Origin of the sequence: Brevibacterium sp. 239c (assembly GCF_900169365.1) — a bacterium.
GTDB lineage: Bacteria > Actinomycetota > Actinomycetes > Actinomycetales > Brevibacteriaceae > Brevibacterium.
Window position 1 is genome coordinate 1 of record NZ_FXZH01000021.1, and the last position, 57507, is coordinate 57507.

At 61.6% G+C, this 57507-nt stretch carries 60 protein-coding genes, 1 tRNA gene and 2 pseudogenes; 53 read left to right on the forward strand and 10 right to left on the reverse strand.

Translation table 11 applies throughout. From position 1 onward, the window contains the following. Positions 1-348: 348 nt before the first annotated feature. Positions 349-684, forward strand: a pseudogene (locus tag BSP239C_RS21395) (KUP/HAK/KT family potassium transporter); the annotation flags it as partial. A gap of 11 nt (positions 685-695) precedes the next feature. Here the strand turns inward: BSP239C_RS21395 and BSP239C_RS20535 are convergent. Next, positions 696-899 carry a hypothetical protein gene (locus BSP239C_RS20535; protein WP_145997485.1) on the reverse strand — a complete coding sequence of 68 codons (204 nt, stop codon included), beginning with the start codon at positions 897-899 and terminating at the stop codon, positions 696-698. On the opposite strand from BSP239C_RS20535, the pseudogene BSP239C_RS21400 reads away from it, so the two are divergent. From BSP239C_RS21400 to BSP239C_RS16585, 3 genes and pseudogenes are all read left to right on the forward strand, one after another. Beyond that, positions 898-1089: pseudogene (locus tag BSP239C_RS21400) on the forward strand (hypothetical protein); the annotation flags it as partial. The gene BSP239C_RS20535 and the pseudogene BSP239C_RS21400 overlap by 2 nt on opposite strands. A gap of 295 nt (positions 1090-1384) precedes the next feature. Next, entirely contained in the window at positions 1385-2503 is a 1119-nt protein-coding gene (locus BSP239C_RS16580) for an FAD-binding oxidoreductase (protein ID WP_101574471.1), read from the forward strand. 33 nt (positions 2504-2536) lie between these two features. Beyond that, entirely contained in the window at positions 2537-3784 is a 1248-nt protein-coding gene (locus BSP239C_RS16585; RefSeq protein WP_257930259.1) for an MFS transporter, read from the forward strand. Between the two features lie 27 nt (positions 3785-3811). Here BSP239C_RS16585 and BSP239C_RS16590 read toward each other — a convergent pair whose 3' ends face one another. After that, the gene (locus BSP239C_RS16590) at positions 3812-5023 is read right to left on the reverse strand and encodes a serine hydrolase (RefSeq protein ID WP_101574472.1); all 1212 of its coding nucleotides are present in this window, start codon (positions 5021-5023) and stop codon (positions 3812-3814) included. Positions 5024-5085: 62 nt separating this feature from the next. Further along, positions 5086-6783, reverse strand: a complete 1698-nt coding sequence (locus BSP239C_RS16595) for a biotin carboxylase (RefSeq protein WP_257930260.1) — start codon at positions 6781-6783, stop codon at positions 5086-5088. A gap of 272 nt (positions 6784-7055) precedes the next feature. On the opposite strand from BSP239C_RS16595, the gene BSP239C_RS16600 reads away from it, so the two are divergent. The 17 genes from BSP239C_RS16600 (at position 7056) to BSP239C_RS16680 (ending at position 22627) form a co-directional block, all read left to right on the forward strand. Further along, the gene (locus BSP239C_RS16600; protein ID WP_101574473.1) at positions 7056-7505 is read left to right on the forward strand and encodes a MaoC family dehydratase N-terminal domain-containing protein; all 450 of its coding nucleotides are present in this window, start codon (positions 7056-7058) and stop codon (positions 7503-7505) included. Beyond that, on the forward strand, positions 7502-7945 hold the full coding sequence (locus BSP239C_RS16605; protein ID WP_101574474.1) for a MaoC/PaaZ C-terminal domain-containing protein: 444 nt from the start codon (positions 7502-7504) through the stop codon (positions 7943-7945). The genes BSP239C_RS16600 and BSP239C_RS16605 overlap by 4 nt, the downstream gene beginning before the upstream one ends. Next, a complete protein-coding gene (locus BSP239C_RS16610) occupies positions 7942-9021 on the forward strand; it encodes a UDP-N-acetylmuramate dehydrogenase (RefSeq protein ID WP_101574475.1) in 1080 nt (359 codons plus the stop codon). Before BSP239C_RS16605 ends, BSP239C_RS16610 begins: the two co-directional genes overlap by 4 nt. A 5-nt stretch (positions 9022-9026) precedes the next feature. Then, on the forward strand, positions 9027-10688 hold the full coding sequence (locus BSP239C_RS16615) for a metallophosphoesterase (RefSeq protein WP_257930261.1): 1662 nt from the start codon (positions 9027-9029) through the stop codon (positions 10686-10688). Between the two features lie 126 nt (positions 10689-10814). Continuing rightward, a tRNA-Trp gene (locus BSP239C_RS16620) sits at positions 10815-10887 on the forward strand. Between the two features lie 97 nt (positions 10888-10984). Further along, entirely contained in the window at positions 10985-11260 is a 276-nt protein-coding gene (secE, locus tag BSP239C_RS16625) for a preprotein translocase subunit SecE (RefSeq protein WP_101574476.1), read from the forward strand. A gap of 94 nt (positions 11261-11354) precedes the next feature. Then, positions 11355-12257, forward strand: coding sequence for a transcription termination/antitermination protein NusG (gene nusG, locus BSP239C_RS16630; RefSeq protein ID WP_101574477.1), 903 nt, complete (start codon positions 11355-11357; stop codon positions 12255-12257). A gap of 205 nt (positions 12258-12462) precedes the next feature. Next, on the forward strand, positions 12463-12900 hold the full coding sequence (gene rplK, locus BSP239C_RS16635) for a 50S ribosomal protein L11 (protein ID WP_101574478.1): 438 nt from the start codon (positions 12463-12465) through the stop codon (positions 12898-12900). 64 nt (positions 12901-12964) lie between these two features. Then, positions 12965-13663, forward strand: coding sequence for a 50S ribosomal protein L1 (gene rplA, locus BSP239C_RS16640; protein WP_101574479.1), 699 nt, complete (start codon positions 12965-12967; stop codon positions 13661-13663). A gap of 180 nt (positions 13664-13843) precedes the next feature. Beyond that, positions 13844-15115, forward strand: coding sequence for a GAF domain-containing protein (locus BSP239C_RS16645; RefSeq protein WP_226842158.1), 1272 nt, complete (start codon positions 13844-13846; stop codon positions 15113-15115). Between the two features lie 126 nt (positions 15116-15241). Continuing rightward, positions 15242-16765: an aldehyde dehydrogenase family protein gene (locus BSP239C_RS16650; protein WP_101574481.1), complete on the forward strand. Its 1524-nt coding sequence runs from the start codon at positions 15242-15244 to the stop codon at positions 16763-16765. Positions 16766-16855: 90 nt separating this feature from the next. Beyond that, positions 16856-17875 carry an alcohol dehydrogenase AdhP gene (adhP, locus tag BSP239C_RS16655; protein ID WP_101574482.1) on the forward strand — a complete coding sequence of 340 codons (1020 nt, stop codon included), beginning with the start codon at positions 16856-16858 and terminating at the stop codon, positions 17873-17875. A 401-nt stretch (positions 17876-18276) separates the two neighbouring features. After that, entirely contained in the window at positions 18277-18810 is a 534-nt protein-coding gene (rplJ, locus tag BSP239C_RS16660) for a 50S ribosomal protein L10 (protein WP_101574483.1), read from the forward strand. A 57-nt stretch (positions 18811-18867) separates the two neighbouring features. Further along, positions 18868-19251: a 50S ribosomal protein L7/L12 gene (gene rplL, locus BSP239C_RS16665; RefSeq protein WP_101574484.1), complete on the forward strand. Its 384-nt coding sequence runs from the start codon at positions 18868-18870 to the stop codon at positions 19249-19251. Positions 19252-19398: 147 nt separating this feature from the next. Then, entirely contained in the window at positions 19399-20670 is a 1272-nt protein-coding gene (locus BSP239C_RS16670; RefSeq protein WP_101574485.1) for a hypothetical protein, read from the forward strand. Further along, a complete protein-coding gene (locus tag BSP239C_RS16675; RefSeq protein WP_101574486.1) occupies positions 20667-21470 on the forward strand; it encodes a hypothetical protein in 804 nt (267 codons plus the stop codon). The genes BSP239C_RS16670 and BSP239C_RS16675 overlap by 4 nt, the downstream gene beginning before the upstream one ends. 2 nt (positions 21471-21472) lie before the next feature. Beyond that, on the forward strand, positions 21473-22627 hold the full coding sequence (locus BSP239C_RS16680; RefSeq protein ID WP_257930262.1) for a hypothetical protein: 1155 nt from the start codon (positions 21473-21475) through the stop codon (positions 22625-22627). Here the strand turns inward: BSP239C_RS16680 and BSP239C_RS16685 are convergent. Then, positions 22616-23428, reverse strand: a complete 813-nt coding sequence (locus BSP239C_RS16685; RefSeq protein WP_101574488.1) for an MBL fold metallo-hydrolase — start codon at positions 23426-23428, stop codon at positions 22616-22618. The genes BSP239C_RS16680 and BSP239C_RS16685 overlap by 12 nt on opposite strands. A 24-nt stretch (positions 23429-23452) precedes the next feature. On the opposite strand from BSP239C_RS16685, the gene BSP239C_RS16690 reads away from it, so the two are divergent. The 3 genes from BSP239C_RS16690 (at position 23453) to BSP239C_RS16700 (ending at position 32128) form a co-directional block, all read left to right on the forward strand. Then, positions 23453-24511 carry a GNAT family N-acetyltransferase gene (locus BSP239C_RS16690; protein ID WP_101574489.1) on the forward strand — a complete coding sequence of 353 codons (1059 nt, stop codon included), beginning with the start codon at positions 23453-23455 and terminating at the stop codon, positions 24509-24511. A 196-nt stretch (positions 24512-24707) separates the two neighbouring features. Further along, positions 24708-28187: a DNA-directed RNA polymerase subunit beta gene (gene rpoB, locus BSP239C_RS16695; protein ID WP_101574490.1), complete on the forward strand. Its 3480-nt coding sequence runs from the start codon at positions 24708-24710 to the stop codon at positions 28185-28187. 68 nt (positions 28188-28255) lie between these two features. Continuing rightward, a complete protein-coding gene (locus BSP239C_RS16700; RefSeq protein ID WP_101574491.1) occupies positions 28256-32128 on the forward strand; it encodes a DNA-directed RNA polymerase subunit beta' in 3873 nt (1290 codons plus the stop codon). Positions 32129-32522: 394 nt separating this feature from the next. Here BSP239C_RS16700 and BSP239C_RS16705 read toward each other — a convergent pair whose 3' ends face one another. The 4 genes from BSP239C_RS16705 to BSP239C_RS16720 form a co-directional block, all read right to left on the reverse strand. Next, positions 32523-33548 (reverse strand): 6-phosphofructokinase, encoded by a 1026-nt coding sequence (locus BSP239C_RS16705; protein WP_101574492.1) that lies wholly within the window; start codon positions 33546-33548, stop codon positions 32523-32525. Beyond that, complete coding sequence (locus BSP239C_RS16710) at positions 33545-34228, reverse strand: DUF1707 domain-containing protein (RefSeq protein WP_101574493.1); 684 nt, start codon at positions 34226-34228, stop codon at positions 33545-33547. Before BSP239C_RS16710 ends, BSP239C_RS16705 begins: the two co-directional genes overlap by 4 nt. 109 nt (positions 34229-34337) lie before the next feature. Then, the gene (gene katG / locus BSP239C_RS16715) at positions 34338-36548 is read right to left on the reverse strand and encodes a catalase/peroxidase HPI (protein ID WP_101574494.1); all 2211 of its coding nucleotides are present in this window, start codon (positions 36546-36548) and stop codon (positions 34338-34340) included. 77 nt (positions 36549-36625) lie between these two features. Then, entirely contained in the window at positions 36626-37102 is a 477-nt protein-coding gene (locus BSP239C_RS16720; RefSeq protein ID WP_101574536.1) for a Fur family transcriptional regulator, read from the reverse strand. 476 nt (positions 37103-37578) lie between these two features. Between BSP239C_RS16720 and rpsL the strand changes: the two genes are divergently transcribed. From rpsL to map, 27 genes are all read left to right on the forward strand, one after another. Further along, entirely contained in the window at positions 37579-37953 is a 375-nt protein-coding gene (rpsL, locus tag BSP239C_RS16725; RefSeq protein WP_101574495.1) for a 30S ribosomal protein S12, read from the forward strand. Continuing rightward, positions 37953-38423 (forward strand): 30S ribosomal protein S7, encoded by a 471-nt coding sequence (gene rpsG / locus BSP239C_RS16730; RefSeq protein WP_009883572.1) that lies wholly within the window; start codon positions 37953-37955, stop codon positions 38421-38423. Before rpsL ends, rpsG begins: the two co-directional genes overlap by 1 nt. 98 nt (positions 38424-38521) lie before the next feature. Further along, positions 38522-40627, forward strand: coding sequence for an elongation factor G (gene fusA / locus BSP239C_RS16735; RefSeq protein ID WP_101574496.1), 2106 nt, complete (start codon positions 38522-38524; stop codon positions 40625-40627). 115 nt (positions 40628-40742) lie between these two features. Further along, a complete protein-coding gene (tuf, locus tag BSP239C_RS16740; protein WP_101574497.1) occupies positions 40743-41936 on the forward strand; it encodes an elongation factor Tu in 1194 nt (397 codons plus the stop codon). 482 nt (positions 41937-42418) lie between these two features. Continuing rightward, positions 42419-42727 (forward strand): 30S ribosomal protein S10, encoded by a 309-nt coding sequence (gene rpsJ, locus BSP239C_RS16745; RefSeq protein ID WP_009379191.1) that lies wholly within the window; start codon positions 42419-42421, stop codon positions 42725-42727. Between the two features lie 11 nt (positions 42728-42738). Then, positions 42739-43413, forward strand: a complete 675-nt coding sequence (gene rplC, locus BSP239C_RS16750) for a 50S ribosomal protein L3 (RefSeq protein ID WP_096161008.1) — start codon at positions 42739-42741, stop codon at positions 43411-43413. Positions 43414-43418: 5 nt separating this feature from the next. Further along, positions 43419-44072 carry a 50S ribosomal protein L4 gene (rplD, locus tag BSP239C_RS16755; RefSeq protein ID WP_101574498.1) on the forward strand — a complete coding sequence of 218 codons (654 nt, stop codon included), beginning with the start codon at positions 43419-43421 and terminating at the stop codon, positions 44070-44072. Then, positions 44069-44368: a 50S ribosomal protein L23 gene (rplW, locus tag BSP239C_RS16760; RefSeq protein ID WP_009883567.1), complete on the forward strand. Its 300-nt coding sequence runs from the start codon at positions 44069-44071 to the stop codon at positions 44366-44368. The genes rplD and rplW overlap by 4 nt, the downstream gene beginning before the upstream one ends. Positions 44369-44398: 30 nt before the next feature. Beyond that, entirely contained in the window at positions 44399-45235 is an 837-nt protein-coding gene (gene rplB, locus BSP239C_RS16765; RefSeq protein WP_101574499.1) for a 50S ribosomal protein L2, read from the forward strand. A gap of 15 nt (positions 45236-45250) precedes the next feature. After that, positions 45251-45532 (forward strand): 30S ribosomal protein S19, encoded by a 282-nt coding sequence (rpsS, locus tag BSP239C_RS16770; protein WP_009883565.1) that lies wholly within the window; start codon positions 45251-45253, stop codon positions 45530-45532. Between the two features lie 43 nt (positions 45533-45575). Further along, entirely contained in the window at positions 45576-45962 is a 387-nt protein-coding gene (gene rplV, locus BSP239C_RS16775) for a 50S ribosomal protein L22 (protein WP_009883564.1), read from the forward strand. Further along, a complete protein-coding gene (rpsC, locus tag BSP239C_RS16780; protein ID WP_101574500.1) occupies positions 45962-46783 on the forward strand; it encodes a 30S ribosomal protein S3 in 822 nt (273 codons plus the stop codon). The genes rplV and rpsC overlap by 1 nt, the downstream gene beginning before the upstream one ends. A 3-nt stretch (positions 46784-46786) precedes the next feature. After that, complete coding sequence (gene rplP, locus BSP239C_RS16785; RefSeq protein WP_009883562.1) at positions 46787-47203, forward strand: 50S ribosomal protein L16; 417 nt, start codon at positions 46787-46789, stop codon at positions 47201-47203. 2 nt (positions 47204-47205) lie between these two features. Then, the gene (gene rpmC / locus BSP239C_RS16790; RefSeq protein WP_101574501.1) at positions 47206-47457 is read left to right on the forward strand and encodes a 50S ribosomal protein L29; all 252 of its coding nucleotides are present in this window, start codon (positions 47206-47208) and stop codon (positions 47455-47457) included. Continuing rightward, positions 47457-47744 (forward strand): 30S ribosomal protein S17, encoded by a 288-nt coding sequence (gene rpsQ / locus BSP239C_RS16795; protein WP_101574502.1) that lies wholly within the window; start codon positions 47457-47459, stop codon positions 47742-47744. The genes rpmC and rpsQ overlap by 1 nt, the downstream gene beginning before the upstream one ends. A gap of 144 nt (positions 47745-47888) precedes the next feature. Continuing rightward, positions 47889-48257 (forward strand): 50S ribosomal protein L14, encoded by a 369-nt coding sequence (rplN, locus tag BSP239C_RS16800; protein WP_009883559.1) that lies wholly within the window; start codon positions 47889-47891, stop codon positions 48255-48257. A 2-nt stretch (positions 48258-48259) separates the two neighbouring features. After that, positions 48260-48628, forward strand: a complete 369-nt coding sequence (gene rplX, locus BSP239C_RS16805) for a 50S ribosomal protein L24 (protein WP_009883558.1) — start codon at positions 48260-48262, stop codon at positions 48626-48628. Beyond that, entirely contained in the window at positions 48628-49197 is a 570-nt protein-coding gene (rplE, locus tag BSP239C_RS16810) for a 50S ribosomal protein L5 (protein WP_096161012.1), read from the forward strand. The genes rplX and rplE overlap by 1 nt, the downstream gene beginning before the upstream one ends. 69 nt (positions 49198-49266) lie before the next feature. Next, complete coding sequence (gene rpsH, locus BSP239C_RS16815) at positions 49267-49665, forward strand: 30S ribosomal protein S8 (RefSeq protein ID WP_009883556.1); 399 nt, start codon at positions 49267-49269, stop codon at positions 49663-49665. A gap of 16 nt (positions 49666-49681) precedes the next feature. Then, on the forward strand, positions 49682-50218 hold the full coding sequence (gene rplF, locus BSP239C_RS16820; protein WP_101574503.1) for a 50S ribosomal protein L6: 537 nt from the start codon (positions 49682-49684) through the stop codon (positions 50216-50218). A gap of 2 nt (positions 50219-50220) precedes the next feature. Beyond that, complete coding sequence (rplR, locus tag BSP239C_RS16825) at positions 50221-50601, forward strand: 50S ribosomal protein L18 (protein ID WP_101574504.1); 381 nt, start codon at positions 50221-50223, stop codon at positions 50599-50601. After that, a complete protein-coding gene (gene rpsE, locus BSP239C_RS16830) occupies positions 50598-51275 on the forward strand; it encodes a 30S ribosomal protein S5 (RefSeq protein ID WP_101574505.1) in 678 nt (225 codons plus the stop codon). The genes rplR and rpsE overlap by 4 nt, the downstream gene beginning before the upstream one ends. After that, the gene (rpmD, locus tag BSP239C_RS16835) at positions 51275-51457 is read left to right on the forward strand and encodes a 50S ribosomal protein L30 (RefSeq protein WP_101574506.1); all 183 of its coding nucleotides are present in this window, start codon (positions 51275-51277) and stop codon (positions 51455-51457) included. Before rpsE ends, rpmD begins: the two co-directional genes overlap by 1 nt. Position 51458: 1 nt before the next feature. Beyond that, positions 51459-51911, forward strand: coding sequence for a 50S ribosomal protein L15 (gene rplO, locus BSP239C_RS16840; RefSeq protein ID WP_101574507.1), 453 nt, complete (start codon positions 51459-51461; stop codon positions 51909-51911). 309 nt (positions 51912-52220) lie between these two features. Further along, positions 52221-53522, forward strand: coding sequence for a preprotein translocase subunit SecY (gene secY, locus BSP239C_RS16845; protein ID WP_101574508.1), 1302 nt, complete (start codon positions 52221-52223; stop codon positions 53520-53522). 40 nt (positions 53523-53562) lie between these two features. After that, entirely contained in the window at positions 53563-54129 is a 567-nt protein-coding gene (locus BSP239C_RS16850; RefSeq protein WP_101574509.1) for an adenylate kinase, read from the forward strand. Continuing rightward, positions 54126-54962, forward strand: a complete 837-nt coding sequence (map, locus tag BSP239C_RS16855) for a type I methionyl aminopeptidase (protein WP_101574510.1) — start codon at positions 54126-54128, stop codon at positions 54960-54962. Before BSP239C_RS16850 ends, map begins: the two co-directional genes overlap by 4 nt. 14 nt (positions 54963-54976) lie before the next feature. On the opposite strand, the gene BSP239C_RS16860 is transcribed toward map, so the two are convergent. Next, positions 54977-55222, reverse strand: coding sequence for a hypothetical protein (locus BSP239C_RS16860; protein ID WP_101574511.1), 246 nt, complete (start codon positions 55220-55222; stop codon positions 54977-54979). A 78-nt stretch (positions 55223-55300) separates the two neighbouring features. On the opposite strand from BSP239C_RS16860, the gene BSP239C_RS16865 reads away from it, so the two are divergent. Both BSP239C_RS16865 and BSP239C_RS21195 read left to right on the forward strand, forming a co-directional pair. Continuing rightward, positions 55301-55909, forward strand: a complete 609-nt coding sequence (locus BSP239C_RS16865) for a hypothetical protein (RefSeq protein ID WP_226842154.1) — start codon at positions 55301-55303, stop codon at positions 55907-55909. After that, positions 55897-56175, forward strand: a complete 279-nt coding sequence (locus BSP239C_RS21195) for a hypothetical protein (protein WP_226842152.1) — start codon at positions 55897-55899, stop codon at positions 56173-56175. The genes BSP239C_RS16865 and BSP239C_RS21195 overlap by 13 nt, the downstream gene beginning before the upstream one ends. Before the next feature lie 30 nt (positions 56176-56205). Here BSP239C_RS21195 and BSP239C_RS16870 read toward each other — a convergent pair whose 3' ends face one another. Next, positions 56206-57351: a MalY/PatB family protein gene (locus BSP239C_RS16870; protein ID WP_101574512.1), complete on the reverse strand. Its 1146-nt coding sequence runs from the start codon at positions 57349-57351 to the stop codon at positions 56206-56208. Between the last annotated feature and the right edge of the window lie 156 nt (positions 57352-57507).

Sequence of the window (57507 nt, forward strand, 5' to 3'; positions counted from 1 at the left end):
ATCACCGTGTGGAGTCGGCGGAGAAGGCTCTGGGTGAGGCTGAGGGGCGTGAGCGGGTGAAGATCGCGACGCGTGAGGGCATGTTGGCTGAGGCGCGCAGTCATCTGCAGGCCGAAGCCGCCAGCCACGAATTCAGCCCCCGCTGAGGCCCTGAACAGAATATAGGCGAATAGCCAGGTTCTGCGGCGACGCCGGGCGGGTCAGAGAGGACTGCTCTTTGGCTATGACAACGCCCGGCGTTTCACTGCATAAGAATCATCGCGGTACCTACTGTCCCGAGGGTCCGCACGGCTTCCCGCTGCTCGTCGCCGCCCACCCTGGACCGCCTTCGTCGCCCTGACCGGAGTGGTGCTGGCGATCACCGGCGCCGAAGCACGGTTCGCCGATATGGGTCACTTCGGTCGCCTGCCCATCTCCCGGGCCTGGCTCTTCATCGTCCTGACGGCACTCGTCCTCAACTATCTGGGACAGGTCGGCCTGGACCTGCGCACACCGGGGGACATCGGCCATCCCTCCTTCGACCTCGTTCCCGACTGGGCGATGATCCCTGCAGCGGTCCTTGCGACCATGGCCACGGTCATCGCCTCACAGACTGTCATCGCTGCGGCCTTCTCCGCGATCCAACAGGCCGGACGACTACAGCTCCTTCCACCGTTCGGCGTCGTGCGCGTGTCCCAGTTCTCACCCGGTCAGATCTACGTTCCGCTCGTCAACGCACTGCTCGCCGTCGCCGTCATCGTGGTCTCCAACCTGACGAAGTTCCTCTCCTGCGGTTGGCTGCCGATCGCCATCGGCCTCGTCAGCTTCGTCGGTGGTCTGGCCGGGCCGAGGGCATCCACCAGGCTGCTGGGCACCGCGGTGTACCAGTGCCACTCCGTGAAGCTCGTTCCCGCGGCCATGCAGACCCTGATCAGACATCAGTCGGTCGTCCATGAGAGGGTGCTCGTCGTCAAGATCATGACAGGGCACAAACCGTTCACCACCGAGGCGAGGCTCATCGAGCGAGGGCATGGAGTCACCACCGTCGAACTGGACGACGGTTTCAGCCTGCCGCCCAAGGTGCCCGACCTCCTCAAGCGAATTGAGCAGGCACAGTCGCGGCCGACCGGCTCGCCGAGTGTGGCCGACGCGGTGTACTTCGTCCCCGAGGTCGCCCCTATCCGGGGGAGAACTCTCCGATGCGCCGCTGGCAGCGGGCCATCTTCATCAACTTCATGCGACTGCGTCCGGATCTGCTCAACCAATACCACCTGTCGCGTGATCACAGCATCGTGGTCAACCGCGAGGTCCCGATCTGAGCCGTCCCTTCGCACCGCAGCAGGGAAGCGCAGGGAGTACTGTCAGTCCAAGAGCAGGAAATCCTCTGACCGGAAGGACACCGCCCATGAGCGAAACCAGTGCACGCGTCGCCGTCATCGGCAGCGGAATCGCCGGAGCCAGCGTTGCCTTCGGGCTGGTTTCACGCGATGTTGCGGTCACCGTCTTCGACGATGCCATGGCCGGTCAGGCGACCGCCGCCAGTGCCGGGATCATCGCGCCGTGGGTTTCGACGAGCACCGGCGCCTACTACGAGACCTACGCCGCCGGCGGCAATTTCTACCCCGAATTCCTCGACCGGCTCAGCGCGCTCGGGATCCCCGAGCTGGGCTACCGCCGGTCCGGTGCCCTCGTGGTCAACGAGGATCCCACTTTCCTCGCCGAGGCGGCCCATCTCATCCGTGATCGCATCGCGGCCGCCGGGGCAGTCGCAGGCGAGGCGAATGAGTGTGACTCCGCGAATCTCAGGGAGCTGTTCCCACCGATCGCAGCGGACATGTCCGGGCTCTTCATCAGCGGGGGAGGCCGGGTCGATGGGCGCACCCTGCGCGACGCGGTCCTCACCGGGGCGAAGGCCTACGGGGCCGGACTCGTCGCGGACACGGCCCGAACGATCACCGCTGGAACTTCGGGCACATGGTCCGTGGGGACCACCTCGGCGGTGGAGGACTTCGACGCCATCGTCATCGCCGGTGGCGCGCGCAGCTCGGAGATCCTGGAGCGCCTGGGCCATACGGTGGCGATCACAGCGCAGCGCGGGCAGCTCATCCATCTGGGCCTGCACGGGGCCAACACCTCGCCGTGGCCGACGCTGCATCCGCTCGACCACCATTACATCACGCCCTTCGACGGCGGCAGAGTCGTCATCGGCGCCACCCGTGAGGACGGTGTCGGCTTCGACGTGCGCACAACGGCGGCGGGGCAGAAGCAGGTCCTCGATGACGCCCTGAGAATCGCTCCCGGGCTGGCTGAGGCGACGATTCTGGAGACAAGAGTCGGAGTCAGGCCTATGTCCACGCGTCCCAGTGGGCTGCCCTACGCCGGAGCCGTTCCAGGGGCACCTGGGCTGTGGCTGGCCTCAGGCTTCGGCGCCGGCGGGTTGACGATGGGTCCGCTCATCGGCGACGGCCTAGCCGCAGCGATCCTCGGACAGGAGGCACCGGCGATCGCACACCTGGGGCTGTGACCTGCGGCACGTCTGGCTTGGTAGTCTGAGGTCATGAAACCGGTGCTGCCCCGAGCCTTCCGGTGGTTCTGGGCGGGCGAAGCCGTCTCAGGATTCGGTACCTGGATCACATTCCTCGCCCTGCAGGTCATCATCGTCGACCACTTGCACGCAGGAACCGTGGGCCTGGGCTGGATGAACGCCGCGAGGTGGCTTCCGTACCTGCTCTTCGGACTCATCCTCGGTGCACTCATCGACCGAGTCCGACGTCGACCCGTCATGATCGCAAGCGACCTTCTTCGAGCTCTGCTGCTGTGTGCGATCCCGGCGCTGTGGGCACTTGGCCTGCTCAGCCTGGTACCGCTGCTCCTCATCGTGGCCATCCTGGGAACGGCAACGTTGGTCAACGACAGTGCTTCGCAGGCATTCGTGCCCCGGCTCGTTCCCGTCGGCGGCCTGCAGGCGGCTCACGCGCGAATCGATGGCACGAACGCGGTTGCCCAGACCGCGGGGCCAGCTCTGGGCGGCGGGCTGCTTGCCGTTATCGTGGCACCGGTCGCTGTGTCGGTCAACGTGGTGACCTATCTGTTCTCCGCCGTCGTCGTCTCCCTCATCCGTGTAGACGAGCCGAGGAGCTCGCGCACGGAGGATTCTGTGAGACCGAATCTGCGCAGGGAGATCTGGGCAGGGCTGAAGTGGGTGTACCTGACGCCGAGTCTGCGTGACCTCGCGGTCTGGACGCATGTCTGGTTCGGCGCCCAGGCTATTCTCGCCGCGGTCAGCGCCGACTACTTCCTCGAAGTCATCGGCATCGACGCCCTCTGGTTCGGCATCGTCATGGCCGGAGGCGGGCTGGGGGGAATCATCGGCGCACTGATCTCACCACGTGCAGGGGAGAAACTGGGCAGTGGGCGAGTCGTCATCTTCGCCCACCTGTGCTCGGCCGCTGGCGCACTCATCCTGTTCGCGGCCACACCGCTCGCGGGCCAGCTGCACGGCGAGATGAGTTCGGTGGTCGTTCTCTTCGCGGGGGTGGGCCTGCACGGATTCGCCATCGGTCTGAGCAATTCACACGAGATGGCCTACCGGCAGTCGATCACCCCGGACGCGTTCCAGGCGCGGACGAATACGACGATGCGTTCAATGAATCGGGCCGTGATCGTCGTCGCCTCACCGTTGGCGGGAATATTCGCTGCCCTCACCAGCACGCAACTGATGTTGGTTATCGCTGCGGTGATCTTCGCACTGAGTGCGATCGGTCTTTGGTTCTCTCCGTTTCGCACGGCGAGAATCGGTATCTGAACCGCACAGGCCCTGTGTAGGGCACGATCAGTCGACGAGTGGTGTGTTGACCGCCTTCGCCAGGGCATCGAAGGCACGGATCGTGGGGAAGAGCTTGGCAGCATCCTGCGGCAGGCCCCAGCTGGAGAGCTTGACGCCGACGAAGTTGGCTCCTGGGTTCATGTAGATCATCTGTCCGTGGATGCCCAGGGCGAGGAAGGCGTGCGAATCAGGAAACGGGAACCAGAACTGGTTGCGATACATTCCACCGGGCATCCGATTGTCATCGGGGCCCTCGGCGAAGGCCTTCCTGGTGTCGACATCGCCGGTGAGGGTGTCGCCGATCCACGAGGTCGGTGCCACCTGTTCACCTGTCAGGGAGACTCCGCGGTTCGCATACAGATACCCGAAGCGGGCAAGGTCGCGCAGAGTGGTGTTGATGCCGCCGTCGAACATGCCCACGCCGTACTGGTCGGTGGCGATGAGCGCATCGCGTTCGGCCCCGATCCGAGACCACAACACCCGCGACATGAGGGTCTGCATGCTCTCGTCTGCGATCTTCTCGCACACCCACCCCAGCACATCGGTCTCACACGAGCGGTATTCGTAGACTCCGCCGTGCTTGGACTTCGCGTCGAGCGTGGTCAGGAACTCATACATTCCCTTCGCTTGCCCCTCGGGGGTCTGCTCCGACCAACCGATCGACTCCTCGATCTGCCTGACCTCTGACTTCGGGTCGAGATAGTTCTCCGAGAACCTGATGCCCGAGCGCATGTCCAGGATGTGGCGCACAGTGGCTCCGGCATAGCCGGAAGAGGCGAGCTCGGGGACATAGTCGGTGATCAGACGATTCGGATCGAGATCCCCGGAACCGACGAGGACACCGGCGACCGTGCCGACCAACGACTTGCTCACCGACATCAGCAGATGCTCGGTGTCCGGGCGCATCGTGGAGAAATACTCCTCGGCGAGCACTGTGCCGTTGTGCAGGACCATCCACGCATCCGTGTCGCTGGCCTCGATGACGCTGCGCACACTGCGAGCCGCGGAGAACTCGGTCTTCGGAACCTCGACGTTGCCCAGGTCCTGCAGATCAGCGGGCAGTTCTGCCACAGGTCCGATCCCGCGCGAGATCGGCGTCGTGGGCAGCACCTGATCGACGTGCTGAAACGACCAGCGGACATTGTCGGCTTCCTGCCAGTTGTCCTTGTCGATGACAGGGGCCACGGGCACGGTCTGGTCCGGCGACGTCTCAGTCACTGTCCACCTCTTCGCAGTCGTTTTGGGGTCGTCCGTGATGAGATTATCACCACAGACAGAAGTCAATCACCCTTCGCTCCAGGCCCGCCCAACGCCGGAGAGGGATCTTCTGCTGCGACTGGAACGCCGGCGTACATCGCACGGATGGAATCGATGAAGTGCTTGGCCCGGATGCTCAGGGCGTTCGGGCCCCCGGCCTTGGTCTGCAGCGGGTTCTTCGTCACGAGCACACCGAGGTCGGCGCCCTTCCACCGGTATTCGCCGGCCCCGTAGATGCGCAGGAAGAACACCTCGTTGCCGTTCTGCAGGGGATGCCAGTCAAGAGCGGCGCGCTTGTAGGTCAGAGTCCCGTACTGGTCGAGGTAGTACTGACCGGTCAGCGGTGAGTGGGTGATGTATTCGGTGATGTCAGCGGTCTCCTTGATGACCATCTGGCTCCACTCATCAGCACCGGAGAGCTCTTCCCACCGCTCGTTGATCTCGGCGACATCGAGATCGAATTCGACGTCGAGGTACTCGAGCAGATGGAACAGGAACAGGGGGACGTCGGCGTAGGCGCCGGCGGTGACGTTGGTGATCGCTGAGGCACCGGAGATGCGCGGGTTGAGCTCACCGAGCCACACGTCGTCCGTGTCGAGGTCGACGAGCACATCGACTTCGAAGAAGCCGCGGTAGCCGCGTTTGCGCAGTCCCTCACCCATGCGCCGCACCAGCTCCCTGGCACGGGTGCGCTGGTCCGCGGTGAGCACGTCGGGGGTCATCTCATTGCCGCACCAGCCGCCCTTGTACGGAGTCAGCTCAGCGAAGCCGGCCAGCTCGGTGAGGAACGGGCCGACGACGACTCCGCTGCTGGTGATCACGGCCTCCACGGCCACGGGTGTGTTGTTGATGCGCTTCATGATCTTCAGCTCTTCGCCGATGATGTCGTGCTTGTGCCGGTTCCAGTCCTCCTCGGCGGCGATGAAGAACGTCGTCTTCCCTGAATCACCGTAGGGGGTCTGGACGACGAGGTCGGTGCCCAGGTTCTCCTTCTTCGCCTCTGCGTTCAACTGCGCATAGGTGTCTGCAGTGGTGAGCACATTGGGCACGGAGTAGGCGCCGGCCTCGTTGCCGAGCTTCGTCGTCTCGATCTTCGAATCGAGCTGATTGCGCAGCGTCGCCGAGGGCAGGATGAGGTCGTAGCCGAGTTCACGGCAGATCCGCTCGGTCTCCTCGTCGAAGAAGACCATGGCGACCTTGGGCCTCTCACCGTGGGGCACATTCGTCGTCATATGGGCGCGCACCTCGGCGTTGAGGAGGAGCCAGTTGTTGATCGCTTCGCCGCTGTCGAATTCGACGAACGGCTTGTACCGCGGGGAGAAGACACGGGGGTGCCCGCCGTCCCAGCCGTCGTAGTACGTGATGTAGGAGAAGTTGCGGACCCATCGGTCGAGACCGAGGAGGTTGAATGGGGTCGCGCCGATGAAATAGATCGGCGTGGTGTTGGTGCGGAAGAAGTGGCGCACCTCTGAGATGTTGCGCAAGGGCCGTCGCAACTGGGCCCGCTCCGCTTCTTCACCTGTGTAGGCGGCATCGGTGCCGACATGGACCTCGACATCGCCCGGATCCGGCGCCGAGGCGGGAGCCGGCACTGCAGAGGGAACGCCTGCAGCGGCATCGGGAATGCGAGCCTCGGCCGTATTCACTGGTCGACCGGTGCCGGGAACTGCAACCGCGTCTTTGACCACACGCCGGTTTGCGCCTGCAGGATTGTTCGTCATCGCACTACTCCTTATGAAGACATCTGCTCTATCTGCTCGCACGTCCGTCCGCGTCATCGCGGCGATGATGCGAAAGGCCGAACGTCAAATGTGATGTGGACAACAACCTATACCAGTTTTCGGGGGCTGAGGACGATGGTGCACCAATTGAGTGAACCCGATGCGAATTCGGCGTCAAATCCGTGCTCTGAGCCATCGGTCGGGGCAATTCCCCGCGCATGGTGAGAGGCCGCTAGGCTGGGTTCACGACGTCTTTTCGAAAGAGAGCCACTATGCCGGTGAATACCGATAAGCAGGGAACCAGCTACTCCCTGCCTCGTCCCTACGAGGTGTCGAGGGAGGCGGTCGCGGAATTCGCGTTGGCCACCAATGCGAAGGCCGACTACCACTTCGACACCGGGGCGGCGATCGCCCTGGGCTATCACGACGTCGTGGCACCGACCACCTTCGCCGTGATCATCGCGCAGAAGTCTGAAGCGGCCTATATCAGTGACCCTGAGTCCGGCATCGACTTCTCCAAGGTCGTCCACGGCTCTGAGCAGTTCAGCATCACCCGCCCCATCGTCGCCGGCGACAGCCTGTCCGCCACGACCTACGTCGACGGCGTGCGCGCCGCGGGCAGCAACGCTATGATCACCACCCGCACCGAGATCACCGACGCTGCGCAGCAGCCGGTCGTCACAGTGACCTCGACCATCGTTGTGAGAGGAGACGGAGAATGAGCGTCACCGACCTGTCCCAGCTGACCATCGGAGACACCGTCGTCGAAGCCGAGATTCCCCTGTCACGGGCGTCGCTAGTCGACTATGCCGGCGCTTCAGGTGATCACAACCCGATCCACTGGTCCGAACGTTTCGCCAAGGAGGTCGGCCTGGACGGCGTCATCGCCCACGGCATGCTCTCGATGGCTGTCGTCGTTGCTCCTATCGTCGAGTGGATCGGCGATCCCGGCGCGATCGTCGACTACCGGACACGGTTCTCCGCGCCGGTGCTCGTCCCCGACGCCGAATCCGGCACCCCGGCCGCCCCCACCGCGACCCTGTCGATGACCGGAGTCGTCGGCGCCGTCGACGCTGCTGTGGGCACCGCTCGCATCGATGTCACGGTGAAGTCCGGAGACCAGGATGTGCTCAGCCGCACCCAGATCCGAGTCTCGCGGTGACGAAGGATCTGGCAGATTTCACGACATTCCATCTCGGTGGTCCTGCGGCCAATCTGCACATCGCGGAGACCAGGAACGAGCTTGTCGAGTTCTCTCGTGAACATCCCCTGAGTCTGTCGGCTCGCCCCGCTGCCGATGTCCTCTTCATCGGCGGCGGGTCGAATCTCCTCGTCTCCGATGCCGGTTTCGATGCCGACGTCTGCGTGGTCGCCACTAAGGGTGTGACGATGACCGATACCTCGGAGACCGAAACCCGTGTCACCGCCGAGGCGGGGGAGAACTGGGACGAATTCGTCGCCTACACCCTCGGCTGCGGACTCTCCGGTCTCGAAGCCCTGTCCGGGATCCCCGGCTCCGTCGGAGCGACCCCGATCCAGAATGTGGGTGCCTACGGGACAGAGGTCGCCGAACTCATCACCTCGGTCGAGGTCTTCGATCGTCTCGCCGGTCAGGTCCGCCACTTCAGCGCTGTCGAACTCGAATTCGGCTACCGGACCTCGGCGTTGAAGCGGGCGCAGCAGAGAACCGGAACAGCCCAGTACCTGGTGCTGTCGGTGACCTTCGATCTGCACCGCAGCTCAGACTCCCTGCCGGTGCGCTACTCACAGCTGGCCTCGGCGTTGGACGTCGAGATCGGGGAGTCGGTGCCGGCTACGTCGGTGCGCACCAGCGTAATCTCCCTGCGCAGGTCCAAGGGCATGGTCTTAGACCCTCAGGACCACGATACCTGGTCAGCGGGTTCGTTCTTCACGAACCCGATCGTGGACGATCCGGCCAAGTTGCCCACCGAAGCCCCCCGCTATCCGGTCACCGACCCGCTGAGCGGATCAACGATCGAAGGACAGACGAAGACCTCCGCCGCCTGGCTGATCGAACATGCCGGTTTCTCCAAAGGCTTCAGCGTCGGAGCAGGCCGAGCGAGCCTGTCGACCAAGCACACCCTGGCGCTGACGAATCGCGGCGAAGCGGCGACAGACGACGTTCTCGAACTTGCCCGCACCGTGGTCGACGGGGTGAATGAGAGGTTCGGCATCGTCCTCGAGCCGGAGCCCACGTTCATCGCCTGCTCACTCTGAGTCGGGTGTCTCCCGTGTCACCTCGTCGGAGAACCGCAGCTCTGCTCATCCTCCTAGCTGTCGTCGCAGTCGTGACCCTGCCATGGGCACTGTTCTCTGCCCGTGCAGATCTCAGCTTCGGGCCGCATGAAGCCCGCTATCAGATCACGTCCGACTCTCGGCTGACCGTCGACTTCGGTCCGCTGGGCAAACTGCTCGTGCCTGCGGGTGACTATCTGCCGCTGGGGCTGGGACTGACCGTCGATATCGGCCAGATCCCAGTCTCCGGAGCCGAGGAGGATGAGGGTGGCTCCGAACGGCGGTCTGATCGGGATGCCACCGAGGAATCGGACCCGGGAACCGGGGGAGGGGCAGTCGATGCTCTGGGCGGCGACATCGCCTCCTACGCCTCCCTGTTCTCAGCCCCGCAAGCGCAGGTCAACGAGGTCGTCGACGGCCTGACCACTGAGATCCTCTCTCGGTGGGCCCTGGCCGTGTGCTTCATCAGCGGTGTGGCCGTGGCCACGGCGTTCATCCTCGGACCTGTACGGATCGCAGGAATCGGGAGGGCCTTCGTTGGTAAAGAACTCATCGCCATCGGCCTGGTCGCCATCCTCGTTCTTACCAGTGTGGGCACCGCCGTGCTCACCCGACCCAAACCCCTCGTAGCCGATCCCGCCTTCGACGGGACACCGCTGGCGGGCGCCCAGGTCACGGGTCGCCTCGGCGGGGTCATCGATACAGCGTTCACAGCCGTCAAAGACTTCTCCGACGACAACGACGCCTTCTACGACCAGGTGCTGGTGAACCTGCGCAAGCAGTGGAACTCACGGCCCCTGAGCGGCAACTGGTCGGATCAGGGGATGGTGCCCCCTCACGTGGAAGACGATCGGGCGCTGAAGGCCGACGTATCGACGTTCGTGTTCGGCTCGGACCTGCACTGCAATATCGGCATGGCCCGGGTGGTCGGCGCGGTGGCCGGGATGAGCGACGCCGATGCCTACATCGACGGAGGCGACGTGACGATGACGGGCACCACGGCGGAGAACTACTGCCTCGACGTCCTCGACGACGAACTGCCGCAGAAGCTGCCGAGGATGATAGTCAAGGGCAACCACGACTCCACCGAAACCACGAAGCATGCGAGAAGTCAGGGCTGGAAGGTTCTGGACGACACGAGCGCAGAGATGAGCGGCGTGACCTTCTTCGGCGGACCCGACCCCAGGCGGACCGTGTTCGGATCCGGCCCGCAGCTCGAGACAGATCTCACAGCCGATCAGTATGCGCAGAAGCTCAGCGACGACGCCTGCGCGAGCGACTTCGACATCATGCTCATCCACGATGCGCGGATCGGGGCGCCGTCCCTGCGGTCCGGATGTACCCAGTACAGCCTCAGCGGACACTGGCACAAGCGAGTAGGCCCGGAGACCCTGGGCCAGGGAGTCCGCTACCTGAGTTCGACGACAGGGGGAGCCCTGGCGAACGCTCTGACCCCGGGGCCGCTGAAGATGAACGCGGAACTGAGCATCCTGCGTGTGGACAATCGGACCAAACGGCCCATCGACGTCCAGATCGTCACCGTCAGGCCGGATGAGACAGTCACCATCGAGCCCTGGAAGACCTTCCCGGCGCCGGTCCCTCTTATCGCTCAGCCACCCGAGACTGACCCCGTGAGCACAGACGGATGAGGGGGCAGAAGATCGAATTCCGGCAGAGGAGGGCGGCCGGTTCGACTAACGGCGGTCACAGACGGTATGCTCGTTTCTCGTGGTTGGACACGACTCGAGGAACACGAATCGAGGGTGTCGAATCGAAGGGGTGTGGCGCAATTGGTAGCGCAACGGTCTCCAAAACCGTAGGTTGCAGGTTCGAGTCCTGTCACCCCTGCGCAGTTGATATCTGCTTGAGTCATATCGGCGAAACGCCGTCCTCGACGGGCTTGAACAATTGTGCTGTCCCAATGGAACCGACCGAGTGAGGATGTGTGAGCGACACACCGGCAAAGAAGACTGGAGATTCGCCTAAGGGCGCCAGTCGTAAGCAGCTCGGGTTCTTCGGACGAATCCTGCAGTTCTTCCGCGAAGTCATCGCAGAGCTGAAGAAGGTCGTCACCCCGACACGTAAGCAACTGGTCAATTACACCCTGGTTGTGCTGGGCTTCATCATGTTCATGATGCTTCTCGTGGTGGTTCTCGACCTCGTGTTCGGCAAGCTCGTCGGATTCGTCTTCGGCGGAACACCGCTGTGGCCATTGTGGTGACTCACCCCCAGCGGTGACCATCAGGATTTCAAACACGTTGCAGACCCTTCACTCCCATATGGGAATCACTACACGCGAAGCGAGGAATTGATCGGTGTCGGATACCAGTTCACCTGAGCAGGAAACCCCTGAGACACAGAACGCCACTCCAGAGGAGTCGAGCGCTGCACCAGTGGGGGAAGACGTGGAGAACGAAACCTCCGCTGTGAGCGCCGACGACGCATCGACCGACGATGCTCCCGCTGACGAGACACCAGACGAAGACGCCGCTTCGGGCGAAGGCGATGCTGAAGCATCTGACGATTCCGCACCGACCGACGATGACAGCGCCGCAGCCGATTCCGATGACACGGAAGAGGCGCCGGCCGAAGACGAGGTCGACCCGGCCGAGGAGTTCAAGTCGGAACTGCGCATGCTGGAGGGTGACTGGTACGTCATCCATTCCTACGCAGGCTACGAGAACCGCGTCAAGCAGAACCTTGAGAATCGTTCCATCAGCCTCAATCTCGAAGAGTTCATCTTCGAGTCGCAGGTGCCGATGGAAGATGTCGTTGAGATCAAGAACGGCCAGCGCAAGCAGGTCCGTCGTGTGCGCATCCCGGGCTACGTGCTCGTGCGCATGGAACTCACCGATGAGTCCTGGGGCGCGGTTCGCCACACCCCAGGTGTGACCGGATTCGTCGGCAACGCCTACGACCCCACTCCTCTGTCCATCGACGAGGTCTTCACGATGCTCGCTCCGATCTTCGAAGAGCGCCAGGCTGAAGCCGCCGCCGCTGAGGGAGTGCAGGCCGAGCAGGCCGCCAAATCCGCACCCATCACCGAGGTGGAGTACGAGGTCGGCGAGTCTGTGCTCGTCAAGGAAGGCTCCTTCGAGGGCCACCCTGCAACGATTCAGGAGATCCGTCCGGAATCGCAGAAGCTCACCGTGCTGCTGTCGATCTTCGAACGCGACGTTCCCGTCGAGCTCAGCTTCGACCAGGTGTCCAAGCTCTGAGCTGATCTGCCACATGCGAAAGGGCCCGGTGAATACCGGGCCCTTTCGCCATTCGCGCCAGGTGATGCCTGTCACCGACATTTGCTCCAGGGTCTGCAGGCATGGAATACTGGTGTGGTTTGATCTCGGCTCTCATCGGAGGCCGTTTTCGAACGATGTGCCGTATTTCTCTGGCGCATCGAAACTTCAATATTAAGGACCGTATATGCCTCCCAAGAAAAAGGTAGCCGGCCTCGTCAAGCTCCAGATTCAGGCAGGTGCCGCTAACCCGGCGCCTCCGATTGGTCCGGCGCTTGCCCAGCACGGCGTCAACATCATGGAATTCTGCAAGGCTTACAACGCCGCCACAGAGTCCCAGCGCGGGAACATCGTTCCCGTTGAGATCACTGTGTTCGAAGACCGTTCGTTCACCTTCATTCTCAAGACCCCACCGGCTGCAGAACTCATCAAGAAGGCTGCAGGCGTGAAGTCAGGCTCGGCAACTCCGCACACCGACAAGGTTGCTCACCTGAGCGCCGACCAGGTGCGCGAGATCGCCACCACGAAGATGCCAGACCTCAACGCCAATGACCTGGATCAGGCTGACCGCATCATCGCCGGCACCGCTCGCTCCATGGGCGTAACCACCGACGTCGAGGCCTGAGGCCAGACATTTCACTGTGGTAGGGCTCGCGCAGCCCGCACCACGACTGCAAGGAGATAAGCAGATGGCAAAGCGTTCAAAGGCCTATGAGGCCGCGGCAGAGAAGATCGCCGCAGATGTGACATACGAACCGGCTCAGGCAATCGCCTTGGCCAAAGAGACCACGGTGGCAAAGTACGACGCCACCGTCGAGGTCGCTCTCCGCCTGGGCGTTGACCCACGTAAGGCGGACCAGATGGTGCGCGGCACCGTCAACCTTCCGCATGGTACCGGTAAGACCGCTCGGGTCCTGGTGTTCGCTGCCGGCGACCGTGCAGAAGCTGCCCGTGAAGCAGGTGCTGACTTCGTCGGCTCCGATGACCTGCTGGAGAAGGTGGCCAATGGCTTCACCGACTTCGACTCGGCTGTAGCCACCCCTGACATGATGGGCAAGGTCGGACGTCTTGGTAAGGTGCTGGGTCCTCGTGGCTTGATGCCGAACCCCAAGACCGGCACCGTGACCATGGATGTCGCTAAGGCCGTCACCGAGATCAAGGGCGGAAAGATCGAATTCCGCGTCGACAAGCACTCGAACCTGCACTTCATCATCGGGAAGGTCTCCTTCTCCGAGGAAGCACTGCAGGAGAACTTCGATGCAGCCATCGACGAGATCCTTCGTCTGAAGCCGAGCTCCTCAAAGGGCCGCTACATCTCGAAGGCGACCGTGACGACATCGAACGGTCCTGCCGTTCCGATCGACGGTTCGGCGATGCGCGTGATCTGATCCCCTTGAGGGATTGAACCGCAGTCAGCAGTTCTGGGCGGGAAGTGAGTCAATCACTTCCCGCCCTTTCTGTTTCCTGAGAACCGACATACGGTCTTGCCCGGATTGGGTATCGCGGATAGATTGTGAGCACCGAAGACCACTGTGTGACAACCGCCGATGGGGGTGGACAGCTCCGCTATGCATTCGACTCCGCTGCTTCACGATGACTATCAGCGCATTGTTCGCCGCGCCCATGACAATCTGGCGTCCCTGACCGTTCCGGAGACTTCGGGCCCCGGAGTCCGTCCAGCCGTCCTCGAGTCCTGGAACCGATCTCTCGGCCGTCTTCGTGATCCGGGTGGAGTACGTGTGCGCATGGCCTATGAGGCAGATCAGCTCGCCGAGGTGAGGCGTCGTCATCCGTTCCACTCCATCATGGGTCTGCTGCAGTCGCATCTGATCGAGCCGGCCAAGGAGGCGGGACTGCTCGTGGCACTCGGTGATGAGCAGGGGCGTCTCCTGTGGGTCGAGGGTGAGCGCGCCGTGCGCAACCGTGCCGAGTCCATGGGTTTCGTGCCGGGCACCGACTGGTCGGAAGACGTGATGGGGACCTCCGCTCCCGGACTCGCTCTGCGCTCGCGCACTGCCGTGCAGATCAGTCAGGCCGAACACTTCTCCGCCGAGGTGCACTCGTGGAGCTGCAGTGCAGTGCCAGTGACTCATCCGCTGACCGGTCAGGTCCTTGGCATCATCGACGTCACCGGCGGTGATGACGCGGTATCGTCCATCGTCCTGCCGTTGCTGAATTCCACGGCTCAGGCCGCCGGCGCCGGATTGTCGAAGCTCTACACCCCGGACTCCGGTGGACTGTCTCCTGTCGGTACAGGTGACGGTGCCTATCTCGAAGTCACCGGCGCCCGTCCCCAGCTCTCGAGCCCTGACGGCACTCGAATCACGCTGTCGGGACGACATGCTGAGATCCTGCTGCTTCTGGCGTGCAACCCCGACGGCATCAGCAACGCCGGGCTCGCCGACCGGCTGTGGGCGCTCGGTGGAAGTGAAGTCACTGTCCGGGCGGAGATCGCGCGTCTGCGCAGAACGATTGACCACCTCGGCGACCTGCACCTCGATGCCCGCCCCTACCGACTGCGGGGAGACATCGACAGCGACGTCGAGCGCACGCACCGGGGCCTGGCCCAAGGGGACGTGGAGACCGCGCTCAACTTCTATCAGGGGCAGGTGCTGCCCGATTCCGATGCGCCCGGCGTCCGGGAGATCGGTGCTGAGCTGCAGGCGCTGATCCGAGAGAGTCTGCTGCAGAACGGAACCTGGCAGCAGCTGTGGCGCTATGCGGGGTTGGCCGAAGCTCGCGAGGATTCGGAAGTGCTGATGTCGGTGCTGCGTCTGGCCCCACCCGAAGCACCCGAACGCAACGCTGCCGTCGTGCGACTCGAAGCCCTCGGATACTGAATACGAGGACCTGGAACTGGCAGCTCTTCCTATGTGATGCAACCCACATGCAACGTTGCCCTGCGTAGTGTGCGGAGCAATCGGAGACAGACATCCGATCGCCGCATACGCATCAAAGGAGTTGCAATGACTGTTTACGCTCAGCCTGGTCAAGACGGATCGCTCGTCACCTTCAAGTCACGGTACGAGAACTTCATCGGCGGACAGTGGGTCGCTCCCGTCAACGGGAACTATTTCGAGAACCCGACACCGATTACGGGCAAGGCGTTCTGCGAAGTGCCCGCCAGCACCGCAGAAGACATCGAACTCGCACTCGATGCCGCCCACAAGGCGGCTCCGGCCTGGGGCAAGACCTCGCCCGCGGAGCGCGCAGTGATCTTGAACAAGATCGCTGACCGGATCGAGGAGAACCTCGAGATGATCGCGGTGGCCGAGACCTGGGACAACGGCAAGGCAGTCCGCGAATGCCTCAACGCCGACATTCCCCTGGCCATCGATCACTTCCGCTACTTCGCCGGGGCGATCCGGGCACAGGAGGGCGGCCTCTCTCAGATCGATGACGACACGGTGGCCTATCACTTCCACGAGCCGCTCGGCGTCGTCGGCCAGATCATTCCCTGGAACTTCCCGATCCTCATGGGCGTGTGGAAGATCGCTCCAGCCCTGGCCGCAGGCAACGCCATCGTCCTGAAACCTGCCGAACAGACTCCGGCCTCGATCCTCGTCCTCATGGAACTCATCGGCGACCTGCTTCCTGAAGGGGTCCTCAACGTCGTCAACGGCTTCGGCCTCGAAGCGGGCAAACCCCTGGCCTCGAACAAGCGGATCAAGAAGATTGCCTTCACCGGCGAGACGACCACCGGCCGCCTCATCATGCAATACGCCTCGCAGAACATCATCCCGGTGACCCTGGAGCTGGGAGGTAAGTCCCCGAACATCTTCTTCGATGACGTCAATGCCAAGGACGACGCCTACTGGGACAAGGCTCAAGAGGGCTTCACCATGTTCGCGCTCAACCAGGGCGAGGTCTGCACCTGCCCATCACGCGCACTGATCCAGGAATCGATCGCCGATCCCTTCCTCGAAGCGGTGGCAGAACGGACGAAGAAGATCGTGCAGGGCAACCCTCTGGACACGGACACCATGATGGGTGCCCAGGCATCGAACGACCAGTTCGAGAAGATCATGTCCTACCTCGACATTGGGAAGCAGGAAGGTGCTGAGGTCCTCACCGGGGGAGCCCGCGCAGACCTCGGCGGGGACCTGTCCGGCGGCTACTATGTGCAGCCGACGATCTTCAGAGGCAACAACAAGATGCGGATCTTCCAGGAGGAGATCTTCGGGCCAGTCGTCTCGGTGGCCACCTTCAGCGACTACGACGACGCAATTTCCACGGCGAACGACACCCTCTACGGACTGGGTGCCGGAGTCTGGTCGCGCAACGGCAGCACCGCCTACCGCGCGGGCCGCGACATCCAGGCCGGCCGTGTGTGGGTCAACAACTACCACGCCTACCCGGCGCATGCGGCCTTCGGCGGCTACAAGGCGTCGGGCATCGGACGTGAGAACCACCTGATGATGCTCGACCACTACCAGCAGACGAAGAACCTGCTGGTCAGCTACTCGGAGAACGCCCAGGGCTTCTTCTGAGTCCGTGCGACGCGGCCACAACGGCAACGACGCAGTCAATACATTCAACACACCACCAGCACAGTCAACATCACCACAAAGGAGTCAATGATGTCGGTAATGCAAGCAGCAGTAGTTGAGGGATTCGGACAGGATCTCGTCGTCGGAGACAACGAGATCCCCGAGCCCGGACCCGGCCAGGCATTGGTCAAACTCATCGCCTCGGGGGTCTGCCATACCGACCTGCACGCGGCACACGGCGACTGGCCGGTCAAACCGAAGGTTCCTCTCATCCCCGGCCACGAAGGTGTCGGAACCGTCGAGAAGGTCGGGCCCGACGTCACAGATGTCAAGGTCGGACAGATGATCGGAAACGCCTGGCTGTGGAGCGCCTGCGGAACATGCGAGCACTGCCGTCAAGGGTGGGAGACGCTCTGCGAGCAGCAGGTCAACGGCGGTTACGGAATCGACGGATCGTTCGGTGAGTACATGCTCGTCGACACGAAGTTCGCCGCCATCATCCCGGAGGGGTCCGACCCATACGAGATCGCACCCGTGCTGTGTGCCGGCGTCACCGTCTACAAGGGACTCAAGCGCACCGAGGTGAAGCCTGGGCAATGGGTCGTCATCTCCGGCATCGGCGGGCTCGGCCACATCGCCGTGCAGTATGCGGTGGCGATGGGGATGCGCGTCATCGCCGTCGACGTCGCCGATGACAAGCTGGCGCTGGCGAAGAAGCACGGAGCGGAGATCACGGTCAATGCCTTTGCTGAGGAGCCGGCCGACATCATCCAGGAGAAGGTCGGAGGCTCACACGGAGTGCTAGTCACAGCGGTGCATCCGAAGGCATTCGGGCAGGCGATCTCGATGACCCGCCGAGGCGGCACGATCGTCTTCAACGGGTTGCCTCCAGGTGAGTTCCCGGCTCCCATCTTCGACATCGTCCTCAAAGGACTGACGATCCGCGGTTCGATCGTCGGCACCCGTCAGGACATGGTGGAGGCCTTGGAATTCTACGCAGCCGGCAAGATCCATCCGACCTACAGCAAGCGTCCGCTCGAGGACATCAACGCGATCCTCGATGAGATGATCCACGGCAAGATCGACGGCCGAGTCGTCATCGAATACTGACCCGCTCGCCGGCTCAGCCACCTTCCGGGCGCTGCGCAATCTGTCTGCAGGTTGCTCAGCGCCCGGAATGTTGCCGAAGCGGCAGTGAGGGGCGTGGGGTGGGACGCAGGGAGTGGGCAAGGGTATGTGTCCAGCATCTCCGCGGTCGATTGGACTTGGTGGGAACACCTTCGATAGACTTCAACTACCCAAGACCGTCGGTCTTTTCGGTACCAACAGAATTCGCAATCGGATCCTGTTGCCCGGGAACGAAGACTCCAATCGAGTGACCTGCGCAGGTGAGCACGAGATTCTTTGTGATGAGTTCCTATGAACTCATCATTCGAAGCGTTTCACGCATACCTGCGTGGAGCGCTTTTTTGGTGTCGGACACGATCGGCGACTGTACGAAAGGAACTACCATGGCGAGGCCAGACAAGGCAGCCGCAGTAGAGGAGCTCAAACAGCAGTTTGAGTCTGCCGATGCTGTGTTGCTGACCGAGTACCGCGGTCTCACCGTTGCGCAGATGAAAGATCTGCGCGTTTCACTCGGTGAGAACGTCAGCTACGCCGTGGTAAAGAATACGCTCACTGCTATTGCAGCCAAAGAAGCCGGAATCAACGATCTCGATGAGTTCCTCAATGGACCCACAGCGATCGCATTCGTCAACGGTGAACCACCAGAGGCTGCAAAGGCATTGCGTAACTTTGCCAAGGCGAATTCTCAGCTCGTATTGAAGGGCGGCTACTGGGATGGCGCCGTCCTCAGTGCTGAGAATGTCAACAAACTCGCCGACCTCGAACCACGCGAAGTGCTGCTTGCAAAGGCAGCTGGTGCAATGAAGGCAAGCCTCCACCAGGCGGCTTACCTGTTCACCGCTCCGATGGTCAAGGCCGTGCGCACCGTCGACGCTCTCCGCGAGAAGCAGGACAACGCTCCTGCTTCAGACGCCTGAGCATCACCCCATAAACCCGGTCGCTCAATGTGACCACCAAAGGAAGGACTGGCCACCATGGCTAAGCTCACCCCCGAAGAACTCATTGAAGGTTTCAAAGAGCTCACACTGATCGAACTCTCCGACTTCGTCAAGAAGTTCGAAGAGGTCTTCGAAGTTGAAGCTGCTGCACCTGCTGCAGTTGCTGCTGCTCCTGCCGCCGGCGGAGACGCTGAGCCTGCTGAAGAGCAGACCGAGTTCGACGTCATCCTCGAATCGGCCGGCGAGAAGAAGGTTCCTGTCATCAAGGAAGTTCGTGGGCTCACCTCCCTCGGACTGAAGGAAGCCAAGGACCTCGTCGACGGCGCTCCTAAGGCTGTCCTCGAAGCAGTGTCCAAGGACGCAGCCGACAAGGCCAAGGAAACACTCGAAGGCGCGGGCGCAACCGTCACCGTCAAGTGATTTTCTCGGCAGCAGTCTGACTGCTGCCACAGCGAAGACCCCACAGCTGATGCTGTGGGGTCTTCTGCATTCACTCGCAGGGGAGATGTTCCCAACTTGGAACGCCGCGGATTAGGGCCGGTGATCGGCCCATATTAATCTTGTGAGGTGACTGAGAAGACTGACGCGCAGACTCGCCTGCTCAAGGCGCTGCGCTCCCGCATCCGTGCGGGATGGGACCACGATCCGCTCTTCATCGATCGATCCATCGAACCGGGCCTGACCCCGCGCCAGAAGTCATCTCTGTCCCGCGCCTCGGCGGATGCGTCGACATCGGGAATTCCACATTTCATCGCGATCGTGCCCGGCCTTTCGAACTCAGATCAAGCGCAGGAAGGCTGGCCGCGGTTCACCACGGACCTCGCCTACTCGATGTTCGAGAGTTCCGGCGCCTCCCAGGTCATCGTCATCTTCGCCGAGGCAGGATACTCGGCCCGTACCTTCTCCTACATCGTCGACGACACCGGACCGACGATCCCGCCGGGCGCCGATGAGCTGGCGCGCTCGAAGACCGACCGCTTCCTGCCCGTCGAAATCGCAGTCCCGTACCATCTGAGCCTGCTCGTCGCGACGGTCAAGGGCACCAAGCCGCCGCCCCCGCCGGACTTCGACCCGAGGAACGGCAGGACGGAAGACCTGGACTACATCGATGCCAACGATCTCCAATACGGTGATCCTGACGGCTTTGTATTCAAGGCCACGGCAGCGGCCGCATTCGGACTGGGTGCATGGCTTCTTCTGCGACGAAGCAAGTACTCCTGGCGGCAGAACCTCACACACAGTCCAGAGCTGGTGCGACGACGCCGGCTGCCTCAGGCCGTCGACTCGGCCCTCCGTGACCTGCCCGATCCCGCGGCCCCGTCCGAGGAGAGCTGGGAACTTCACGACCGGGGCCGACGCGTCCAAGCGGCGATCTCTGCGATCGTCGATGCTCATCCCGACTGGGCCAGTGACCCCGACTTCTCCCACCGCCATGCAATTGCGGCTCTGGTCGACACAGATCGCTGGGTGCGCAGGACCCTGCAGCAGACTCCGACGTCGAAGAAGGCATCGACGTCGCAGAAGAATCGGAAACCAGACGAGGAGCCGGACTTCTGCTTCTTCTTCCCGACTCACGAAGGTCCGATCGAATCATTTGTCTGGAAACAGTCGACGACCGTCCTGACGATCAGCATCTGCAGCGCCTGCCGAGCCGACCTCAACGCCGGACACGAACCGGAGTGTCTGATGGTGCCGAAGAATCCAGGAAGGAAGAGAGTGCGTCCGATACCGTACTATCAGCGCGACGACGCCTATGCGGTCTCGGGCTTCGGAAGCTTCACGGCTCTTGAGGACTCGATCGTCGCCACAGGGGCGCGGGCAGGCAGTGGTCGACGATGAGCACGTGGCACAGGTCGATCATCGCAGTCATCATCTTCGCAGCCGTCGCGGTCGGCGCGACCATGATCAGCATGTACCGATTCGACGATGCGAAGCAGACACGGATCGAAGAAGCGAAGAGTGACGAGATCAAGGTCGACTCGGTCTACGACGACCGCATCAAGAGCGGACTCGACCCGAACTACGACCGCTCCGCCTATCGCGAACTGGCGAAGAAACTCGAAGCGGACACCATCCACGTCGATGACTACCTCGCATTCGACGTCGACGACGCCGGCCTGGAAGCCGTCCGCAGCGAAGTCACGGACCTCGACTCGCCCATCTATGTGGCCTTCGTCAACCACACCATGCTCGACGACACCGATGCGAATCTGAACCTCAAGGCCGCACGCATCGCCCATGAACTCTCCGTCGACGAAGCCACCGTGCTCGTCGTCAGCCCCATCGGACAGGGAGTCGGATCGAAAGACATCGAACGCAAGCTGCAGGACTATCCGGAGATGGGCTCCGATGACTCGCTGACCGAGACTGCTCTGATCTGGGAGCGGGCACTGAAGGAGACCCAGCCGCTGGAGGCGAGCGAAGCCGAGCCCCTTGTGACCGAAGACAACTCGGACGATTGGCGCGAGCTCACGTACTCACTGAGTTCAGCATTCGGCGGCGCCGGTCTCGGCCTCATAGTCGGTGCAGTCATCGCCGTCATCGGCGTTGCCATCCTGGGCTATCTCCGTCGCGAGAAAGAGGCGACCGCGCAGGCGATGAGCCGCAGGTCCGTCAATCACCGGAACCGAAGGAAGTGACCGTGGACGCACATCAGATCGCCGAATCTCTCAAGGCGGATCCCTTCTACGTGGACGAGTCCGCGGCGGGCACCCTCGACGCTCGCCTCTTCGACAAGGCGAAGACCACCGCGGACGGACTGGACTTCAAGGTCTACGTCATCGCCGTGGACGATGAGGCAGTCGACCTCCAGCTGCTCAGGGACGTGGCGGCCGACCATGGAGGGCAGGGCTCCTTCATCATGGTCAGCAACACGTCCGATCTCTACACCGAGGTGAAGCTCGATGCCGATCATGATCTGTCATATCAGGTGATGGATCAGTACTCCATCGCCCGGGAGCAGTGGAACGTCGGGTCGCCGTCTCTGTCGAAGCTGAACAAACTCCTCAACCTCTACGCCGACCCGCAGACGCGCACGGAGTCTGGCGAATCGACTACCGGGCAGGAAGAACCCGGCAGCGACTTTGCCGAGGACAGCAATGCGGACGGATTCTCTCCGCTGTTCCTCGGGGGAGCGGTCCTCGTGCTCGCTCTCGTCATCGCAGGGCTCTACCTGGTCCGCACGATCAAGGCGAGAGCGGCGGAGACGCGCAGACACCACGAATTCCGTCTGCCCAGCAAACTGCTGGACCGGGTCGACACTCTGCAGCGCGAGTCTCTGCGAGAGGACATCAACGACGACACGAATCGGATTGCGGAGAAGATCGATCATCTCCAGACCCAACGCCTCGATGGAGTCAAAGCCGCCAAGGTTGCGAAGGCGCTCGATGCCTATCAGATTGCGCGCCAGATCGTCGACGACGAGTCATCGGAGCGCATCGACCTTGCCGGAGCCATGGTCCTGCTCCGGCAGGCAGGACGTGAGATCGCCGAGGTGGGTTCCGGTCAGACGAAGAAGGCCGGCAACCGGGGACGCAGCAAGCTCCCGCAGAGTCTGTGCACTATCAATCCGTTACACGGAGAAGCGCGGTCGACGACGCGCCTCGATGCGGATGGCTCAGGGGTTCGGGTGCCCGTGTGCGGCAGCTGCCAGCACGATCGGCAGGCCGGCAATCGGCTCCAATGGATCTTCGACGGGAACAAACCCTACGTCGAGGGCGACAGCATCTGGGCGCAGACCCTGTTCGGAGCCATCGGCGGAGATCTCGTCACCGCGCTGCAACGCTCAGCCGGCTGACGTCTCCAGAGGGAGCGTGATCTCCCGGGGCAGACTCCGGTCATGGTCACCTGGCATGACACGAGCGGGCAGAGCCACCTCGGCGTCGGCCTGATTCATCCGCAGGCCATCGATATCGGCAAGCTGACGCTCCACGAATGCCCGGTCCACGGGCACGCCGTGGCCGGGGACGAAGAGAGCGGCCTCGGGGAAGGACAGCAGCGTCTGCAGGCTGCTCACCCACTCGCTCAATGATGCGTCGTTGCCCACCTGCGGGGGATCGCCCTCCTCGACCAGGTCACCGGCGAACACGATTCCCTGATCGATCAAACGCACGACGAGGTCCGCGGTGGAATGTCCGCCGAGCACGTGGAATTCGACCCGGCAGTCACCGAGGTCGAGCATGCTCGTCGACTCGGCCGCGTCGACGGGAGAGACGGTGACGATGAGGGAGTTGGGGTCTTCCGGCAGCTCAGATGCGAACTCGGCGGTCTCGGGCGCAGTGCGGACGGCGTCGAGTGCGATCCAGGCCGTCGCCTCCTGGTCTCGGGCGAACGAATCGGAGACGTGGAAGGTCTCCACCCCCTCTGCTGCCAGTGTGGAACTGCCGAAGAAATGGTCCCAATGATCGTGGGTGATGGCCGCATCGAGGGGATTCTCCCGGCCGTTCTCTGCAGTGCTCAGCTCCTGCGCCCGCTGGATGAGCCGCCGGCCCGTGCTGGGACCGGGCCCCGAATCGATGATGAGGCTGCGCTGGGATCCGGTGACGATCCCGCAGTTGACCGCGGCCGGATTCTGAGAGAGAACACTGACATTGACCATGGGAGCAGTCTAGAATGTCAGCTCATGGAGATCACCCACATTCCGGCCGGGTCTCGCACTGATGATGAGATCGAAGGTATCCTCGCCGAGGTGGTCGACTTCGACACGCTCATCAACCGGGCATCGGGGCTCGGCACCGATTTCGACCCCCGGTCAGACGAAGTGCGCCAGGAGCTGGTCTCAGCCAACGAATATGTGACACATCAGACGTGGATCGGCCGCAGCGGTGGGGCCATCGTGGCCAAGGGCATCGCGTACCTCACTCTGCAGGACAATGTCGATGTCGCTGAGGTGTGGTGCTCGGTTCATCCGGGCCTGCGCAGACAGGGATTGGGATCCGAGCTGCTCCTCGCCATGGAGGCGTCCCTGGCCGACCAGGGACGCACCCAGCTGACCAGTTATTGCGAGATCCCGGCATCGGCTCGTGACGGAGATCTTCGGGGTGCGCACCTGGCCGCCGAATCCGGAGCGGGCAGTCTGCCGGTCGAGCACCCGGGCGTCGCATTTCTGCTCCGGCACGGATTCGCGTTCAAACAGCTCGAGCGGTGCTCCGTGGCGCAGACCACCACGGCGGCGAAGCTGCCCGCCGCCGATCTCGATGAGGGCTACACGATTGAGACATGGAGTGGGCCGACCCCCGAACACCGGCTTGACGCGATCGCCCTCTTACACCAGCGGATGTCCACGGATACCCCCGGTGCCGAAGAGTTCGGGGAGGAGGAGAAGTGGGACGCCGCGCGAGTCCGCGCCCTCAACGCGACACGAAGCGAGGGGCACGAGCGCCTCGGCACGGCTCTAGCTCTCAAAGGTGACGCCGCCGCCGGCTTCACCGAGGTCGCTCACTTCGAGGAGCGGCCAGTGGTGGGATGGCAGGGTTCGACTCTTGTGGCCCGTGAACACCGTGGACACGGACTCGGCACGGCGCTGAAGATCGCCAATCATGTGGCTCTGGGTGAGCGCGCCAGCGTGGAACGGATCTACACGTGGAACGCGGTGGAGAACTCGTGGATGCTTCTCATCAATGACAGGGCTGGATTCGCAACCTGGGCATGGGTCGGTCTGTGGAAAAAACATCTTGCATGACTTGACCGATTGCTATAGGCTTGATATTTGCGTTGATCTGCCTGTGGCGTGCCTTCATATAGCGGGGGGCACCTCATTTCCACTCAAGTGAACCACGTTGTCGCCCGGTGTCGAAATCTGACACACCTGGGACTGTCGATGTGACTTCGGGTGGACAGTCAACCTATCAATTGGTGAAGCATTCGGAAGGACCCCATTGGCCGCCGCCAACGATAACACCAGGACCGCTAACGCCCCCAAGAGAATCTCCTTCGCGAAGATTCGCGAACCGCTCGAGGTTCCCGATCTGCTCGGTCTGCAGACCGACAGCTTCGATTGGCTCATCGGCTCAGAAACGTGGCAGGACCGCGTAGCCGAAGCCATCGAAATCGGAGACGATTCCGTCGCTACCACTTCGGGACTCGAAGATATCTTCGAAGAGATCTCACCGATCGAGGACTTCGGTGGATCGATGTCGCTGTCGTTCCGGGAGCACCGGTTCGAAGCTGCCAAGTACTCCATCGATGAGTGCAAGGAACGCGACATGACCTATTCGGCGCCACTTTATGTGACCGCCGAATTCATGAACAACAACACAGGCGAGATCAAGAGCCAGACGGTCTTCATGGGTGATTTCCCACTCATGACCGACAAAGGCACGTTCATCGTCAACGGCACCGAGCGCGTCGTCGTCTCGCAGCTAGTGCGTTCGCCCGGCGCCTACTTCGAGTCCAGCGTCGACAAGACCACGGACAAGGACATCTTCACTGCGAAGATCATCCCGTCACGTGGTGCATGGTTGGAATTCGAGGTCGACAAGCGCGACCAGGTCGGCGTGCGTCTCGACCGCAAGCGCAAGCAGTCCGTGACTGTGCTGCTCAAGGCCCTCGGTTGGTCCGAAGCGAAGATCCTCGAGGAGTTCGGCGAGTTCGAGTCGATCCGCGAGACCATGGCAAAGGACACGGTCAGCACACAGGACGAAGCGCTGCTCGACATCTACAAGAAGCTGCGCCCGGCAGAACCCGCGACCGCTGAAGCGGCACGTAACCTGCTCAACAACCTGTACTTCAACCCCAAGCGCTACGACCTGGCCAAGGTCGGCCGCTACAAGGTCAACCGCAAGCTGGGCGTCGATGCACCGCTGAGTGACTCGGTCCTCTCGACTGATGACGTGGTTGCGACCATCCGTTACCTCGTGTCCCTGCACGCCGGTGTCGAAACCTCCAAGGGCATCCGTGAGGGCGAGAACATCGAGCTCAACGTGAAGCTCGACGACATCGACCACTTCGGCAACCGTCGCATCCGCGCGGTCGGCGAGCTCATCGAGAACCAGGTCCGCACCGGACTCTCTCGTATGGAGCGCGTCGTGCGTGAGCGCATGACGACCCAGGACGTTGAAGCGATCACACCTCAGACCCTGATCAATATCCGCCCCGTGGTGGCTGCGATCAAGGAGTTCTTCGGCACCTCGCAGCTCTCGCAGTTCATGGATCAGAACAACCCGCTCGCGGGTCTGACTCACAAGCGTCGTCTGTCCGCACTGGGACCTGGCGGTCTCTCTCGTGACCGTGCCGCCATGGAAGTCCGTGACGTTCACCCGTCGCACTACGGACGTATGTGCCCCATCGAGACTCCCGAAGGCCCGAACATCGGTCTGATCGGTTCGCTGGCGTCCTACGCCCGCATCAACCCATTCGGATTCATCGAAACGCCGTACCGCAAGGTCATCGACGGCGTCGTCACCGATGACACCGAGTACCTGACTGCCGACGATGAGCTCGAGTTCAACATCGCGCAGGCCAATGCGCCGCTGACCGAAGAGCAGCGCTTCGCTGAAGTCGAAGTTCTTGCTCGTCCTAAGGGCGGCGGCGGCGAAGCCGAGCTGGTTCAGTACGACACGATTGACTTCATGGACGTCTCTGCACGTCAGATGGTCTCCGTTGCGTCCGCACTGATTCCGTTCCTCGAGCACGATGACGCGAACCGTGCCCTCATGGGTGCGAACATGCAGCGTCAGGCTGTGCCGCTGGTGATGTCGGAGTCCCCAGTCGTGGGCACCGGCATGGAATACCGCGCTGCTGTCGACGCCGGCGATGTCATCACTGCCGATCGCCCAGGCGTCGTCACAGAGGTGTCCGCTGACTTCGTCACCGTGCTGGCTGACGATGGCACGATGCAGACCTACCGTGCGTCGAAGTTCAAGCGTTCCAACCACGGAACCTCGTACAACCAGCGCATCATCGTCGACGAAGGCGATCGCGTCACACCAGGCACGGTTCTGGCTGACGGACCGTCCACTGAGAACGGTGAGATGGCTCTGGGCAAGAACCTTCTCGTGGCATTCATGTCCTGGGAAGGCTACAACTTCGAGGATGCGATCATCCTCTCCCAGCGCCTCGTCCAGGATGATGTTCTGTCCTCGATCCACATCGAGGAGCACGAGGTCGATGCTCGCGACACCAAGCTCGGTGCCGAAGAGATCACCCGCGATATCCCGAACATCTCGCCGGACGCCTTGGCAGACCTCGACGACCGCGGAATCATCCGCATCGGCGCCGAAGTCACCGACGGCGACATCCTCGTCGGCAAGGTCACCCCGAAGGGTGAGACCGAGCTGACACCGGAAGAGCGCCTGCTGCGCGCGATCTTCGGTGAGAAGTCCCGCGAAGTCCGCGACACCTCACTGCGTGTGCCTCACGGCGAGATCGGAACCGTCATCGGTGTCCGCGTCTTCGACCGCGAGGAAGACGATGAGCTCTCGCCGGGTGTCAACCAGATGGTCCGCGTCTACGTCGCTCAGCGTCGTAAGATCACCATCGGTGACAAGATGGCCGGTCGTCACGGCAACAAGGGTGTCATCTCGACCATCCTGCCCGTTGAGGACATGCCGTTCCTGGCCGACGGAACACCCGTCGACATCATCCTCAACCCCCACGGTGTTCCCCGTCGTATGAACATCGGACAGGTCTTCGAAGTCCACCTCGGGTGGATCTCGAAGCAGGGTTGGAAGATCGAAGGCAACCCCGAGTGGGCTGCCGACCTTCCTGCTGCGGCCCGCGAGGCCGAAGCCGGCACCAACTTGGCCACCCCGGTCTTCGATGGTGCGCATGAGCAGGAGCTGCGCGGACTGCTGGACTCCACGACTCCGAACCGCGATGGGGACCGCCTCATCGACTCTTCGGGCAAGGCCCAGCTGTTCGACGGTCGCTCCGGTGAGCCGTTCCCGTACCCGATCGCTGTCGGTTACATGTACATGCTCAAGCTCCACCACCTCGTCGACGACAAGATCCACGCGCGTTCGACCGGTCCGTACTCGATGATCACCCAGCAGCCGCTCGGTGGTAAGGCGCAGTTCGGCGGCCAGCGCTTCGGTGAGATGGAAGTGTGGGCCCTCGAGGCCTACGGTGCGGCGTACACGCTGCAGGAACTGCTGACGATCAAGTCCGATGACATCCCGGGCCGTGTGAAGGTCTATGAGGCCATCGTCAAGGGAGAGAACCTGCCCGATCCGGGAATCCCCGAGTCGTTCAAGGTCCTCATCAAGGAGATGCAGTCCCTGTGCCTCAACGTTGAAGTTCTGTCTTCGGACGGCGCCGAGGTTGAGATGCGTGACGGCGAGGACGAGGTCTACCGGGCAGCTGAAGAGCTCGGCATCGACTTGTCACGCCGTGAAGCCCAGACCGTAGAAGAAGTCTGAGGACTTCCACTTCAACCGACACAACTTCGCGGTGAACGAGACGTTCACCGCCAGGAAAGAGGATTTACGTGCCTGACGTCAATTTCTTTGATGAGCTACGTATCGGTCTTGCTACCGCGGAATCCATCCGCGGCTGGTCACACGGTGAGGTGAAAAAGCCTGAGACCATCAACTACCGCACACTCAAGCCCGAGAAGGACGGACTCTTCTGCGAGAAGATCTTCGGACCCACTCGCGACTGGGAGTGCGCCTGCGGCAAATACAAGCGTGTCCGCTTCAAGGGCATCATCTGTGAGCGCTGCGGCGTCGAGGTGACCCGCGCCAAGGTTCGCCGTGAGCGCATGGGACACATCGAGCTGGCCGCACCGGTCACTCACATCTGGTACTTCAAGGGCGTTCCTTCGCGCTTGGGCTACCTGCTGGACCTGGCACCGAAGGACCTCGAGAAGGTCATCTACTTCGCTGCCTACATGATCACCTCGGTGGATGAGGATTCTCGTCACCGTGATCTGCCCAGTCTGCAGAACAAGATCGACATCGAAAAGCAGCAGATCGGCACTCGCCGTGACGCCGACATCGACCGTCGTGCCAAGAAGCTCGAAGAGGATCTGGCAGCTCTCGAGGCCGACGGCGGCTCTGCCCCGGCCAAGAAGAAGCTGCGCGATGTCGCCGAGAAGGAAATGGAGAAGCTGCGCAAGAACGCCGACCGCGAGGTCGACCGTCTTGACCAGGTGTGGGACCGGTTCAAGAGCCTCAAGGTCAACGACCTCGAAGGCGACGAGAGCCTGTACCGCGAGATGTTCCACCGTTTCGGTCTGTACTTCACCGGTGCCATGGGCGCCGAGGCGATCCAGAAGCGGCTGCTCGACTTCGACCTCGAGGCCGAATCGGAGAAGCTGCGTGAACTCATCGCCACGGGCAAGGGTCAGCGCAAGACCCGTGCCCTGAAGCGTCTCAAGGTCGTAAACGCGTTCTTGACCACTGATAACAACCCCGAGGGCATGGTCCTCGACGTTGTTCCGGTTGTGCCGCCTGAGCTGCGCCCCATGGTGCAGCTCGACGGTGGACGTTTCGCCACGTCTGACCTCAACGACCTCTATCGTCGTGTGATCAACCGCAACAACCGCCTCAAGCGTCTGCTCGATCTCGGTGCACCCGAGATCATCGTCAACAACGAGAAGCGGATGCTGCAGGAAGCCGTCGACTCGCTGTTCGACAACGGCCGTCGCGGTCGTCCGGTGACCGGACCGGGCAACCGTCCGTTGAAGTCGCTGTCGGACATGCTCAAGGGCAAGCAGGGACGTTTCCGTCAGAACCTCCTGGGCAAGCGTGTGGACTACTCGGGCCGTTCGGTCATCGTGGTCGGTCCGCAGCTGCACCTGCACCAGTGTGGTCTGCCCAAGACCATGGCTCTGGAATTGTTCAAGCCCTTCGTGATGAAGCGCCTGGTCGATCTCAACCATGCGCAGAACATCAAGTCGGCCAAGCGGATGGTCGAACGTCAGCACCCTCAGGTGTGGGACGTGCTCGAAGAGGTCATCACCGAACACCCGGTGCTGCTCAACCGTGCACCGACCCTGCACCGTCTGGGCATCCAGGCGTTCGAACCTCAGCTCATCGAGGGTAAGGCCATCCAGCTGCACCCGCTCGTCTGTTCGGCGTTCAACGCTGACTTCGACGGTGACCAGATGGCAGTCCACCTGCCGCTGAGCCCCGAGGCTCAGGCTGAGGCACGCGTGCTCATGCTCTCCGCCAACAACATCCTCAAGCCTTCGGACGGCAAGCCCGTGACCATGCCCTCACAGGACATGATCATCGGTCTGTACCACCTCACCTCCGAACGCAAGGGACTGGCCGGCGAAGGGCGCTCCTTCTCCGGTCTCGGCGAAGCCATCATGGCCTTCGACCGTGGCGAGCTGGATCTGGGTTCGAACATCACGATCCGCCTTGAGAACGTCGTCCCCGGTGACGATCTCGAGACTCCTGAAGGTTGGGAAGCCGGCGATCCGCTGGACGTGCAGACCACCCTGGGTCGCGCACAGTTCAATGACTACCTGCCTGCTGACTACTCGTTCGTGAACTCCACGATCGACAAGAAGGCACTCAGCCGCATTGTGAACTACCTGGCCGAGGAATACCCCAAAGTCGAGGTCGCACACACCTTGGACAACTTCAAGGCCGGCGGCTTCTACTGGGCAACTCGTTCGGGCATCACTATTTCGATGTCCGATGTGGTCTCACCTGTGGCCAAGCCGGAGATCATCGATCACGCCGAGGCTCTCGATACGAAGGTTCAGCAGCAGTACGAACTCGGTGCGCTCACCGACGACGAACGCCGCAACGAACTGGTCAAGCTCTGGACCGAGACGACCGAGAAGGTCGACCAGGTCATGCGCACGAGCTTCCCAGAGGAGAACTCGGTTATGCGTCTGGTGGAGTCCGGTGCATCCGGTAACTGGATGCAGGTCCGCCAGCTGGCCGGTATGCGTGGCCTGGTGACGAACCCGAAGGGTGAGATCATCCCTCGCCCGATCGTTTCGAACTACCGTGAGGGTCTTTCGGTGCTCGAGTACTTCATCGCCTCGCACGGTGCTCGTAAGGGTCTGGCCGATACCGCTCTGCGTACCGCTGACTCCGGTTACCTGACCCGTCGTCTCGTCGACGTGTCACAGGACGTCATCGTGCGCACCGCTGAAGCCGATTCCAATAAGGGCATCACTCTGCCTGCAGCCGAGCGTGACCACGAGGGCAACCTCGTGCCGCACGAGTATGCAGAGACCAGTCTCTACGGTCGCCTCACGGTCTCAGACGTCTCCGACGCCGATGGCAATGTCATCGTCCCGGCGAAGACCGACGTGACCGCAGACACGATCGATACGCTGGTCGCAGCCGGAATTGAAGAGCTCAAGGTTCACTCCGTGCTCACCGCAGATTCCGATACGCAGATCTCGGCCATGCATTACGGCCGTTCGATGGCCACCGGAAAGCTCGTCGACATCGGCGAAGCCATCGGTACCGTCGCTGCCCAGTCGATCGGTGAGCCGGGAACCCAGCTCACCATGCGTACCTTCCACACGGGTGGTGCGGCGGCTGCTACGGGTGACATCACCCAGGGTCTGCCGCGTGTGACCGAGCTCTTCGAAGCTCGCACACCGAAGGGCTTTGCTCCCATCGCCGAGGCGACCGGACGTGTCAAGGTCGATGACAGCCGCAAGACCCGCTTCGTCGTCATCACCCCCGATGACGGTGGCGAAGAGATCGAGCACGCAGTGTCCAAGCGTGCCCGTCTCCTCGTTGAGGACGGACAGAACGTCAAGGCCGGCGAACAGCTGGTCGTCGGTGCTGTCGATCCCAAGCAGGTGCTGCGCATCCGTGGTCGTCGTGAAGCTGAGCGGTTCCTCGTCGAGCAGGTGCAGAAGGTGTACCGCTCGCAGGGCGTGGGCATCCACGACAAGCACATCGAGGTCATCGTCCGGCAGATGCTGCGTCGCGTGACCGTGATCGAGTCGGGCGACACGAACCTGCTGCCCGGCGAGCTGGTCGACCGTGGTCGCTACCAGGGCGAGAACCGCCGTGTGGTTGCCGAAGGCGGCCAGCCGGCATCGGCTCGTGACGAGCTCATGGGTATCACGAAGGCCTCTCTGGCCACCGATTCGTGGCTGTCCGCCGCGTCCTTCCAGGAGACGACACGCGTCCTCACCGAGGCCGCTATGGAAGGCAAGTCGGACACACTGCTCGGACTCAAGGAGAACGTCATCCTCGGTAAGCTCATCCCTGCGGGCACCGGCCTGCAGACACACCGCGACATCGTGGTGGAGCCGACGGAGGAGGCGAAGGCCGAGATGTTCACGAACAGCTACGGCGACTTCTACGCAGGCATCGGCTCCGATTCCGGATCCGCCATCCCGCTGGAAGACTACGACTACGGTGCGTTCAGCTGAAGCTGAACGCATGAGGCTGAGGCCCGCCGCGGAGTCCTAAGACTCCGGCCAGGAGGCCTCAGCCAGCAGTCACAGCAAGAGGGGCACCCGCCAACTGGCGGGTGCCCCTCTTCGCCTATTCACGTGCAGAAGGTTTACTGGGCGGCACATTTCCCTCATGAATCACGCGCAGAGAGAACGCGCTGCCCTAAGTCTGACTGCCGTGGGTCCCTCCCGAACGCCGTCGGGTGGCTCCCGAACGGCGTGGTCGCCTCCAGACCGGCGGTTCGTGCCAACGGTTGGTAAGTCTGCTTCGAGAATCTTCTTCGATTCGCGACAGACTTACCAACCGTTGCTGATTCGAGGCGAACCGTCCGTGAAGGCGTGCATGAAGGCGTCCGTGCAGGACGGGTCTTCAGCCGAAGAGGACCTGAGCCTCTTCCCAGCGCTGAAGCGGGACCGACTTGAGACGGTCGACGGCCGATGCCATATCGACCGAGTGGATCTCCGTGCCCCTGAGGCTCGCCATCTTGCCCCAGTCGCCGCTCTGAGCAAGGTCCGCCGCGGCCATCCCCAGCCGGGTCGATAGGACCCGGTCATAGGCGGTGGGGGAGCCCCCTCGCTGCAGATGACCGAGGATGGTGGCACGCGATTCGATTCCCGTGATCTCTTCGATCTTCGGAGCCAGGAAATCCGCAATCCCGCCGAGGCGGGTCCGTCCTTTGTTGTCGACACCGCGATCGGACACCTGCTCGTCGAGCCCCTCGGGAATGAAGCCCTCGGCCACGACGACGATCGGGGCACGGCCGCGGTCCCTGGCCGATGTCACCCATTCCTCGATCTGGTCGAAGGAGACGGGAAACTCCGGCATGAGGATAGCGTGAGCGCCACCGGCCATTCCCGCATGCAGTGCGATCCATCCGACGTTGCGGCCCATGACCTCGATGACCATGCATCGATGATGGGACTCCGCCGTTGTGCGGAGCCGATCGATGGACTCGGTCGCGATGGCCTGGGCGGAGTCGAAGCCGAAGGTGTAGTCGGTGCCGCTGAGATCGTTGTCGATGGTCTTAGGGACTCCGATGATGTTGAGTCCCTCCTCGGTCACGAGTCGAGAGGCGCCTGCCAGTGTGCCTTCGCCGCCGATCGCAATGATGGCGTCAATGTCGTGGGAGGCCATGACCTCGCGCATCCGATTCGGTCCGCCGCCCTCGTACGGGTGGGTGCGGGAGGTGCCGAGGATGGTGCCGCCTCGTCCTGAGAGTCCACGGACGTCGAGCATCGTCATGTCGAACATGTCGTCTTCGAGCAGGCCGCGCCAACCGTCGCGGATTCCGACAAACGTATCCTCGTGGGAGCGGATGCCCTTGCGGACGATTCCGCGGATGACCGCGTTGAGTCCGGGGCAGTCGCCGCCGGAGGTGAGTACACCTATCTTCATTCGAGTTGCCCCTGATCCTTTGCTCGGTAGCCTTTGGCCAAATGCACGTCATGGCCGGCCATGAAGGAGACTCCTTTGAGAATGAGCGTCCCGTTGGATCCGTCGCCTTTGGCGGAGCCGCGGATCTCATTTCCGGCCATGATGTTGATCGTATCGTCGCGGATGCGCACACCTGGCGGCACGTAGATGTCGTGGCCTGCCATCATAGAATACGACGTCAGCGACACGGTGACTCCCGGTCCCATGACGTCGCACAGGTCGATGTTGTCGCCGCCCATGAGTGAGTAGGTCGTCACCTCGGCCGTGCCTGCTGGCACATCGAGTTCGCGCCCGGACATGATCGCCACCGAGTTCATCGGCTCCGCTGTGCCCGGTTCCGCCATCGGAGCCAGCGAGGTGGGCCCGTCGCTGCGGGCGAGTGATGTCCCCGCGGTCGTTCCGCCGGTCTGCCGCTGCAGGGACCGGTAGAGGTCATGACCTTCGGGGAGATCGTGGATGAGCGGCATCAGTTCGTCGAGGTACTTCGCCGAAATCGCCTCATCCTGGCGTTCGGCGGTCTCGTCCGGGTCGAGCCGACCGTTGCTGACCGCGTCGGTGATGACTCCGAGAACGGCGTCGCGGTCCTTGTCAGAGGCTCGGATGCGGGGCGCTGGCGAGTGCGGGGAATCGTCTGTGACCATGGTGACCAGTGTAGCGGGGGACGCATATCGCGAGACACGACTGTGCCCCCGCCGCATTGGCAGGGGCACAGTCATGAGCGCTCAGAACACTCGGCGGAGGAGGTCTCCGTCAGCGGTGCAGGTCGAAGCGGTCTGCTTCGACGAGCTTGCTCCAGGCCTTGACGAAGTCGTTGACGAACTTCTCCTGGGCATCATCGGAGGCGTACACCTCGGCGATGGCGCGCAGTTCGGAATTGGCACCGAAGAGCAGATCGATCCGGCTGCCGGTCCACAGCTTCTCTCCTGCGGGGGAGAAGCACTCGTAGACGTTGGCGGACTCGGACGGCCCGACCGGTTTCCAGACGTTGCCCAGCTCGAGCAGGTTGACGAAGAAGTCGTTCGTCAGCTCGCCCGGACGGTCGGTGAAGACACCGAGTTCGGAATCCTGGTAGTTCGCGCCGAGGACGCGCAGCCCACCGATGAGCACGGTCATCTCCGAGGGAGTCAGACCGAGCAGGCTGGCCCTGTCCAGAAGGAGGAACTCGGCCGACAGGGGCAGATCCTCTGTCAGATAGTTACGGAATCCGTCGTGTGTCGGCTCCAGGTACGAGAACGAATCGACATCGGTCTGCTCCTGGGTCGCGTCACCGCGGCCGGTCGTGACCGGAACGCTGACATCATGGCCTGCGGCCTTCGCCGCGGTTTCGATGCCGACGCCGCCAGCGATCGCCAGGACATCGGCGAACGTTGCTCCGGTGTCCGCTGCGATGCGTTCGAGGACTGTGATGACCTCGGCCAGCTTCGCGGGCTCGTTGACTTCCCAGCTCTTCTGCGGTTCGAGGCGCAGGCGTCCGCCGTTGACTCCGCCGCGGAAGTCGGAGACACGGTGGGATGATGCTGCGGCCCAGGTGGTTGAGACGAGCTGGGAGACGCTCAGTCCGGATTCGCGCACTGCAGCCTTGACGGCCTCGAGCTGGCTCGCATCGAGCGGTGTGCCGGCCGGGACCGGGTCCTGCCAGATGAGCTCTTCGCTGGGGACCTCGGGTCCGAGATAGCGAGTGGAGGGGCCCATGTCACGGTGAGTGAGCTTGAACCAGGCGCGGGCGAAGGCATCCTCGAAGGCCTTCTGGTCGTCCTTGAAGCGGCGCGAGATCTCACCATAGATGGGATCGAAACGCAACGAAAGGTCGGTTGTGAGCATGCGGGGCTCACGGCGTCCGTCGCCCTGAGCCATCGGAACCATGTCATCGCCGCCGCCGTCGACTGGGCGCCACTGCAGATGTCCGCCTTCGTTCTCGAAGACCTCCCATTCGTAGGCGAAGAGGATGTGGAAGAACTCGTTGTCCCACCGGGTGGGGTGGTAGGTCCACGTGACCTCGATGCCGCTGCCGACGGTGTCATTGCCCTGGCCGGTGCCGAAATCGGACTTCCAGCCCAGGCCCTGCTCCTCGATCGGTGCGGCTTCCGGATCTCCGCCCTTGTGCGACTCGGGTGCTGCGCCGTGGGTCTTGCCGAAGGTGTGTCCACCTGCGATGAGAGCGACTGTCTCCTCGTCGTTCATGGCCATGCGACCGAAGGTCTCGCGGATGTCGATGGCTGCGGCCAGCGGATCCGGCTTGCCCTCTGGGCCCTCAGGGTTGACGTAGATGAGGCCCATGGTCGTTGCCGCCAGCGGCTTCTGCAGTTCGCGGTTGCCCACATAGCGCTTGTCAGTGCCCAGCCATTCGGTCTCGGAGCCCCAGTAGACGTCATTGTCGGGTTCCCACACGTCCTTGCGGCCACCGGCGTAGCCGAAAGTCTTGAAGCCCATGGACTCGAGACCTACGTTTCCGGCGAGAATGAATAGATCAGCCCAGGAGATCTTCTTGCCGTACTTCTTCTTGACCGGCCAGAGCAGACGACGTGCCTTGTCGAGACCCACGTTGTCGGGCCAGGAATTCAGAGGTGCAAAACGCTGCTGCCCTTCGCCGCCGCCGCCGCGTCCGTCCTGGACTCGGTAGGTGCCGGCGGAGTGCCAGGCCATGCGGATCATGAACGGGCCGTAGTGACCGAAATCGGCTGACCACCAGTCGGCGTTCGTCTTCTGCAGCTCTTCGATATCGGCCTTGAGCGCGTAGTAGTCGAGGCTGGCGAACTCGGCGTCGTAGTCGAAGCCTTCGTCCATCGGGTCGCGGGCAGGCTGGTTCTTGGCCAAGATCTTGAGGTTGAGGCGATTCGGCCACCAATGCGAATTGGCATCGCCCTGGCTGGGATCGACCAGCGAGTCGGCATCGGGCGTCGTCGCCGCTGCCGAGGTGGTGTGGGCGACTGGACAGCCGCCGGCGGTGGAAGTATCGGTCATAATATTCCTTTCACTTTCGAGTCCCGTCAGGACCCGGTTGAAGACAAAGGTGTGGCTTTGTCATTGGGTGGATCGGCTCAGACCGCCGAGGCGGGTTCGGTGCTGCCCGAAGGCGCTGCAGACACAGCGCAGTCAGGACAAAGACCCCAGAACGTGACTTCGGCCTGTTCGACGACGAATCCAGCGTCGAGTGAAGGGGTCAAGCAGGGGGCCTGCCCGACCGCACAGTCGACGTCGACGATGAGGTTGCACGAGCGGCACACGAGGTGGTGATGATTGTCCCCGATGCGTCTCTCGTAACGGGCCACGGACCCGGACGGCTGAATGCACCGCACGAGTCCGACTTCGGTGAGTGTGTGCAGCGAGTCGTACACTGCCTGATGCGATACCTCGGGGAGGTTCTCCCGGACGGCGCGGATGACGGTCTCGGTGTCTGCATGCTGGTGGTCGCACACAGCCGCGAGAACCGCGACTCTCTGTTTCGTCACGCGAAGGGAACTCTCCCGCAGTGCAGCGGTCGGTTCCCATTCGTGCCTATCCTTGTTCTCAGCCACAGCAACAGCTTGCCGCCTTTTCTTGAATGAGTCAAGGAAGCGACAGTCCATCGGACGCCGTGATCGCCGGTCAGCGGCCTCGTATTTCGGTCCGTGAAGATGCCCGAGCCGGAGGAGTGGCGGTTGTGTCGTGAAGCGCACAGGCGCTGGTTTTGACCAGATGCCCGCGACCACGATATTCTAGGATGCGACTGATTGTGTTTCCTGCGTTCGCGAATGATCATGCCGGATGTTTTGTGAGATCCGGACCGCTGTGTGAATTCGTCAGAAGCAGGCCGCCGACGTGTCATTCTGCATAGGTTGTGTGTCATTGCGACACACCCGAGTGCAGGGTTCACTGCGTCGCGCGAATACTGGCATCGGGCGTGAAGCTTCACCCGGTGTTCAGTCGGATATGTCCCACGGTTCACAAATATGGCTGATGCCATGGCCAGTGTGGGAATTAGGTTTATCGAGAAGCAAATGGAGAACGCTTAGTGCCGACAATCCAGCAGCTCGTCCGCAAGGGACGACATGTCAATTCAGCAGGATCCGACGCTCCTGCTCTGAAGAGCAGCCCGCAGCGTCGTGGAGTGTGCACCCGTGTGTACACCACTACACCTAAGAAGCCGAACTCGGCTCTTCGCAAGGTCGCTCGTGTCAAGCTTTCGAGCCAGATCGAAGTGACTGCCTACATCCCAGGCGAAGGACACAACCTGCAGGAGCACTCGATCGTGCTCGTGCGCGGTGGTCGTGTCAAGGACCTGCCAGGTGTGCGCTACCGAATCGTTCGCGGTTCGCTTGACACCCAGGGTGTCAAGGGCCGCCAGCAGGCACGCAGCAAGTACGGTGCGAAGAGGGAGAAGAAGTAATGCCACGTAAAGGTCCTGCACCCAAGCGACCGATCGTCATTGACCCGGTCTTCAGTTCGCCGATCGTCACGCAGTTGATCAACAAGATCCTGCTCGATGGAAAGCGTTCGACCGCTGAGCGCATCGTCTACGGTGCACTTGAAGGTACCCGTGAGAAGAACGGCAATGACCCAGTTGTCAACCTGAAGAAGGCTCTCGACAACATTCGCCCATCCCTCGAGGTTCGCTCTCGCCGTGTCGGCGGCGCAACCTACCAGGTTCCGGTCGATGTTCGTCCGGTTCGTTCGACGACTTTGGCACTGCGCTGGCTCGTAGCTTATTCCCGCCAGCGTCGTGAGAAGACGATGACCGAACGCCTCATGAATGAGATTCTCGATGCGAGCAACGGCCTCGGCGCTGCTGTGAAGCGTCGCGAAGACACCCACAAGATGGCCGAGTCCAACAAGGCCTTCGCCCACTACCGCTGGTAATCGTTCCTCCCCGGACACTTGGCTGGCAGGCGTCATGCGGCGCCTGCCGGCCAGGCAGCGGGGGAGTCGATCACATCATCGAGTGAGAGAGAGACACCGTGGCACTTGACGTGCTCACCGACCTGAACAAGGTCCGCAACATCGGCATCATGGCCCACATCGATGCCGGCAAGACCACCACAACCGAACGCATCCTTTACTACACCGGTGTGAACTACAAGATCGGCGAGACCCACGACGGTGCCTCGACGATGGACTGGATGGATCAGGAGCAGGAACGCGGCATCACGATCACGTCGGCTGCCACCACCTGCTACTGGCACGACAACCAGATCAACATCATCGACACCCCGGGCCACGTCGACTTCACCGTCGAGGTTGAGCGCTCACTGCGCGTCCTCGATGGCGCCGTCGCCGTCTTCGATGGCAAGGAAGGCGTTGAGCCGCAGTCCGAGACCGTGTGGCGTCAGGCTGACAAGTACGACGTGCCTCGCGTGTGCTTCGTCAACAAGATGGACAAGCTCGGTGCTGACTTCTACTTCACCATCGACACCATCCGGGAACGTCTCGGAGCCAAGCCGCTGGTCATTCAGCTGCCGATCGGTTCCGAGTCGGACTTCGCCGGAGTCGTCGACCTTCTTGAGATGAAGGCCTACATCTGGCCTGATGAGTCCAAGAAGGGTCAGGACATGACCGAGATCGAAATCCCAGAGGATCTCAAGGACAAGGCCGTGGAATACCGCGCCAAGCTCGTCGAGGATGTTGCTGAAGCAACCGACGAACTCATGGAGAAGTACCTTGAGGGCGAAGAGATTTCGATCTCTGAGATCAAGGACGGCATCCGTTCGCTCGTCGTCAACTCGACAGCTTTCCCTGTCATGTGTGGTTCGGCTTACAAGAACAAGGGCGTCCAGCCCATGCTCAATGCCGTCATCGACTACCTCCCTTCGCCTCTCGAAGTTCCTCCCATGGTCGGAGAGAACCCTCGTGATGAAGACGAGAAGCTTACTCGCAAGCCTTCCGTCGACGAGCCTTTCTCGGCTCTGGCGTTCAAGGTGGCTACCCACCCGTTCTTCGGCACGCTGACGTACGTTCGCGTGTATTCGGGCCAGGTCAAGTCGGGTGAGCAGGTTCTCAACTCCACGAGTGGTAAGAAGGAGCGCGTGGGCAAGCTCTTCCAGATGCACTCCAACAAGGAGAACCCTGTCGAAGAGGCCATTGCCGGTCACATCTATGCGTTCATCGGTCTCAAGGAGACAACCACCGGTGACACGCTCTGTGACTCCAGTCACCCGATCGCTCTCGAATCGATGACATTCCCTGAGCCGGTTATCTCTGTGGCGATTGAGCCCAAGACCAAGAGCGACCAGGAGAAGCTGTCAGCAGCCATCCAGAAGTTCGTCAGGGAAGACCCGACATACCGGGTTGAACTGGACGTGGAGACAGGTCAGACTGTCATCCGCGGAATGGGCGAGCTTCACCTCGACATCCTCGTTGACCGTATGCGCCGCGAGTTCAAGGTCGAGGCGAACGTCGGCAAGCCGCAGGTCGCCTACCGTGAAACCATTCGTCGCACTGTCGAGAAGTACGATTACACCCACAAGAAGCAGACGGGTGGATCGGGACAGTTCGCGAAGGTCCAGGTCACCTTCGAACCCCTCGAGGTCGAAGGCGATACGATTTACGAATTCGAGAATGCTGTCACGGGCGGTCGTATTCCGCGCGAGTACATTCCGAGCGTCGACGCCGGTATCCAGGACGCCATGCAGCTTGGTGTCCTCGCCGGTTATCCGATGGTGGGCGTCAAAGCCACACTCATCGACGGCGCCTTCCACGATGTCGACTCTTCGGAGATGGCATTCAAGATCGCCGGCTCGATGGTCTTCAAGGAGGCCGTTCAGAAGGCGAAGCCGGTTCTGCTGGAACCGGTCATGGACGTCGAGGTGCGTACCCCAGAGGAATACATGGGTGACGTCATCGGCGACCTCAATTCCCGACGTGGCCAGATCCAGTCGATGGACGATGCTTCCGGTGTGAAGGTCGTCAAGGCTGTGGTCCCGTTGTCGGAGATGTTCGGTTACATCGGTGATCTGCGGTCGAAGACCCAGGGCCGTGCGGTGTACTCGATGACTTTCTCCAGCTATGCGGAGGTCCCCAAGGCAGTTGCTGAGGAGATCGTCCAGAAGATGCGTGGCGGAGAGTAATCTCCGGTCCCCGGTCGCCACGGTGAGCAAGAACATGCTCACCGAAATGAAAGATAACCAACAAAGGTCTAAGATATGAACCGCATATCTTTTGCCAACCACGAGGAGGAACCCAGTGGCAAAGGCTAGTTTCGATAGGACTAAGCCGCACGTCAACATTGGCACCATCGGCCACGTTGACCACGGAAAGACCACCTTGACCGCCGCAATCACCAAGGTGTTGGCGGACAAGTACCCAGATCTCAATGAGGCTCGCGCCTTCGACCAGGTGGATAACGCACCTGAGGAGAAGGAGCGCGGCATCACGATCAACGTCTCGCACGTTGAATACCAGACCGAGAAGCGTCACTACGCTCACGTCGATGCCCCTGGTCACGCCGACTACATCAAGAACATGATTACCGGTGCTGCTCAGATGGACGGCGCAATCCTCGTGGTTGCCGCTACCGACGGTCCGATGCCGCAGACTCGCGAGCACGTTCTGCTCGCCCGTCAGGTTGGCGTGCCTTACATCGTTGTCGCACTGAACAAGTCCGACATGGTTGATGACGAGGAGCTCATTGAGCTCGTCGACTTCGAGGTCCGCGATCTGCTCTCGAGCCAGGACTTCGACGGCGACAACGCTCCCGTCATTCCTGTTTCCGCTCTCAAGGCGCTGGAAGGCGACGAGAAGTGGGTCAAGAGTGTCGAGACCCTCATGGAAGCCGTTGATGACAACGTTCCTGAGCCAGAGCGCGACATCGATAAGCCATTCCTCATGCCCGTCGAGGACGTCTTCACGATCACCGGTCGTGGAACCGTCGTCACCGGTCGTGTGGAGCGCGGCGTCCTGCTGCCTAACGATGACATCGAAATCGTCGGCATCAAGGAGAAGTCGTCCAAGACGACCGTCACCGCAATCGAGATGTTCCGCAAGACTCTGCCTGACGCACGTGCAGGTGAGAACGTCGGACTGCTCCTGCGCGGAACGAAGCGCGAAGATGTTGAGCGCGGACAGGTTATTGTGAAGCCTGGTTCGATCACGCCTCACACCAACTTTGAAGGCCAGGTCTACATTCTGAGCAAGGACGAGGGTGGACGTCACAACCCGTTCTACTCGAACTACCGTCCTCAGTTCTACTTCCGCACCACGGACGTCACCGGTGTCATCACGCTGCCTGAGGGCACCGAGATGGTCATGCCTGGTGACAACACCGACATGACGGTCGAGCTGATCCAGCCGATCGCTATGGAAGAGGGCCTCCGCTTCGCTATCCGCGAAGGTGGACGTACCGTCGGCGCTGGTCGAGTCACCAAGATCACCGCCTGATACATCTCGATCGCTGAGGCTTCGGCCTCGATATCGGGGCTTCGGCCTCGAGTGATTGGCGCAGAACCCCGGTCCGCAAGGGCCGGGGTTCAGTGTATTCACCGCCGGGAACTGCTCAGGCGCCCACAACGGCTGGACATGAAATGCCTCACAAGGGCCTTCCCTGGAATTGCGCCGATGAAGCGCTATATGACAAGATAGTGAAGTTGCGTTTTGGACGTTGACCCCTGCACTGCGGTAGCAATACCGCGAACAGTCCGGAACACTATCGGATCGATGAATCTGCGTGAAAGCGGGTTCGGACCGAGCAGCCAATGAGTAAAAGCGCCGTCGGCCCTTCAGGAGAATTGGAAAATTCTCCGACAGGATTAGCCGACACGCCCGACCTCGGGGGTCGGTCATGGTCAGCCGGCACAGACCACAGACGATTTTGATCGACTGCTGGTTGATGGCCGGAAGTAACTAAAGAAAGAGACGACGCCATGGCGGGACAGAAAATCCGCATTCGGCTCAAGTCGTACGACCATGCTGTGATTGACAGTGCTGCACGAAAGATCGTGGACACCGTCACTCGCGCAGGTGCGACTGTTGTGGGCCCCGTGCCGTTGCCAACGGAGAAGAACGTGTACTGCGTCATCCGTTCGCCACACAAGTACAAGGACAGCCGTGAGCATTTCGAAATGCGCACGCACAAGCGTCTGATCGACATCGTCGATCCGACGCCGAAGGCAGTCGACTCGCTGATGCGTCTCGACCTCGCTGACGACGTCAACATCGAGATCAAGCTCTAAGGGAGGCAAACATGGCGAACAATCGTTCATCAGCTCTCCCTACCACCCGCAAGGTCAAGGGCCTTCTGGGAACCAAGCTGGGCATGACCCAGGTTTGGGATGAGCAGAACAATCTCGTACCGGTGACCGTAGTGGCCGCCGGCAGCAACGTCGTGACGCAGATCCGCAATGAGGAAACCGACGGTTACCCCGCACTGCAGATCGCGTTCGGCGAGATCGATCCTCGCAAGGTCAACAAGCCCACTGCAGGCCACTTCGAGAAGGCCGGCGTGACACCACGCCGTCACCTTGTCGAGCTGCGCACCGCAGATGCTGCTGACTACGCACTGGGTCAGGAGCTCGGAGTCGACACGTTCGACGCCGGGATCAAGGTCGACGTGACCGCAAAGACCAAGGGTAAGGGAACCGCCGGTGTCATGAAGCGTCATGGCTTCGCTGGCGTCGGTGCCTCCCACGGACAGCACCGCAACCACCGTAAGCCGGGTTCAATCGGCGGAGCCGCGACTCCCGGTCGCGTGTTCAAGGGTATGCGCATGGCTGGCCGTATGGGTGCAGTCAAGCACACCACCCAGAACCTCACGATCCACGCCGTGGACACCGAGAACAACTTCCTGCTTATCAAGGGGGCCGTACCTGGTCCCAAGGGTGCAGTCGTTCTCGTTCGCTCGGCCGCTAAGGAGGGCTGAACGTTATGACTGATGTCAAGACAGTTGACGTTGTCGATGCCGCTGGTGCGAAGACCGGATCCGTTGAGCTGCCTGCCGAGATCTTCGGCGTGCAGACCAATGTGCCGTTGATCCACCAGGTTGTTGTCGCACAGCTGGCAGCAGCCCGTCAGGGTACACACAAGACAAAGACCCGCTCCGAAGTACGCGGTGGCGGTCGCAAGCCCTACCGCCAGAAGGGTACCGGTAACGCTCGTCAGGGCTCGATCCGTGCTCCTCAGTACAACGGTGGTGGAGTCGTGCACGGGCCGGTTCCTCGCGATTACTCGCAGCGGACCCCCAAGAAGATGAAGGCTGCTGCACTGCGCGGCGCCCTCTCTGATCGTGCACGTCTCGATCAGGTCTTCGTTGTGAAGAACCTGATCACCGGCGAAGCACCGTCGACCAAGCAGGCGAAGCTCGCTCTCGCAGGCCTCTCCGATCGCAAGAACACCCTCGTGGTGCTCAACCGTGACGATGAGCTCACCGAGCGCAGCGTTCGCAACCTGCCTCACGTTCACGTGCTCACCTCCGATCAGCTCAACACATACGATGTGCTGATCGCAGATGACATCGTGTTCACCGAGTCAGCGCTGGAGACCTTCCTGGGCGGATACCGCAAATCGGAGGACGCATCATGAGTCTGAACTTCAAGGACCCACGCGACATCATCGTCGCTCCGGTCGTCTCGGAAAAGACCTACAGCCTGATGGACGAAGGAAAGTACACCTTCATCGTCGATCAGGGGTCGAACAAGACTGAGATCAAGAATGCCATTGAATCGATCTTCAATGTGCAGGTTGCCAAGGTCAACACCCTGAATCGCCAGGGTAAGCGCCGCCGCACTCGTACCGGTTGGGGGAAGCGCAAGGACACCAAGCGTGCCATTGTCGCCCTCAAGGACGGTTCGATCGACATCTTCGGTGGATCGCTCTAAGCGATTCTTCGTAGAAGAAGGACAAGACTCATGGGAATCCGTAAGCACAAGCCGACGACCCCGGGCCGTCGTGGCTCATCGGTCGCCGACTTCGTCGAAGTGACCCGGTCTACACCGGAGAAGTCACTTCTGCGCCCGCTGCCTAAGCGCGGTGGCCGTAACAGCCAGGGACGCGTGACCACTCGCCATCAGGGCGGCGGCCACAAGCGTCAGTACCGTGTCATCGACTTCCGCCGCCATGACAAAGATGGCGTACCCGCGAAGGTCGCACACATCGAATATGACCCGAACCGCACTGCGCGGATCGCTCTTCTGCATTATGCAGATGGCGAGAAGCGCTACATCCTCGCCCCGCAGAACCTCAAGCAGGGCACACAGGTTGAAGCTGGTCTGGGCGCAGACATCAAGCCGGGCAACAACCTTGCCCTGCGCAACGTCCCAGTCGGCACCGTTCTGCACGCAGTTGAAATGCGTCCAGGCGGCGGTGCCAAGATCGCTCGCTCTGCCGGTTCGTCCGTGCAGCTCGTAGCGAAGTACGGCCGGTTCGCTCAGCTGCGGATGCCTTCTGGCGAAATCCGCAATGTTGATGCGCGCTGCCGTGCGACGATCGGCGAGGTCGGCAATGCCGAGCAGTCGAACATCAGCTGGGGCAAGGCAGGCCGCATGCGTTGGAAGGGCAAGCGCCCATCCGTCCGTGGTGTCGTCATGAACCCGGTCGACCACCCACACGGTGGTGGCGAGGGCAAGACTTCGGGTGGACGTCACCCAGTCAGCCCGTGGGGTCAGCTAGAAGGCCGCACACGCCGGCCGAACAAAGAGAGCGACAAGTACATCGTGCGCCGTCGCCGGACCGGCAAGAAGCGCTGATTGGAGTACTGACTTATGCCTCGTAGCCTCAAAAAGGGTCCTTTCGTCGATGAACACCTGTACCAGAAGGTGGCTCGTCAGAACGAGAAGAACTCTAAAAACGTAATCAAGACATGGTCTCGTCGCTCGATGATCATCCCGGACTTTCTGGGACACACCATCGCAGTACATGACGGTCGCAAGCATGTTCCAGTCTTCATCACTGAAGCCATGGTCGGACATAAGCTTGGCGAGTTCGCACAGACACGGACGTTCCGTGGCCACGAAAAGGACGATCGCAAGGGTCGCCGCCGCTGACGCGGGGGCACTCTTACGATCCTAGACAAGAGAGAAGGAAGCGATGGAAGCCAAGGCTAAGGCGCGTTACCTGCGCGTCACGCCTCGCAAGGCTCGGCGCGTCATCGACCTCATTCGTGGTCAGCAGGCGACCGAAGCACTTGCAGTGTTGAAGTTTGCAGAACAGTCGGCATCAGATCCGATTTACAAGCTCGTTGCCTCAGGTATCGCCAATGCGCGTACCCGGGCTGACGAGGAGGGCATTGCGTTCGACGAGAACGAACTGGTCATCTCTGAAGCATTTGTGGACGAGGGACCAACCATGAAGCGGTTCCGCCCGCGAGCACAGGGTCGCGCTTTTCGCATCGAGAAGCGCACAAGCCACGTTTCAGTGGTCCTGGCCAGCGGTGACGACCTGCCTCAGCGCAAGAGCCGGAAGGGGAACCGTTAATGGGCCAGAAAATCAATCCGAACGGATTCCGACTCGGAATCACCACGGATCACAAGTCAAAGTGGTTTGCTGACTCGACTAAACCGGGACAGCGCTACAGCGACTACGTGCTCGAAGATGTGAAGATCCGACAGATGATGACCAAGGGCCTTGAGCGCGCTGGCATCTCCAAGGTGAACATCGAACGCACACGTGACCGTGTCCGAGTCGACATCCACACTGCCCGTCCGGGCATTGTCATTGGACGTCGTGGAGCCGAAGCCGATCGCATTCGCGGTCAGCTTGAAAAGCTCACCGGCAAGCAGATTCAGCTCAACATCCTTGAGGTGAAGAACGCTGAGATCGACGCGCAGCTCGTTGCTCAGGGAGTTGCCGAGCAGCTCGCAAGCCGCGTGGCCTTCCGCCGCGCGATGCGCAAGTCGATCCAGAGCGCTCAGCGTGCAGGTGCCAAGGGCATCCGCGTGCAGTGCTCCGGCCGCCTCGGCGGTGCCGAAATGAGCCGTTCCGAGTTCTACCGCGAGGGTCGTGTGCCTCTGCACACCCTGCGTGCGAACATCGATTACGGTTTCCACGAAGCACACACCACCTTTGGTCGCATCGGCGTCAAGGTGTGGATCTACAAGGGCGACATGACCGACAAGGAGCTTGCTGCCGAGCAGGCGAAGGCTCCAGCTGCTCGTGGCCCTCGTGGCCGTGGGCGTGGTCGTGGAGGCCGTGGCCGCGGTCAGGAAGGTGCAGCAGCACCGCGTCGTAACGACGCAGCGCCGAAGACCGAGAACAATGCCGAGGCCCCCGCGGCTGAGGCCGGATCGGAGGGCTGACACATGCTGATCCCTCGTCGGGTTAAATACCGCAAGCAGCACCACCCCAAGCGGGGCGGCGCAGCTAAGGGCGGCACCAAGGTGTCGTTCGGTGACTACGGCATCCAGGCCACAGAGCCTGCCTACATCACCAACCGGCAGATCGAGGCCGCACGTATTGCCATGACGCGCTACATCAAGCGTGGTGGCAAGGTGTGGATCAACATCTACCCAGATCGACCACTGACGAAGAAGCCTGCCGAGACCCGCATGGGTTCCGGTAAGGGTTCGCCGGAGTGGTGGGTCGCCAATGTCAAGCCGGGTCGGGTCATGTTTGAACTCGCCGGTGTGTCCGAGGAAGTTGCACGTGAGGCGCTGCGCCTCGCGATCCACAAGCTTCCGCTGAAGGCCCGTATTGTGGCCCGCGAAGGTGGTGAGTGAGTATGGCAATCGGTTCCAAGAACCTTTCCATGGACGCACTTGACGGTTATGACAACGAGCGTCTGCTCGAGGAGCTCAAGAAGGCTAAGGCCGAGCTGTTCAACCTGCGCTTCCAGTCGGCCACCGGCCAGCTGGAGAGCCACGGTCGGCTCAAGGCCGTGCGTCGCGACATCGCTCGTATCTACACCGTGCTCAACGAGCGGGAAATGGACATTCGTTCGAACCCCGCTGCTGCTAAGGAAGAGGACAAGTGATGGCGGAGACCACCAAGCCCGAGGCAACGCCTGCGGACCGTAACTCCCGCAAGACCGCGCGTGGTTACGTTGTTTCCGACAAGATGGAGAAGACCATCGTCGTTGAGGTGGAGGAGCGCAAGACGCACCGCCTGTACGGCAAGGTTCTTCGCCAGTCGGTGAAGTACAAGGTTCACGATGAGGAGAACGCCGCTGGTGTCGGCGACCTCGTCCTCGTGTCCGAAACGCGGCCGGTTTCGTCCGCGAAGCGTTGGCGGCTCGTCGAAATCATCGAACGCGCCAAGTAAGCTGACGCCACCCCTCCCACCCGGTCCCGCCCACGGTCTCCAGCAGATCGTGGGCGGCTACCGGGAACGGGGTGAAATGTCATTAATCCGTTCCGCAAGGCTCATCCAATCGGGTGAGAACCGGCGCGACGACAGGAGAAAATAGTGATTCAGCAAGAGTCGCGACTCAAGGTCGCCGACAACACTGGTGCCAAGCAGATCCTGGCAATCAGGATTCTGGGTGGTTCCGGTCGGCGTTATGCCTCGATCGGTGACACCATCGTGGCAACCGTCAAAGACGCAATTCCTGGTGGCAACGTGAAGAAGGGTGACGTCGTCAAGGCTGTCATCGTTCGGACCGCCAAGGAGCGCCGTCGTCCCGATGGTTCGTACATCAAGTTCGACGAGAATGCAGCAGTCATTCTCAAGACTGATGGCGAACCACGCGGAACCCGTATCTTCGGACCCGTGGGACGCGAATTGCGTGATAAGAAGTTCATGAAGATCGTCTCCCTGGCACCGGAGGTGTTGTGAGCATGGCGAACAAGCTCAAGATCAAGAAGGGCGACCTCGTCCAGGTGATTGCAGGCGCCCGTCAGTCACGGGGTGGCGATCGTGGGAAGCAGGGCAAGGTTCTTGCCGTGTACCCGGAACGCAACCGCGTCCTCGTTGAGGGCATCAACCGCGTGATCAAGCATAAGAAGGCAACGCAGACTCAGGCCGGTGGCACCGCCGGCGGCCGCGAGACTCACGAAGCCCCAATCCACGTGTCCAACGTGGCGCTCGTTGATCCTAAGGACAACAAGCCCACCCGCGTCGGATACCGCGAGGAAACTGTGGAACGCGATGGTCGCAACAAGACCGTTCGTGTCCGCGTCTCGCGTCGCACCGGGGAGGAGATCTGATGACGGAAACAACAACGAGCCGTCCAGCGCCACGCCTCAAGCAGGTTTACCGCGATGACATCGTGGCCAAGCTGCAGGACGAGTTCAACTACGCAAACCCCATGCAGGTTCCCGGTCTGACCAAGGTCGTCGTGAACATGGGTGTGGGTGACGCAGCACGCGATTCGAAGCTGATCGAAGGCGCAATCAACGATTTGACTCTGATCACCGGTCAGAAGCCGATCGTGACTCGGGCGCGGAAGTCCATCGCCCAGTTCAAGTTGCGCGAGGGTCAGCCCATTGGAGCCCACGTCACCATGCGTGGCGCCCGTATGTGGGAATTCGTCGACCGTGTCATCTCACTGGCTCTTCCGCGTATCCGCGACTTCCGCGGCCTCTCGGATCGTCAGTTCGACGGGAACGGTAACTACACCTTCGGTCTCACGGAGCAGTCAATGTTCCACGAGATCGATCAGGACCGGATCGACCGCGTCCGAGGTATGGATATCACAGTTGTGACTACAGCGAACACCGACGACGAGGGACGTGCACTTCTGCGCCACCTCGGGTTCCCGTTCAAGACCAAATAATCGCTACGTTGCAGGTCCAAGCGCGCACTGCGCGGGCGGAAACCGTAACGAGGAAGGGCTAGAGCCCAAATGACAATGACTGATCCAGTCGCAGACATGTTGACACGTCTGCGGAACGCCAACTCGGCTTATCACGAGGACGTCAGCATGCCGTTCTCGAAGCTGAAATCCAACATCGCTGAGATTCTCAAGAGCGAGGGCTACATCACCGGTTGGAGCGTCGAAGACGCTCAGGTCGGTAAGACCCTGCTCATGGACCTCAAGTTCGGTCCTAACCGTGAGCGTTCGATCGCCGGCCTGCGCCGTGTGTCGAAGCCCGGACTGCGCGTTTACGCGAAGTCGACCAACTTGCCTAAGGTCCTCGGTGGACTCGGTATCGCCATCCTGTCGACCTCGTCAGGCCTCCTGACCGATCGTCAGGCCGCCAAGAAGGGTGTGGGTGGGGAAGTCCTCGCCTACGTCTGGTAAGGAAGGAGAGAAGAATATGTCACGTATTGGCAAGAACCCGATCTCCGTCCCGAATGGCGTAGAGGTCAAAATCGATGGCCAGGTTGTCGCCGTCAAGGGACCCAAGGGCGATCTGTCCGTCGCTATCGCAGAGCCGATCACCGCATCGCTCGACGAAGGCGTTGTGACGGTGACCCGTCCGGACGAGGAGCGCGAATCGCGTTCGCTCCACGGACTGTCCCGCACGATGATCAACAACATGATCGTCGGTGTGACCGAGGGCTACTCCAAGGCTCTCGAAATCGTCGGCACCGGTTACCGCGTGCAGGCCAAGGGATCGAACCTCGAGTTCGCTCTGGGCTACAGCCACTCGATCACCGTCGAACCACCCGAGGGAATCTCCTTCACGGTTGACGGACAGACCAAGCTGGCCGTTCACGGCATCGACAAGCAGCTGGTCGGAGAGACCGCTGCCAACATCCGGAAGCTGCGTAAGCCTGAACCTTACAAGGGCAAGGGCGTTCGCTATGTCGGAGAAAATGTCCGTCGCAAGGTCGGAAAGGCTGGTAAGTAGAGATGGCCTTTGGCAAAAAGGAAAACTACGGCAAGGGCAGGGCTGCGGCCCGCAAACGTCGTCACGCTCGTCTGCGCAAGCATGTCAGCGGTACGCCGGAACGTCCTCGCCTGTCAGTGACTCGCTCCACGCGCCACGTCTTTGTCCAGGTCATCGACGACACCGTCGGCAAGACCTTGGCATCGGCCTCCACCATGGAAGCCGACCTGCGTACACACGAGGGTGACAAGACCGGCAAGGCCCACAAGGTCGGCGAGCTGGTAGCCCAGCGCGCTAAGGAAGCCGGTATCGAAGCCGTCGTATTCGACCGTGGCGGCAACGCCTACCACGGCCGTGTGCAGGCAATCGCCGAAGGTGCACGTGAAGGAGGATTGGCCCTATGAGCACTGAAGAGAACAAGGAACAGCAGCCAGCTGCTGAAACCCGTACCGATAGCAACAGTGATCGCTCCTCACGTGGTCGCGGTCAGGGTGGTCAGGGCGGCCAGAATCGTGGACGCGGCGAAGGCCGTGGGCGCGGTGGTCGTGCTGAAGAGAAGAGCCAGTTCATCGAGCACGTCGTCACGATCAACCGCGTGTCGAAGGTCGTCAAGGGTGGACGTCGGTTCTCCTTCACCGCCCTCGTCGTCGTCGGTGACGGAGACGGCATGGTCGGCATGGGCTACGGCAAGGCTAAGGAAGTTCCCGCAGCCATTGCCAAGGGTGTCGAGGAGGCGAAGAAGAACTTCTTCCGCGTCCCACGCATCCAGAAGACCATTCCGCACCCGATCCAGGGTGAAACCGCCGCCGGTGTAGTCATGCTGCGCCCGGCTGCTCCTGGTACTGGTGTTATCGCCGGTGGCCCGGTGCGTGCGGTCCTCGATGCTGCCGGCGTTCAGGACATCCTGTCCAAGTCGCTGGGTTCAGCTAACGCAATCAACATCGTTCGCGCGGCGATCAAGGCTCTCCAGGGCCTCGAACGCCCCGAGCAGGTCGCGGCACGCCGTGGTCTGCCTGTGGACGAGGTCGCTCCTCACGCATTGCTGCGGGCGGCTGCCGAAAGCGGGGCGAAGTCCTGATGGCTAAGCTCAAAGTTACCCAGCGCAAGTCCGACATCGGTGGCAAGCCGAACCAGCGTGCAACGCTGCGTTCGCTTGGACTGAAGCGGATCGACGATGTGGTGGTGTGCGAAGATCGTCCGGAACTCCGGGGAATGATCAACGTCGTGCGTCACCTCGTGACTGTGGAAGAGGTGGATTGATATGTCGAACGATGACTCACTCAAGGTCCACGATCTCCGTCCTGCCCCAGGAGCAAAGACTGCCAAGACCCGTGTCGGTCGTGGTGAAGCTTCGAAGGGCAAGACAGCCGGACGCGGAACCAAGGGCACACACGCCCGCTACCAGGTTCCTCACGGCTTCGAGGGTGGACAGACTCCGATGCACATGCGTCTGCCTAAGCTGCGCGGGTTCAAGAACCCCGCAAAGGTGACGTTCCAGGTTGTCAATCTTGACAAGCTGTCGTCCTTGTTCCCAGAAGGCGGCGATGTCACTGTCGCCGATCTGGTGGCCAAGGGTGCTGTGCGTCCTAAGCAGCCCGTGAAGGTTCTGGGCACCGGTGAGATCACCGTTGCTCTGAACATCACTGCTGACAAGGTCTCGGGTTCAGCACTCGAGAAGATCATGGCAGCAGGCGGCAGCGTCAACGAAGCCTGAGCAGCTCCCGCACAGCGGGGCTGATATCTGAGGCGTCACTCGAAGGGGCGGTCACGCAAGTGACCGCCCCTTCGTCGTGCCCGAATCCTCGGCCGAGTTGCCTGGGTCGAGACACCTCGGTTGTCCGGGTCATACACCGCAGCGTCGGTTTCGACACAGTCCCAACGGCAATCGGCATTGCCCGGCGTCCACGTGGCCTCTCGGTTTCAGCCTGACGGTCATACCCTGGTAGTCTTTTGCAGGTATTTGTCTCATTCGCGAGGTCGTATCTGCGACCCTGACTTTTTCATCCCCCAATGAGGAGGACGCTTGATCGGCGCAATACGGAGGGCCTTCAGAACGCCCGACCTGAGGAACAAACTCCTCTTCACCCTGGGCATTCTTGTCATCTTCCGGCTTGGCTCATTCATTCCCTCGCCCGGAATCGACTACACCCAGGTTCAGGAGTGCGTTGCGTCCCCCCAGCTGAACGAGGGCGGGTTCGCAATGATCAACCTGTTCAGCGGTGGCGCACTGCTGCAGCTGTCGATCTTCGCTCTGGGCATCATGCCCTACATCACCGCCAGCATCATCGTTCAGCTTCTGCGCGTGGTCATTCCGCGCTTCGAGTCACTCCACAAAGAGGGAGCCTCGGGCCAGGCGAAACTGACTCAGTACACGCGCTACCTGACCATCGGGCTGGCCGTGCTCAACGCAACGACCCTCGTGGCCACTGTGCGTACGGGCGCTCTCTTCGGTGGCATCGAAGGCTGCGACAACCTCATCACCAATGACACCTGGTGGGGCATCACCGTCCTTGTCATCACTCTGGTAGCAGGCACCGGCCTCATCATGTGGCTGGGCGAGCAGATCACCGAACACGGAGTCGGCAACGGTATGTCGCTGCTCATCTTCACCTCGGTGGCCTCGGCTTTCCCATCATCGCTGGGTGCAATCCTGCGCGAACAGGGCGTCGACATCTTCCTCATCGTCATCGCCGTCGGTCTGGTGCTCGTGGCGCTCGTCGTCTTCGTCGAGCAGTCACAGCGACGTATTCCGGTGCAGTACGCCAAGCGCATGGTTGGTCGACGGATGTTCGGCGGCACCTCGACCTACATTCCGATCAAGGTCAACATGGCCGGTGTGATCCCCGTGATCTTCGCATCATCGGTTCTCTACCTGCCCAGTCTGATCTCGCAGTTCTTCGCCCCAGAGAGCAAGTGGGTGGAATGGATCAACACCTACTTCACACGTGGTGACCACCCGATCTACATCGCCACCTATGCACTGCTGACGATCTTCTTCGCATACTTCTACGTCGCGATCACCTTCAACCCGGAGGAAGTCGCTGACAACATGAAGAAGTATGGTGGCTTCGTCCCCGGCATCCGTGCCGGACGCCCTACCGCCGATTACCTGAGCTTCGTGCTCAGCCGCATCAACTTCCCGGGCTCGCTCTACCTGGCTTTCATCGCACTGATTCCGCTGATTGCACTGGTCCTCATCAACGCGAACCAGAACTTCCCGTTCGGCGGCACCTCGCTGCTGATCGTGGTGGGAGTCGGTCTCGAAACCGTCAAGCAGATCGACGCACAGATGCAGCAGCGCCATTACGAAGGTCTGCTGCGCTGACCGACCCCGACCGCGGACATCCATTGGAAGGACACACCTTATGAGTTCACGTATCATCCTGATCGGCCCACCCGGTGCCGGCAAAGGCACTCAAGCCGCGCGACTGTCAGAGGCGCTGAACATTCCGGCGATATCGACCGGTGACATCTTCCGTGCGAACGTGAAGGGCGAGACCGAACTCGGCAAACTCGCAAAGCGCTACATGGACGCCGGCGAATACGTCCCCGACGAAGTGACCAACTCGATGGTCGCAGATCGTCTGGCCCAGGACGACGCCGCCAAGGGCTTCCTCCTCGACGGCTACCCGCGCACCAGCGCACAGGTGGACGAGCTTGACAGGATCCTCGCGGTCGAGGGCCACGAGATCGAACAGGTCGTCGAGCTCACCGCTGACATCGACGAAGTCGTCGCCCGCCTCCTGGCACGTGCACAGACCGAAGGCCGCAGCGATGACAGTGAAGATGTCATCCGTCATCGCCTCGACGTCTATGCAGAGCAGACCCAGCCTCTGACAGACATCTACCGCGAACGCGGCCTGCTGCGCCAGGTCGACGGACTCGGCGAAGTCTCGGATATCACTGACCGAATCCTCGACTCCATTCGATGATCTTTGGTCCCCGGATCGAGCTTAAGTCTCCCGAACAGCTGGTGACGATGTGTCGCGCAGGACTGCTCACGAGCGCAGTCCTGCAGGCGGCCCGTGAAGCAGCCGTCCCGGGTGCCACCACCGCCGATGTGAATGCTGCGGCCGAGTCCGTCATCACCGAGGCGGGGGCTCTGTCCAACTTCAAGGGCTACCAGGGATTCCCCGCTGTCGTGTGCATCTCGGTGAACGAAGAGATCGTGCACGGGATACCCGGTGAGAGAGTCCTTGAATCCGGGGATCTCGTGTCGATTGACGGCGGCGCAATTGTCGATGGCTTCCACGGTGATTCGGCGTTCACCATGATCGTCGGCGGTGACGCCGCCGGCTCAGAGGCAGACATCGCGCTGTCTCAAGCGACAGAGAAGGCCATGTGGGTCGGCATCGCGGCCTTCGCCGCCGGCGACAAGGTCAGCGACATCGGTGACGCGATCGACGATCATGTCTCCCGAGAAGCCCCGGAACTGGGACTCGTGGAGGAATTCACCGGTCATGGCATCGGCACTGCCATGCATATGCCGCCCGAGGTGCTGAACTATCGAGCCCGGTCGAAGGGGCCGAAGATCAAGTCGGGAATGTGCCTCGCGATCGAACCTATGCTCACCACGGGCAGCAGCGAGACCATCACCTTGGACGACGACTGGACTGTCGTGACTGATGATGGCTCGCGTGCGAGCCATTGGGAGCACAGCGTCGCCAAGCATGATGGGGGAGTCTGGGTACTCACTGCTGAAGATGGGGGAGTGGCCGGACTGGCACCCTTCGGAATCACACCGGTGCCTCCTGCAGGTGCCTGAGCCGACTCAGTCATTCATGGCTGAGGCGTTTGCTGCCTCCGCCTGAGCTCGTTGGTCGTGAGGATGTGCATGACGACGAACAGCGCCAACGCTGACATCAGACTCAACGCGAACATCCACGCTGCAGTGACGTGAATGTCGAAGCCTGCGATCATGAAGGATGCGAAGGTGATGATAGCCGTGATCGATCCGGTCAGGACCGCAGAGGTCCTGGGCTTTTGAAATACCCGTAGACTCGTTTCGTATGCCTCGTCGTCCATGACGCTGCTCCCTTGAACTTGTGACCGTCGTTATCGACTTTGGTCAGGATCCTTGTGTTTTCACGTTAGGATCTGCTCTTGGCGGGTGTCCACGATCACACGAAACGTTCGGCAGCTGTGCCCGATCGCTATCGTCTGATCCTCATCTCCTTCGATGTCATCTCGGCGTTCGGGTGTCTCCAAGCGCAGGGTCTGCCCGGCCCCGTCATCGTCGGAGTCTTGGCCGAACACGGCTATTCGTCCTCGAGCGTACACAATCAGCTGGTGGGGATGGTCCACCGGGACATTCTGAGCAGCGAAAGGCTGGGACGAGTCTCGATCTGCCTCTTGAGCCCGCGTATCCTCTCAGGTCTCATGGGCATTGCGGGAGATCGGGACGCGCCCAGCTTCGAAGGTCATTTTCATGCCGCGCTGTATTCGATTCCCGAGTCGGCACGGATGCTGCGCGATCGGCTCCGATATGTCGCCAGGATGCTCGGTTACCGACAGTTGCGCCCCGGAGTTCTGCTGTCCTTCGCCGACCTCTCCCACGAACTGTCCGGGCAGCTGCCTGGAATGCTCGAGCCAGGGTGGTGTGAATACGCGACGATCGAACCCGAGGCCATCGCCACAGCCCGACGAATGACTTCGCGAGCTAGACCGCGTCGCTTGAGCTGCCACCGCTGGAGAGCGCATTGGCTGCTTTGAGCGTCAACGGCAGTCAGCCAGGTGGTGGACAACCCGAGATGTCGCTGGTGAAGTTCTTCGACATCTATTTTCAAGTTGCGCGTGCGGTCATGACGTACCCGATTCTTCCAGCCGAACTGGTGGGCCCCGAACAGCCGGCACTGCGTTTCCGCACTCTTATGGACCGATGCAACCTGGAGTACTACCTGCGGTTCGACCAGCAGATACTGGAATGTGCCGGCCCCAATCCGTCCTTCGGCCTCATCGAATGGCTCCCGAGCAGTTGAGACCTGCCTCCCCGGAGTGAGATTGTCACTTTACACTGCGGAGGCGATGCGTTCGATTGCTTCGGTCAGGAGAGGTCGGGGGAGTGCGAAGTTGAGGCGGATGTGACCTGCCCCGACCTCACCGCAGAGGCGGCCCTCGGTGATCGCGACGTGAGCTTCGGTGTTGAAATGTTCGGCCAGTTCGGATTTGAGGCCGTACCCGCGCAGGTCCAACCACGCCAGGTATGTTCCTTCAGGCGCAAGGTACGTGGCGTTGGGCAGGTGGGTGGCGATGAGATCTGTCAGGAGCTCGCGGTTGCCCTTGAGATAGGCGGTGATCTCGTCCAACCACTCACCCGACTGGGTGTATGCCGCGGTAGTGGCGAGGATGCCGGGGTTCGACGCGGCGCCAGAGACGAAATTGCCCTTCTGCGCCCAGATCGCGCGATCATCGGCACTGCTGAGGATGAGCTGTGCGCACTTGAGCCCTGGGATGTTGAACGCCTTGGAGGCCGCGGTAGCGGTGGCCGTATGCGATGCCGTCGTCTCATTCAGGCTCGCATAGGGAATGTGACGGGCCGGTTCGAAGACTAACGGGGCGTGGATCTCATCGGAGAACACGCGTGCATCATTGCGCTCAACCACCTCGGCGAGTTCCAGGAGCTCGCTCTCCGTGTACACCTTGCCGATGGGGTTATGGGGATTGCACAGGACCAGGGTGGAGCCAGGCGCCAGCGCGGCATCGACCGCGGCGAGGTCGACCGACCAGCCGGTCTCCGATCGGATCATCGGCACCTGGATGAGCTCTCGTCCCGTGACCTTGGCGACATCGAAGAAGGGCATGTAAGCGGGGGTCGGAAGGACGATCGGTGTACCGGCAGGAGTCAGGTGGGTGAGGATGCCCAGGAAACTCGCGATGACGTCACTGGCCAGCTCGACGTGCTCGTCCGGGAACTGCCATCCGTACTGTTCGGCGCAGAACGCGGAGGTGGCCGACTTGAGGTCGGAGACGATGGCTTGCGGCGCATAGCCGAAGAGATCTCGCTCATCGACATCACGCAATGCCTCGCGCACGCCGGGAGCGACACCGAAGTCCATCTCTGCGATGAATGCGCCGAGGCTGCCCGGGAAGGTCGACCACTTCCGGCCGCCCTTGGCGATGAGTGATTCTTCTGTGATGGAATCCAGGTCCTGCACGTGATGCTCCTTTGCTGGCCATTGCGAACTTGCGGGGTATTGGGTGACTGTCGCATTTCACGCTAGCAGGGGAGGCCCTGAGTGCGTGCTGCGTTCCGACATGCACGGTCACGGACTACAGTGGAACCGGCGATGCGAGCCGGATCCGATGATTGA

Coding starts and splice junctions, on each gene's coding strand:
- rplX (WP_009883558.1), top strand. CDS start 48,260: ATGGCGAACAAGCTCAAGATCAAGAAGGGCGACCTCGTCCAGGTGATT.
- BSP239C_RS16595 (WP_257930260.1), bottom strand. CDS start 6,783: ATGACGAACAATCCTGCAGGCGCAAACCGGCGTGTGGTCAAAGACGCG.
- rplO (WP_101574507.1), top strand. CDS start 51,459: ATGTCGAACGATGACTCACTCAAGGTCCACGATCTCCGTCCTGCCCCA.
- rplL (WP_101574484.1), top strand. CDS start 18,868: ATGGCTAAGCTCACCCCCGAAGAACTCATTGAAGGTTTCAAAGAGCTC.
- BSP239C_RS16705 (WP_101574492.1), bottom strand. CDS start 33,548: ATGAAGATAGGTGTACTCACCTCCGGCGGCGACTGCCCCGGACTCAAC.
- BSP239C_RS16600 (WP_101574473.1), top strand. CDS start 7,056: ATGCCGGTGAATACCGATAAGCAGGGAACCAGCTACTCCCTGCCTCGT.
- BSP239C_RS16645 (WP_226842158.1), top strand. CDS start 13,844: ATGCATTCGACTCCGCTGCTTCACGATGACTATCAGCGCATTGTTCGC.
- rplA (WP_101574479.1), top strand. CDS start 12,965: ATGGCAAAGCGTTCAAAGGCCTATGAGGCCGCGGCAGAGAAGATCGCC.
- rplV (WP_009883564.1), top strand. CDS start 45,576: ATGGAAGCCAAGGCTAAGGCGCGTTACCTGCGCGTCACGCCTCGCAAG.
- rpmD (WP_101574506.1), top strand. CDS start 51,275: ATGGCTAAGCTCAAAGTTACCCAGCGCAAGTCCGACATCGGTGGCAAG.
- rplC (WP_096161008.1), top strand. CDS start 42,739: ATGGCGAACAATCGTTCATCAGCTCTCCCTACCACCCGCAAGGTCAAG.
- BSP239C_RS16710 (WP_101574493.1), bottom strand. CDS start 34,228: ATGGTCACAGACGATTCCCCGCACTCGCCAGCGCCCCGCATCCGAGCC.
- rplJ (WP_101574483.1), top strand. CDS start 18,277: ATGGCGAGGCCAGACAAGGCAGCCGCAGTAGAGGAGCTCAAACAGCAG.
- rplW (WP_009883567.1), top strand. CDS start 44,069: ATGAGTCTGAACTTCAAGGACCCACGCGACATCATCGTCGCTCCGGTC.
- BSP239C_RS16860 (WP_101574511.1), bottom strand. CDS start 55,222: ATGGACGACGAGGCATACGAAACGAGTCTACGGGTATTTCAAAAGCCC.
- BSP239C_RS20535 (WP_145997485.1), bottom strand. CDS start 899: ATGGCCGCGGGAACGAGCTTCACGGAGTGGCACTGGTACACCGCGGTG.
- adhP (WP_101574482.1), top strand. CDS start 16,856: ATGTCGGTAATGCAAGCAGCAGTAGTTGAGGGATTCGGACAGGATCTC.
- BSP239C_RS16850 (WP_101574509.1), top strand. CDS start 53,563: ATGAGTTCACGTATCATCCTGATCGGCCCACCCGGTGCCGGCAAAGGC.
- rplK (WP_101574478.1), top strand. CDS start 12,463: ATGCCTCCCAAGAAAAAGGTAGCCGGCCTCGTCAAGCTCCAGATTCAG.
- BSP239C_RS16580 (WP_101574471.1), top strand. CDS start 1,385: ATGAGCGAAACCAGTGCACGCGTCGCCGTCATCGGCAGCGGAATCGCC.
- rplB (WP_101574499.1), top strand. CDS start 44,399: ATGGGAATCCGTAAGCACAAGCCGACGACCCCGGGCCGTCGTGGCTCA.
- rpsJ (WP_009379191.1), top strand. CDS start 42,419: ATGGCGGGACAGAAAATCCGCATTCGGCTCAAGTCGTACGACCATGCT.
- rpmC (WP_101574501.1), top strand. CDS start 47,206: ATGGCAATCGGTTCCAAGAACCTTTCCATGGACGCACTTGACGGTTAT.
- BSP239C_RS16650 (WP_101574481.1), top strand. CDS start 15,242: ATGACTGTTTACGCTCAGCCTGGTCAAGACGGATCGCTCGTCACCTTC.
- rpsC (WP_101574500.1), top strand. CDS start 45,962: ATGGGCCAGAAAATCAATCCGAACGGATTCCGACTCGGAATCACCACG.
- rplP (WP_009883562.1), top strand. CDS start 46,787: ATGCTGATCCCTCGTCGGGTTAAATACCGCAAGCAGCACCACCCCAAG.
- rpsH (WP_009883556.1), top strand. CDS start 49,267: ATGACAATGACTGATCCAGTCGCAGACATGTTGACACGTCTGCGGAAC.
- rpsQ (WP_101574502.1), top strand. CDS start 47,457: ATGGCGGAGACCACCAAGCCCGAGGCAACGCCTGCGGACCGTAACTCC.
- BSP239C_RS16675 (WP_101574486.1), top strand. CDS start 20,667: ATGAGCACGTGGCACAGGTCGATCATCGCAGTCATCATCTTCGCAGCC.
- rplE (WP_096161012.1), top strand. CDS start 48,628: ATGACGGAAACAACAACGAGCCGTCCAGCGCCACGCCTCAAGCAGGTT.
- rplD (WP_101574498.1), top strand. CDS start 43,419: ATGACTGATGTCAAGACAGTTGACGTTGTCGATGCCGCTGGTGCGAAG.
- map (WP_101574510.1), top strand. CDS start 54,126: ATGATCTTTGGTCCCCGGATCGAGCTTAAGTCTCCCGAACAGCTGGTG.
- rplR (WP_101574504.1), top strand. CDS start 50,221: ATGGCCTTTGGCAAAAAGGAAAACTACGGCAAGGGCAGGGCTGCGGCC.
- katG (WP_101574494.1), bottom strand. CDS start 36,548: ATGACCGATACTTCCACCGCCGGCGGCTGTCCAGTCGCCCACACCACC.
- BSP239C_RS16690 (WP_101574489.1), top strand. CDS start 23,453: ATGGAGATCACCCACATTCCGGCCGGGTCTCGCACTGATGATGAGATC.
- BSP239C_RS16605 (WP_101574474.1), top strand. CDS start 7,502: ATGAGCGTCACCGACCTGTCCCAGCTGACCATCGGAGACACCGTCGTC.
- rpsS (WP_009883565.1), top strand. CDS start 45,251: ATGCCTCGTAGCCTCAAAAAGGGTCCTTTCGTCGATGAACACCTGTAC.
- rpsG (WP_009883572.1), top strand. CDS start 37,953: ATGCCACGTAAAGGTCCTGCACCCAAGCGACCGATCGTCATTGACCCG.
- BSP239C_RS16585 (WP_257930259.1), top strand. CDS start 2,537: ATGAAACCGGTGCTGCCCCGAGCCTTCCGGTGGTTCTGGGCGGGCGAA.
- BSP239C_RS16685 (WP_101574488.1), bottom strand. CDS start 23,428: ATGGTCAATGTCAGTGTTCTCTCTCAGAATCCGGCCGCGGTCAACTGC.
- rpsE (WP_101574505.1), top strand. CDS start 50,598: ATGAGCACTGAAGAGAACAAGGAACAGCAGCCAGCTGCTGAAACCCGT.
- rplF (WP_101574503.1), top strand. CDS start 49,682: ATGTCACGTATTGGCAAGAACCCGATCTCCGTCCCGAATGGCGTAGAG.